General features: G+C 61.3%; 55 protein-coding genes and 1 pseudogene (2 of these 56 running past the window's edge). 28 read left to right on the top strand and 28 right to left on the bottom strand.

Annotation, left to right across the window (positions count from 1 at the left end):
* Together ACK9YZ_RS10255 and ACK9YZ_RS10260 are read left to right on the top strand one after the other, a co-directional pair.
* Positions 1-1,167, top strand: partial view of a glycoside hydrolase family 15 protein gene (locus tag ACK9YZ_RS10255; RefSeq protein ID WP_416066717.1) — the 3' portion only. It extends 624 nt beyond the left edge of the window; only the last 1,167 of its 1,791 coding nucleotides appear in the window; its start codon lies beyond the left edge, outside the window; the stop codon is at positions 1,165-1,167.
* Between the two features lie 100 nt (positions 1,168-1,267).
* The gene (locus ACK9YZ_RS10260; RefSeq protein WP_416066495.1) at positions 1,268-3,379 is read left to right on the top strand and encodes a catalase; all 2,112 of its coding nucleotides are present in this window, start codon (positions 1,268-1,270) and stop codon (positions 3,377-3,379) included.
* Between the two features lie 103 nt (positions 3,380-3,482).
* On the opposite strand, the gene ACK9YZ_RS10265 is transcribed toward ACK9YZ_RS10260, so the two are convergent.
* From ACK9YZ_RS10265 to ACK9YZ_RS10275, 3 genes are all read right to left on the bottom strand, one after another.
* Positions 3,483-3,809, bottom strand: coding sequence for a helix-turn-helix domain-containing protein (locus ACK9YZ_RS10265; RefSeq protein WP_416066496.1), 327 nt, complete (start codon positions 3,807-3,809; stop codon positions 3,483-3,485).
* A complete protein-coding gene (locus ACK9YZ_RS10270; protein ID WP_416066497.1) occupies positions 3,802-4,146 on the bottom strand; it encodes a type II toxin-antitoxin system RelE/ParE family toxin in 345 nt (114 codons plus the stop codon). Before ACK9YZ_RS10270 ends, ACK9YZ_RS10265 begins: the two co-directional genes overlap by 8 nt.
* 74 nt (positions 4,147-4,220) lie before the next feature.
* Positions 4,221-4,529 carry a hypothetical protein gene (locus tag ACK9YZ_RS10275; RefSeq protein ID WP_416066498.1) on the bottom strand — a complete coding sequence of 103 codons (309 nt, stop codon included), beginning with the start codon at positions 4,527-4,529 and terminating at the stop codon, positions 4,221-4,223.
* Positions 4,530-5,013: 484 nt separating this feature from the next.
* Here ACK9YZ_RS10275 and uvrB point away from each other — a divergent pair, with 484 nt between their 5' ends.
* Positions 5,014-7,953, top strand: coding sequence for an excinuclease ABC subunit UvrB (uvrB, locus tag ACK9YZ_RS10280; protein ID WP_416066499.1), 2,940 nt, complete (start codon positions 5,014-5,016; stop codon positions 7,951-7,953).
* Positions 7,954-8,278: 325 nt separating this feature from the next.
* Here uvrB and ACK9YZ_RS10285 read toward each other — a convergent pair whose 3' ends face one another.
* Complete coding sequence (locus tag ACK9YZ_RS10285) at positions 8,279-9,706, bottom strand: reverse transcriptase domain-containing protein (protein ID WP_416066500.1); 1,428 nt, start codon at positions 9,704-9,706, stop codon at positions 8,279-8,281.
* 607 nt (positions 9,707-10,313) lie between these two features.
* Here ACK9YZ_RS10285 and ACK9YZ_RS10290 point away from each other — a divergent pair.
* From ACK9YZ_RS10290 to ACK9YZ_RS10310, 5 genes are all read left to right on the top strand, one after another.
* Positions 10,314-10,580, top strand: a complete 267-nt coding sequence (locus ACK9YZ_RS10290) for a DUF1488 domain-containing protein (RefSeq protein WP_416066501.1) — start codon at positions 10,314-10,316, stop codon at positions 10,578-10,580.
* 139 nt (positions 10,581-10,719) lie between these two features.
* Positions 10,720-10,986 (top strand): BON domain-containing protein, encoded by a 267-nt coding sequence (locus ACK9YZ_RS10295; RefSeq protein WP_416066502.1) that lies wholly within the window; start codon positions 10,720-10,722, stop codon positions 10,984-10,986.
* Positions 10,987-11,165: 179 nt separating this feature from the next.
* Positions 11,166-11,480 (top strand): hypothetical protein, encoded by a 315-nt coding sequence (locus ACK9YZ_RS10300; RefSeq protein ID WP_416066503.1) that lies wholly within the window; start codon positions 11,166-11,168, stop codon positions 11,478-11,480.
* A gap of 197 nt (positions 11,481-11,677) precedes the next feature.
* Positions 11,678-12,037 (top strand): hypothetical protein, encoded by a 360-nt coding sequence (locus ACK9YZ_RS10305; protein WP_216758489.1) that lies wholly within the window; start codon positions 11,678-11,680, stop codon positions 12,035-12,037.
* 267 nt (positions 12,038-12,304) lie between these two features.
* Positions 12,305-12,691, top strand: coding sequence for a GNAT family N-acetyltransferase (locus ACK9YZ_RS10310; RefSeq protein WP_416066504.1), 387 nt, complete (start codon positions 12,305-12,307; stop codon positions 12,689-12,691).
* Positions 12,692-12,790: 99 nt separating this feature from the next.
* On the opposite strand, the gene ACK9YZ_RS10315 is transcribed toward ACK9YZ_RS10310, so the two are convergent.
* The 3 genes from ACK9YZ_RS10315 to ACK9YZ_RS10325 all read right to left on the bottom strand — a co-directional run bounded on the left by ACK9YZ_RS10315 (position 12,791) and on the right by ACK9YZ_RS10325 (position 14,725).
* On the bottom strand, positions 12,791-13,399 hold the full coding sequence (locus ACK9YZ_RS10315; protein ID WP_416066505.1) for a DNA polymerase III subunit epsilon: 609 nt from the start codon (positions 13,397-13,399) through the stop codon (positions 12,791-12,793).
* A gap of 222 nt (positions 13,400-13,621) precedes the next feature.
* Complete coding sequence (locus ACK9YZ_RS10320; RefSeq protein WP_416066718.1) at positions 13,622-13,912, bottom strand: GIY-YIG nuclease family protein; 291 nt, start codon at positions 13,910-13,912, stop codon at positions 13,622-13,624.
* A gap of 486 nt (positions 13,913-14,398) precedes the next feature.
* Complete coding sequence (locus ACK9YZ_RS10325) at positions 14,399-14,725, bottom strand: hypothetical protein (protein WP_416066506.1); 327 nt, start codon at positions 14,723-14,725, stop codon at positions 14,399-14,401.
* A gap of 386 nt (positions 14,726-15,111) precedes the next feature.
* Between ACK9YZ_RS10325 and ACK9YZ_RS10330 the strand changes: the two genes are divergently transcribed.
* On the top strand, positions 15,112-15,759 hold the full coding sequence (locus ACK9YZ_RS10330) for a pyridoxamine 5'-phosphate oxidase family protein (RefSeq protein ID WP_416066507.1): 648 nt from the start codon (positions 15,112-15,114) through the stop codon (positions 15,757-15,759).
* A gap of 83 nt (positions 15,760-15,842) precedes the next feature.
* Here ACK9YZ_RS10330 and ACK9YZ_RS10335 read toward each other — a convergent pair whose 3' ends face one another.
* A complete protein-coding gene (locus ACK9YZ_RS10335; RefSeq protein ID WP_416066719.1) occupies positions 15,843-16,451 on the bottom strand; it encodes a J domain-containing protein in 609 nt (202 codons plus the stop codon).
* A 674-nt stretch (positions 16,452-17,125) separates the two neighbouring features.
* Between ACK9YZ_RS10335 and ACK9YZ_RS10340 the strand changes: the two genes are divergently transcribed.
* Entirely contained in the window at positions 17,126-17,338 is a 213-nt protein-coding gene (locus ACK9YZ_RS10340) for a cold-shock protein (RefSeq protein ID WP_007818490.1), read from the top strand.
* A 104-nt stretch (positions 17,339-17,442) separates the two neighbouring features.
* Here the strand turns inward: ACK9YZ_RS10340 and ACK9YZ_RS10345 are convergent, their stop codons facing one another.
* From ACK9YZ_RS10345 to ACK9YZ_RS10375, 7 genes are all read right to left on the bottom strand, one after another.
* The gene (locus ACK9YZ_RS10345; RefSeq protein WP_416066508.1) at positions 17,443-17,730 is read right to left on the bottom strand and encodes a hypothetical protein; all 288 of its coding nucleotides are present in this window, start codon (positions 17,728-17,730) and stop codon (positions 17,443-17,445) included.
* A gap of 141 nt (positions 17,731-17,871) precedes the next feature.
* Positions 17,872-18,189: a hypothetical protein gene (locus ACK9YZ_RS10350; protein ID WP_416066509.1), complete on the bottom strand. Its 318-nt coding sequence runs from the start codon at positions 18,187-18,189 to the stop codon at positions 17,872-17,874.
* A gap of 97 nt (positions 18,190-18,286) precedes the next feature.
* Positions 18,287-18,841 (bottom strand): alpha/beta fold hydrolase, encoded by a 555-nt coding sequence (locus tag ACK9YZ_RS10355; RefSeq protein WP_416066510.1) that lies wholly within the window; start codon positions 18,839-18,841, stop codon positions 18,287-18,289.
* Between the two features lie 180 nt (positions 18,842-19,021).
* Complete coding sequence (locus ACK9YZ_RS10360; RefSeq protein ID WP_416066511.1) at positions 19,022-20,209, bottom strand: arabinose transporter; 1,188 nt, start codon at positions 20,207-20,209, stop codon at positions 19,022-19,024.
* Positions 20,210-20,419: 210 nt separating this feature from the next.
* Positions 20,420-20,899: a GNAT family N-acetyltransferase gene (locus tag ACK9YZ_RS10365; protein ID WP_416066512.1), complete on the bottom strand. Its 480-nt coding sequence runs from the start codon at positions 20,897-20,899 to the stop codon at positions 20,420-20,422.
* A gap of 366 nt (positions 20,900-21,265) precedes the next feature.
* Entirely contained in the window at positions 21,266-22,063 is a 798-nt protein-coding gene (locus ACK9YZ_RS10370; RefSeq protein ID WP_416066513.1) for a glycosyltransferase family 25 protein, read from the bottom strand.
* 137 nt (positions 22,064-22,200) lie between these two features.
* Complete coding sequence (locus ACK9YZ_RS10375) at positions 22,201-22,986, bottom strand: YdcF family protein (RefSeq protein ID WP_416066514.1); 786 nt, start codon at positions 22,984-22,986, stop codon at positions 22,201-22,203.
* 292 nt (positions 22,987-23,278) lie between these two features.
* Here ACK9YZ_RS10375 and ACK9YZ_RS10380 point away from each other — a divergent pair, with 292 nt between their 5' ends.
* The 3 genes from ACK9YZ_RS10380 to ACK9YZ_RS10390 are packed head-to-tail and all read left to right on the top strand — an operon-like array spanning position 23,279 to position 25,199.
* The gene (locus ACK9YZ_RS10380; protein ID WP_416066720.1) at positions 23,279-24,214 is read left to right on the top strand and encodes a glycine betaine ABC transporter substrate-binding protein; all 936 of its coding nucleotides are present in this window, start codon (positions 23,279-23,281) and stop codon (positions 24,212-24,214) included.
* The gene (locus ACK9YZ_RS10385) at positions 24,211-24,870 is read left to right on the top strand and encodes a L,D-transpeptidase (protein WP_216758501.1); all 660 of its coding nucleotides are present in this window, start codon (positions 24,211-24,213) and stop codon (positions 24,868-24,870) included. The genes ACK9YZ_RS10380 and ACK9YZ_RS10385 overlap by 4 nt, the downstream gene beginning before the upstream one ends.
* Before the next feature lie 14 nt (positions 24,871-24,884).
* Positions 24,885-25,199, top strand: coding sequence for a hypothetical protein (locus ACK9YZ_RS10390; RefSeq protein ID WP_416066515.1), 315 nt, complete (start codon positions 24,885-24,887; stop codon positions 25,197-25,199).
* A 109-nt stretch (positions 25,200-25,308) separates the two neighbouring features.
* On the opposite strand, the gene ACK9YZ_RS10395 is transcribed toward ACK9YZ_RS10390, so the two are convergent.
* Together ACK9YZ_RS10395 and ACK9YZ_RS10400 are read right to left on the bottom strand one after the other, a co-directional pair.
* Complete coding sequence (locus ACK9YZ_RS10395) at positions 25,309-26,472, bottom strand: M20 aminoacylase family protein (RefSeq protein ID WP_416066516.1); 1,164 nt, start codon at positions 26,470-26,472, stop codon at positions 25,309-25,311.
* A gap of 226 nt (positions 26,473-26,698) precedes the next feature.
* Complete coding sequence (locus tag ACK9YZ_RS10400; protein WP_416066517.1) at positions 26,699-27,274, bottom strand: DUF308 domain-containing protein; 576 nt, start codon at positions 27,272-27,274, stop codon at positions 26,699-26,701.
* Between the two features lie 157 nt (positions 27,275-27,431).
* Here ACK9YZ_RS10400 and ACK9YZ_RS10405 point away from each other — a divergent pair, with 157 nt between their 5' ends.
* Positions 27,432-28,004 carry a TetR/AcrR family transcriptional regulator gene (locus tag ACK9YZ_RS10405; protein WP_416066518.1) on the top strand — a complete coding sequence of 191 codons (573 nt, stop codon included), beginning with the start codon at positions 27,432-27,434 and terminating at the stop codon, positions 28,002-28,004.
* Between the two features lie 50 nt (positions 28,005-28,054).
* Here the strand turns inward: ACK9YZ_RS10405 and ACK9YZ_RS10410 are convergent, their stop codons facing one another.
* Both ACK9YZ_RS10410 and ACK9YZ_RS10415 read right to left on the bottom strand, forming a co-directional pair.
* Positions 28,055-30,439 (bottom strand): arylsulfatase, encoded by a 2,385-nt coding sequence (locus tag ACK9YZ_RS10410; RefSeq protein ID WP_416066519.1) that lies wholly within the window; start codon positions 30,437-30,439, stop codon positions 28,055-28,057.
* A 419-nt stretch (positions 30,440-30,858) separates the two neighbouring features.
* Positions 30,859-32,619: an adenylate/guanylate cyclase domain-containing protein gene (locus ACK9YZ_RS10415; RefSeq protein ID WP_416066520.1), complete on the bottom strand. Its 1,761-nt coding sequence runs from the start codon at positions 32,617-32,619 to the stop codon at positions 30,859-30,861.
* 224 nt (positions 32,620-32,843) lie between these two features.
* On the opposite strand from ACK9YZ_RS10415, the gene ACK9YZ_RS10420 reads away from it, so the two are divergent.
* On the top strand, positions 32,844-33,254 hold the full coding sequence (locus ACK9YZ_RS10420) for a hypothetical protein (RefSeq protein ID WP_416066521.1): 411 nt from the start codon (positions 32,844-32,846) through the stop codon (positions 33,252-33,254).
* 287 nt (positions 33,255-33,541) lie between these two features.
* Positions 33,542-35,362 (top strand): heavy metal translocating P-type ATPase, encoded by a 1,821-nt coding sequence (locus tag ACK9YZ_RS10425; RefSeq protein WP_416066721.1) that lies wholly within the window; start codon positions 33,542-33,544, stop codon positions 35,360-35,362.
* Positions 35,363-35,372: 10 nt separating this feature from the next.
* Here ACK9YZ_RS10425 and ACK9YZ_RS10430 read toward each other — a convergent pair whose 3' ends face one another.
* Entirely contained in the window at positions 35,373-35,846 is a 474-nt protein-coding gene (locus tag ACK9YZ_RS10430; RefSeq protein WP_416066522.1) for a nucleoside deaminase, read from the bottom strand.
* A 187-nt stretch (positions 35,847-36,033) separates the two neighbouring features.
* Positions 36,034-36,867 carry a universal stress protein gene (locus ACK9YZ_RS10435; RefSeq protein ID WP_416066523.1) on the bottom strand — a complete coding sequence of 278 codons (834 nt, stop codon included), beginning with the start codon at positions 36,865-36,867 and terminating at the stop codon, positions 36,034-36,036.
* 398 nt (positions 36,868-37,265) lie between these two features.
* On the opposite strand from ACK9YZ_RS10435, the gene ACK9YZ_RS10440 reads away from it, so the two are divergent.
* The 4 genes from ACK9YZ_RS10440 to fabI are packed head-to-tail and all read left to right on the top strand — an operon-like array spanning position 37,266 to position 42,481.
* A complete protein-coding gene (locus ACK9YZ_RS10440; protein ID WP_416066722.1) occupies positions 37,266-39,464 on the top strand; it encodes a DUF3141 domain-containing protein in 2,199 nt (732 codons plus the stop codon).
* Positions 39,465-39,521: 57 nt separating this feature from the next.
* On the top strand, positions 39,522-40,487 hold the full coding sequence (locus tag ACK9YZ_RS10445) for a phosphate acetyltransferase (protein ID WP_416066524.1): 966 nt from the start codon (positions 39,522-39,524) through the stop codon (positions 40,485-40,487).
* Positions 40,488-40,491: 4 nt separating this feature from the next.
* A complete protein-coding gene (locus ACK9YZ_RS10450) occupies positions 40,492-41,664 on the top strand; it encodes an acetate/propionate family kinase (RefSeq protein WP_416066525.1) in 1,173 nt (390 codons plus the stop codon).
* 31 nt (positions 41,665-41,695) lie between these two features.
* Positions 41,696-42,481 (top strand): enoyl-ACP reductase FabI, encoded by a 786-nt coding sequence (gene fabI, locus ACK9YZ_RS10455; protein ID WP_416066526.1) that lies wholly within the window; start codon positions 41,696-41,698, stop codon positions 42,479-42,481.
* A 36-nt stretch (positions 42,482-42,517) separates the two neighbouring features.
* On the opposite strand, the gene ACK9YZ_RS10460 is transcribed toward fabI, so the two are convergent.
* The gene (locus ACK9YZ_RS10460) at positions 42,518-42,925 is read right to left on the bottom strand and encodes a hypothetical protein (protein ID WP_416066527.1); all 408 of its coding nucleotides are present in this window, start codon (positions 42,923-42,925) and stop codon (positions 42,518-42,520) included.
* A 77-nt stretch (positions 42,926-43,002) separates the two neighbouring features.
* The gene (locus tag ACK9YZ_RS10465; RefSeq protein WP_416066528.1) at positions 43,003-43,839 is read right to left on the bottom strand and encodes an AraC family transcriptional regulator; all 837 of its coding nucleotides are present in this window, start codon (positions 43,837-43,839) and stop codon (positions 43,003-43,005) included.
* 347 nt (positions 43,840-44,186) lie between these two features.
* On the opposite strand from ACK9YZ_RS10465, the gene ACK9YZ_RS10470 reads away from it, so the two are divergent.
* Positions 44,187-46,634: an autotransporter domain-containing protein gene (locus ACK9YZ_RS10470; RefSeq protein WP_416066529.1), complete on the top strand. Its 2,448-nt coding sequence runs from the start codon at positions 44,187-44,189 to the stop codon at positions 46,632-46,634.
* Between the two features lie 40 nt (positions 46,635-46,674).
* Here ACK9YZ_RS10470 and ACK9YZ_RS10475 read toward each other — a convergent pair whose 3' ends face one another.
* Entirely contained in the window at positions 46,675-46,863 is a 189-nt protein-coding gene (locus tag ACK9YZ_RS10475) for a hypothetical protein (protein ID WP_416066530.1), read from the bottom strand.
* A 153-nt stretch (positions 46,864-47,016) separates the two neighbouring features.
* A complete protein-coding gene (locus ACK9YZ_RS10480) occupies positions 47,017-49,020 on the bottom strand; it encodes an ABC transporter ATP-binding protein/permease (RefSeq protein ID WP_416066531.1) in 2,004 nt (667 codons plus the stop codon).
* A 36-nt stretch (positions 49,021-49,056) separates the two neighbouring features.
* On the opposite strand from ACK9YZ_RS10480, the pseudogene ACK9YZ_RS10485 reads away from it, so the two are divergent.
* Positions 49,057-49,158, top strand: a pseudogene (locus ACK9YZ_RS10485) (DUF2200 family protein); the annotation flags it as partial.
* Between the two features lie 111 nt (positions 49,159-49,269).
* Here ACK9YZ_RS10485 and ACK9YZ_RS10490 read toward each other — a convergent pair.
* The gene (locus tag ACK9YZ_RS10490; RefSeq protein WP_416066532.1) at positions 49,270-49,875 is read right to left on the bottom strand and encodes a TetR/AcrR family transcriptional regulator; all 606 of its coding nucleotides are present in this window, start codon (positions 49,873-49,875) and stop codon (positions 49,270-49,272) included.
* 61 nt (positions 49,876-49,936) lie between these two features.
* Here ACK9YZ_RS10490 and ACK9YZ_RS10495 point away from each other — a divergent pair, with 61 nt between their 5' ends.
* Complete coding sequence (locus tag ACK9YZ_RS10495; RefSeq protein ID WP_216758521.1) at positions 49,937-50,806, top strand: DMT family transporter; 870 nt, start codon at positions 49,937-49,939, stop codon at positions 50,804-50,806.
* A 98-nt stretch (positions 50,807-50,904) separates the two neighbouring features.
* Here the strand turns inward: ACK9YZ_RS10495 and ACK9YZ_RS10500 are convergent, their stop codons facing one another.
* A complete protein-coding gene (locus ACK9YZ_RS10500; protein WP_416066533.1) occupies positions 50,905-51,066 on the bottom strand; it encodes a transposase in 162 nt (53 codons plus the stop codon).
* A 393-nt stretch (positions 51,067-51,459) separates the two neighbouring features.
* Between ACK9YZ_RS10500 and ACK9YZ_RS10505 the strand changes: the two genes are divergently transcribed.
* The 4 genes from ACK9YZ_RS10505 (at position 51,460) to ACK9YZ_RS10520 (ending at position 54,502) form a co-directional block, all read left to right on the top strand.
* Positions 51,460-52,215 (top strand): SDR family oxidoreductase, encoded by a 756-nt coding sequence (locus ACK9YZ_RS10505; RefSeq protein ID WP_416066534.1) that lies wholly within the window; start codon positions 51,460-51,462, stop codon positions 52,213-52,215.
* 69 nt (positions 52,216-52,284) lie between these two features.
* Positions 52,285-52,686 carry a cupin domain-containing protein gene (locus ACK9YZ_RS10510; protein ID WP_416066535.1) on the top strand — a complete coding sequence of 134 codons (402 nt, stop codon included), beginning with the start codon at positions 52,285-52,287 and terminating at the stop codon, positions 52,684-52,686.
* A 170-nt stretch (positions 52,687-52,856) separates the two neighbouring features.
* Complete coding sequence (locus ACK9YZ_RS10515; RefSeq protein WP_416066536.1) at positions 52,857-53,441, top strand: TetR/AcrR family transcriptional regulator; 585 nt, start codon at positions 52,857-52,859, stop codon at positions 53,439-53,441.
* A gap of 26 nt (positions 53,442-53,467) precedes the next feature.
* Positions 53,468-54,502: an NAD-dependent epimerase/dehydratase family protein gene (locus ACK9YZ_RS10520; RefSeq protein ID WP_416066537.1), complete on the top strand. Its 1,035-nt coding sequence runs from the start codon at positions 53,468-53,470 to the stop codon at positions 54,500-54,502.
* A gap of 52 nt (positions 54,503-54,554) precedes the next feature.
* Here ACK9YZ_RS10520 and ACK9YZ_RS10525 read toward each other — a convergent pair whose 3' ends face one another.
* Positions 54,555-55,172: a TetR/AcrR family transcriptional regulator gene (locus tag ACK9YZ_RS10525; protein ID WP_216758526.1), complete on the bottom strand. Its 618-nt coding sequence runs from the start codon at positions 55,170-55,172 to the stop codon at positions 54,555-54,557.
* Between the two features lie 103 nt (positions 55,173-55,275).
* Here ACK9YZ_RS10525 and ACK9YZ_RS10530 point away from each other — a divergent pair, with 103 nt between their 5' ends.
* Positions 55,276-55,600 carry the beginning of an efflux RND transporter periplasmic adaptor subunit gene (locus tag ACK9YZ_RS10530; protein WP_416066538.1) on the top strand. The gene runs 752 nt beyond the window's last position, so 325 of the gene's 1,077 nt are visible here — the first part of the coding sequence; its start codon is at positions 55,276-55,278; the stop codon falls past the right edge of the window.

A 55,600-nucleotide genomic window follows, 5' to 3' on the forward strand; every position in this document is an offset into this window, starting at 1 on the left:
GCGAAATGCCCCAAGGTTGGCAAGTGGACGGATCAGGTGAAGCGCTCCCTCATCACTCTGAAGGCGCTGACCTACATGCCGACAGGCGGCATCGTCGCGGCCGCCACGACCTCCCTGCCCGAAAAGATCGGCGGTCCGCGCAACTGGGACTATCGCTATTGCTGGCTGCGCGACGCGACGCTGACCCTGCTCGCCCTGATGAAGCTCGGCTATTACGAGGAGGCCACCGCCTGGCGCAGATGGCTGCTGCGCGCGGTCGCCGGGGCACCGGCACAGATGCAGATCATGTATGGCGTGGCCGGCGAGCGCAATCTGCTGGAATGGCAGGTGCCCTGGCTGCAGGGCTACGAAGGCTCCGCACCCGTGCGCATCGGCAACGCCGCCGCCGAGCAGGTGCAGCTCGATGTCTATGGCGAGGTGGCGGACGCCATACTGCAGGCCCGCAAGGGCGGCCTGCCGGCGCATCAGCGCGAGCGCGAACTGGCGAGGGCCATTCTGCCCTTTCTGAAAAAGATCTGGGTCGAGCCCGACGAGGGCATATGGGAGGTGCGCGGCCAGCGCCAGCATTTCACCTATTCCAAGGTCATGGCCTGGGTGGCCTTCGACCGCGCCGTTCAGATCGCCGAGGCCGACGGCGAGTCCGAAGCCGCCGCCCGCTGGCGCGAACTCGCCGATCGCATCCATGCCGAGGTCTGTGAAAAGGCCTTCAATGCCGAGCTCGGCTGCTTCACCCAGGCCTACGGCTCGAGCGCGATGGATGCCAGCCTCCTGCATCTCGGCATGGTCGGCTTCATTGCGCCTGACGATCCGCGCTATGTCGCGACCGTGGAGATGGTGGAGCGCAAGCTGCTGCGCGACGGCCTGCTCCTGCGCTACGAGACGCAGGAAGTGGATGACGGCCTGCCGCCGGGCGAAGGCGCCTTCCTCGCCTGCAGCTTCTGGCTGGTCGACGCCTACTATATGATCGGCCGGCGCGACGATGCGCTCACGCTCTTCGAGCGGCTGCTTTCGATCTGCAACGATGTCGGGCTGCTGGCGGAGGAATATGACCCGGGCGCGAAGCGGATGCTGGGGAATTTCCCGCAGGCCTTCAGCCATATCGGACTGATCAACAGCGCGTTGAACCTGGCGCGCGCAGAAGGGCCGGCGGATCAGCGCTCGGCATGATCGTCGAGACCATGCTTGCACAACCTTGAGATTCAAGCCTGCGGACGGGAACCATCAGCAGCCGGGGGCATTGAGTCCCGTCCAGCAACGGGAGGAACTCATGGCACGCAAGACCGGCAAAACAGCCGCGCCTGATGGCGTAACCATTCACGACCAGCAACTTCACAGGGGCAATGGCGGCGAACTTCACCAGACCGCGGCCGATGGCGCCGACATCCTGACCACGGCTCAGGGCGCGCCCGTCTCCGACGATCAAAACACGCTGAGGGTCGGAGCCCGCGGGCCGGCCCTGGTGGAGGATTTTCATTTCCGTGAAAAGATCTTCCACTTCGACCATGAGCGCATTCCCGAACGCGTGGTCCATGCCCGCGGTTACGGCGCGCATGGCTTTTTCGAGACCTACGAATCCCTGTCGAAATACACGAGGGCCGATCTCTTCCAGCGGCCCGGCGAGAAGACGCCTGCCTTCGTGCGCTTCTCCACCGTGGCGGGCAGCAAGGGCTCCTTCGACCTCGCGCGCGACGTGCGCGGCTTCGCCGTGAAGATCTATACGAAGGAAGGCAATTGGGATCTCGTCGGCAACAACATTCCCGTCTTCTTCATCCAGGATGCCATCAAGTTTCCCGACATCATCCACTCCGTCAAACCGGAGCCCGACCGCGCCTTTCCGCAGGCCCAGTCGGCCCATGACAATTTCTGGGATTTCATCTCGCTGACGCCGGAAAGCATGCACATGATCATGTGGGTCATGTCCGACCGCGCCATCCCGCGCTCCTTCCGTTTCATGGAAGGCTTCGGGGTCCATACTTTCCGCTTCGTCAATGCCGACGGCCAGTCCACCTTCGTCAAGTTCCACTGGAAGCCCAAGCTCGGGCTGCAGTCCGTCGTCTGGAATGAAGCCGTCAAGATCAACGGCGCCGATCCGGATTTCCACCGCCGCGATCTCTGGCAATCCATCCAGTCCGGCAACTTCCCGGAATGGGAGCTTTGCGTTCAGCTCTTCGATCAGACATTCGCAGACGAGTTCGATTTCGACGTGCTCGACCCGACAAAGATCATTCCCGAGGAAATCCTGCCCGTGCAGCCCATCGGCCGCCTGGTGCTGGACCGTATGCCGGAGAACTTCTTCGCCGAGACCGAGCAGGTTGCCTTCATGACGCAGAACGTGCCGCCCGGGATCGATTTTTCCAACGATCCGCTGCTTCAGGGACGCAACTTCTCCTACCTCGACACGCAGCTCAAGCGCCTCGGCAGCCCTAACTTCACGCATCTGCCGATCAACGCGCCGAAATGTCCCTTCCATCATTTTCAGCAGGACGGGCATATGGCGATGCGCAATCCGGCCGGCCGGGCCAATTACGAACCGAACTCCTGGGGGCTCGGGCCGCGGGAAGCCCCTGACAAGGGCTTTCGCACCTTCGCCTCCGAAGAGGACGGTCAGAAGGTGCGCCTGCGCCCCGAAAGCTTCGCCGATCACTACAGCCAGGCCCGTCAGTTCTTCATCAGCCAGACGCCGCCGGAGCAGCGCCACATCGCCATGGCCCTGACCTTCGAACTCAGCAAGGTGGAAACGCCCGTGATCCGCGAGCGGATGATCTCCCATCTCATCAACATCGATGAGACGCTGGCGAAAAAGGTGGCTGCTGCGCTCGGCATCGCGGAGATGCCCAGGCCGGCCGATGCCGCCATGCCGACCCGGCAGGATCTGCCGCCCTCACCGGCTCTCAGCATTATCGAGCGCGGGCCGAAGCGCTTCGAGGGCCGCAAGCTTGGTCTGCTGGTCACCGATGGTTCGGATGCGGCGCTGGTGAAGGCTGTCAGCACCGCCATCACCGGGGAAATGGGCCTTGTCGAAGTCATCGCTCCGAAAGTGGGCGGCGTTACGCTGTCCGACGGCTCCTTCCTCGAAGCGCAGCAGATGATCGATGGCGGCCCCTCCGTGCTCTACGATGCCGTCGCCGTTCTTCCCGGTGAGGAGGCGCTGGCCGACCTCATCAAGGAAGCCGCCGCCCGCGATTTCGTCGCCGATGCCTTCGCCCATTGCAAGTTCATCGGATACACGGCTGCGGCCCTCGCCCTGATGAAGAAGGCCGGCGTGGAAGACCTCGATGAAGGCACGATCGAACTCGCCTCGGCCAAGGATGCAAAGGCCTTCGCGGCCGAACTCGGCAAGCTGCGTGTCTGGGCGCGGGAACCATCGGTGAAGCTGTAGGCGCAACGGCTTCGGTCGGTTGTGCGGGAGTGCAAACGCCTCCGACGCCCCGTATCACGGCACGGCAACCCATCCCCGGCCCGGACAGGTTGGGGATGGCAGACTATGCCGTCTGCTTCACATAGATCTCTGGATCGAAATCAACGCGCCTGGCCTTGCCATCTCGCGTTTTCAGGACAAGCTCGACGCCGCCACCGATAGAATGCATGTAGCGCACGATCGACGACAGGAGGACATCGTCAGCACTCTCGATCTTGGAAACGGTGTTTTGCGTCATACCAGCGCGAGCGGCGACCTCCTGCTGCGTGGCCTGCATCGCCTTGCGCACTTCCGCCAGCGCCTTGCCCAGACGCCTTTCCCCACGTTTCCCATCGAGCCGCGCGCGGACATCCTCGGGAAGCTCCTCGCGTAACGTTTTCCAGTCAGTCATTTTTCTTTCCCTTCAGCCATGCCGCAAAACGCGCATCGGCCTTGTTGATCAGCTGTTTGTAAAACAGGGCTTCATTCATGCCCTGCTTGTCGCCACCACAAAGGATGATGGCGCTCTGCGTGGGGTCAAAGGCGAAAGCAAATCGCCAGACCTGTCCTGCAAACCTGACCCTGATCTCTTTCATATTCGCATAAGCGGAACCCGAGAGCGTATCGACCTCCGGACGCCCCAGAAACGGACCGTCATCTTCCAGATGGTCCAGCACTTCACCGACCAGTTCCTTCAATCCCATTTCGAGTTCTTTCCATTCGGGAACGAAATCGGGATGGAATTGCACCCTGTATGTCATCTATTGCCTCAGAAATATATATTTAAAGATATAAAATCAAGATCGATTGCTTCAGCCCGTTCTCACTTTGTAAAGGCGAGCACCGTAGGGCGACCATCCTCGATATCGACCGCCACGAGATAGCAACTATATGTATGGGTGATGAGTTTTCCGCCTTCGAGCCTGACGGCGACGAAGCAGTCCGGGAAGGCCGAGACGGGCGGCAGGGAGGCCTTCCAGACGACATCCCCGCTAGCATTGACCCTCATAAGGTTCCGGCCGTCCTTCACCTCCTCAAGCATGTAGTCGTAGAGCAGGATGCTGCCCCCCCGTCGGGAAGATCGATGCGGTCCATGATCCTGCTGGTCATCCTGCCTCCGTTGCCTCGGCACTTGTTTCGTCCGTGTTAACATGCACTTGGCCGGACCGCGAGCGATGAATTTCCGAGTGAGGAGATCAGACATGACAGGCTGTTTCCCATAGGTGGTTTCGCAAGCCGAAACGCCGATTACTTGCGCCCGATGCGCCTCCTCCTCTCCCGTCATCTCTGTGCTTGTCATAGAGATCCAGCCGGCTTGCGTCCGCAAGCCGAGAGGACTCCTTAAAACACGTCCCAGCATAGGGCATTTTGGGAAGCCGATAGGCGGCAAGATTCTTCCGCCGCGTGGACACACGGCTGCTGGATTCCTGTGACAAGCACAGGAATGACGGAAGTTGGAGTTGGTGTCGGTGCCCAAAGCGAAGTCAACGCTTTAAAGCGAGAGTGACACCCTTGGAAGACCACCCCACTATTCCAAAAATCCGAACGATTCATTCGTTTCCCTTTTGTACTCTCCACCCCTTCCAATTCGCGGTGACAACAGCCATATTCCGCCCATGGCAAAATCTCCGAAGAAATCCCCCGCCTCGACCGGTTTCGAGGAAGCCCCCCAATCGTCTTTCGAAGGCGCTCCCCTCTCAGGCTCCGTTGCCGACTGGGTGAAGCAGCTCGAGGCCGATGCGGAGTCCGCCGGCGTCGAGAGCCAGCGCGAAATCGCCTCCAAGGCGGGCAAGCACCGCAAGAAGGTCGAGAACGAGGCGCGCAAGCACACCGAGGCCGTGAGCGTCAACAAGAAGGCCACCGTCAGCAAGACCGCGCGCGGCGTCTCCATCGGCGGGTCCAGCGATCCGAAGACGCGCGCGGCCGCGGGCCTGAACCCGGTCGCCGGTCTCGATATCTCGCTCGAGGATGCCGGTAATCTGGCGCATGGCGGCGTCACCGCCACGGTGGAGGCGCTGTCCAAGCTGATCGAGAGCGGCAACCCGCTGCACAAGAACGGCAAGATCTGGACGCCGCACCGCCCTGCCCGGCCGGATAAATCCGAAGGCGGCATCACCATCCGCATGGCCTCGGAATACAAGCCCGCCGGCGACCAGCCGACGGCGATCCGCGATCTCGTGGGCGGGCTGGAGACCGGCGAGCGCAGCCAGGTCCTGCTCGGCGTCACCGGCTCGGGCAAGACCTTCACCATGGCCAAGGTGATCGAGGAAACGCAGCGCCCGGCCCTCATCCTGGCGCCGAACAAGACGCTGGCCGCCCAGCTCTATTCCGAATTCAAGAATTTCTTCCCCGACAATGCGGTGGAATATTTCGTTTCCTACTACGATTATTACCAGCCGGAAGCCTATGTGCCGCGCTCCGACACCTATATCGAGAAGGAAAGCTCCATCAACGAGCAGATCGACCGCATGCGCCACTCGGCGACGCGCTCTCTGCTCGAACGCGACGACTGCATCATCGTCGCCTCCGTCTCCTGCATCTACGGTATCGGCTCGGTCGAAACCTATACGGCCATGACATTCCAGATGAATGTCGGCGACCGGCTGGATCAGCGCCAGCTGCTGGCCGATCTCGTGGCCCAGCAATACAAGCGCCGCGACATGGATTTCCAGCGCGGCTCTTTTCGCGTGCGCGGCGACACAATCGAAATCTTCCCGGCCCACTTGGAAGACGCGGCCTGGCGCATCAGCATGTTCGGCGACGAGATCGACGCCATCACCGAATTCGACCCGCTGACGGGACAGAAGACCGGCGACCTGAAATCGGTGAAGATCTACGCCAATTCGCACTATGTCACCCCGCGCCCGACGCTGAATGCCGCCGTCAAATCCATCAAGGAAGAGCTGAAGGGCCGCCTGGTGGAGCTGGAAAAGGCCGGCCGCCTTCTGGAAGCCCAGCGCCTGGAGCAGCGCACCCGCTACGATATCGAAATGCTGGAAGCCACCGGCTCCTGCCAGGGCATCGAAAACTATTCGCGCTACCTCACCGGCCGCGACCCCGGCGACCCGCCGCCGACGCTGTTCGAATATGTGCCCGACAATGCCATTGTCTTCATCGACGAAAGCCATGTCACCATTCCGCAGATCGGCGGCATGTACCGGGGCGACTTCCGGCGCAAGGCGACGCTGGCCGAATATGGCTTCCGCCTACCCTCCTGCATGGATAACCGCCCGCTGCGCTTCGAGGAATGGGACGCCATGCGCCCGGACACGATCGCCGTGTCGGCGACGCCCGGAAGCTGGGAAATGGAACAGGCCGGCGGCGTCTTCGCCGAACAGGTCATCCGCCCGACCGGCCTCATCGATCCGCCGGTCGAGGTGCGCTCCGCCCGCAGCCAGGTGGACGACGTGCTCGGCGAAATCCGCGAGACCGCCGCCAAGGGCTATCGCACCCTCTGCACAGTGCTGACCAAGCGCATGGCCGAGGACCTGACCGAATATCTGCATGAACAGGGCGTGCGCGTGCGCTACATGCACTCCGATATCGACACGCTGGAGCGCATCGAGATCATCCGCGACCTGCGCCTCGGCGCATTCGACGTGCTCGTCGGCATCAACCTGCTGCGCGAGGGCCTGGATATTCCCGAATGCGGCTTCGTCGCCATTCTCGATGCCGACAAGGAAGGCTTCCTGCGCTCCGAAACCTCGCTGATCCAGACCATCGGCCGCGCGGCGCGTAACGTCGACGGCAAGGTCATCCTCTACGCCGACAACATCACCGGCTCCATGCAGCGCGCCATGGACGAAACGGCCCGCCGCCGCGAAAAGCAGATGGCCTATAACGAGGAGCACGGCATCACGCCCGAAAGCGTCAAGGCCAAGATCTCCGATATCCTCGACTCGGTCTACGAGCGCGACCACGTGCGCGCCGACATCTCCGGCGCCTCCGGCAAGGGTTTTGCCGATGGCGGCAACCTCGTGGGCAACAACCTGCAGGCCCATCTCAACGCGCTGGAAAAATCCATGCGTGACGCCGCCGCCGACCTCGACTTCGAAAAGGCCGCCCGCCTGCGCGACGAAATCAAACGCCTCAAGGCCGTCGAACTCGCCGCCATGGACGACCCGCTGGCCCGCGAGGAAGCCAAGGCAATGGAAGGCATCCGCCGCAACGCCAAGGCTACCCGCGAATCCCTTCTCCCCGCCGGGGAGAAGGTGCCCGGCAGGGCGGATGAGGGGGCCACAGCCTCCTACTTCGCCAAGCCTGAACTGGACGACATGGGCGGCCGCAACGCCAACGGCAAGAGCCTCTTCCGCCGCAACACGCTGGATGAGATGACCGTGGGCCGGACGGAAAAGCCGGTGACGGGACACGTGCCGGAAAAGCCGGATGCGGCCAAGGGCACACAGCGGTTTTCGCCGCTGCTTGAGGGCCAGCCGGAGCGCGATGATGTGCGGCCGCTGGTGCGCGGGAAGACCGGTGTCGGGAGCTATGAGGACCCGGGCGAGCAGAAGCGCAAGAGCCGGACGAAGGGGAAGACTGGGCGGCCGGGGCGGTAATAATTGCTTCTCCTTTCATGCTTACAAACGCCGGAGATATCAGGCGCTTTAAGCCCAAAAAGAAACAGCAATGTCCGAAACCATTCTGCGCTACGTCTCTGCCGCCCCCTACTGACAACCGACCCCAAAAGCCGTCAGCAAGATTGCAAGACATCAGGCGACGAACAGCTCAAATGCATCAACGGACGGAAACAGCTTTAGCCGCCAACAATATTTGCTAGCCATCATTATAGCTTAAAGCTACGGGCAATCAGATGTATAAATAGGCCACAATTGCAAGGAGCCAATGTATCAAAACAGCTTGAGAATTAGCCGCGGAAAAACCCTATATTTTTGCCTCCGCGGCGGGCGCACAAATTTCTTCAATAATTTCACTTCCACCGTTTTTTAAACTTATCAATGTTATCATCTTACCAATATCTACCTTGCTTACACCTTCCGCCATTAGAAATTTTGAATACTTTGACAAGAATGACAGCATAGTTGCCCTCGGCGCGGCGTAGGGATACATGAGCAGCAGATCAATATCCTTTCTCAAATTCTTCTTCACATCACCAAATATCTTATATTTTTTTAACATTTGACCTTCGTTTAGAAGACAAAAGAACTCATACTTTGCTAGATGCTTTTCAATGAAATACAAAGAAAATGTTGTTTTTGATTTCGGCTCATTAGAAAGCATGTTCAACGAAGCTTTTAGTACGGTGTCAATTCTTCCGCCATCCTCGCCATATCTATCATCAAACGATTTCAGCTCTCTAAGGTATCGTTTGTAATCCTTATTATTAACGGCAGAAATCAAATCCAGCGCTCGATACTTTTTAAATGAACTTCTTGTATAGTGCCTGGTTTTCGCGGCGCTGAGATTCAAGCCGATATTTAAGAGCAATCGCGAAGCACGATGCATCAAGCGCTCTAGCTTAGCAGGAGACGACCCAAAAATAACGATGTCGTCTGCCCATCGAATATAAACAACACCTTCAGCGTTGCACGCGTTTATGAAGCTTTCATCAAACGGGCGAAGATAAAAATTCGCCAGCATCCTTGATGCATCGGAAATAATTTCCTGAGGAATTCCCTTAGATGAAGCTGAATACCCTTTAATTCTCCTATCCCAGAATCGTAGAAAGTAAGACAAAAGAGATATTATCTCACTTGAATCCTGAACCGTACTTCTTACACGATCAATCAATGTATTAATATCGATAGTATCATAAAAATTAGCGATATCGGAGGTTAAAACATAACTGCCGACAGATTTATCATCGCATGTCTCTCGGAGTAAGTCGGTAAAACTAGTCCAATCTTTAAACCATGCCTTCTTCGCGAAGCTATCACTAAAATACGGATCTACCAGCTCATGCTCTTCTTCATTATTTTGATTATCTAAAGCCTCCTCCAACGAGTTTTCTTTTACCGCATTCTTGGGAACTATGCGCCACGCCCCGTATACCCCAGGTAAATCTCTAACAATGTAATCTTGTAGAGAAAGCACGAGAAGATAGTATACCGCCATATCTTCTTTCGTTAGGATCGGCACGAATCTTGTACATCCAGCATTCTTTAGATAACCAAGATATCCATGACCAATATTCGGGATATAACTATTATTTCCCAATGATTTAACCAACGATTCCACTGTGGCAATAATATTTGCGAGATCATCTTTCCCCACTATGGGAACAATGCTTGTCTGCAATTTTTTCCAAATGGCTCGGGTATTTTTGACAGTAACAATATCCTCAAGCTGCATCCCAACCTCGAAGGCACGAATCACAAGTACGAACAGAAGGAATACAGGATAAATTTGCAACTTAAAGCATATCTAATTGGTGAATTGCGGGAATCCCCACGAACGTGGGTGCCCGCCCCCGCACTATCCAACGCTTAAAAAAGCTACCTTAAACTCCTGCCCATCGCCAGCCTTACCCTCTCGGCGCTGAAGGCTCGGCTTAGATGGGCGCACGGCGCAAGCAGCAACGGTAAGCCCTCCCGAAACGGGCCGGGTTTATCAGCGTCCAGTTATTGCAATGCCCGCCCCGCGCCCCATATCCCAGTATGGCGGCATCCGGAATAAAACCGCCTTTTGCATCGGTCTACCCGACGCCCTCAAGGGAAGACGCGCTGTCTTCCGACACTCTGCAGAACAGCTTTTTCGCAGCGATCCTGAGCAGATGGCCGCGCCCTAAAGGGCCGGCAAGGAGCAATGTCTCTCATACGCCCAGGCACTTAAGAGACCGCGCTGAAAAAGACCTCTGACGCATTCGATGACGAGCAGTGCTTATCCCGCCGAATATCCGGCGTGGCCGCCCATACGTCCCCCGGCAGGAGCCGGAGGCACCAATTTCTGGAGAAACTGTATGCCCCTGATCTTCCCCAATAGAAGCCGCAGTTTCGACGAGGGCCGCGAGGGGGTTCGTTTCTCCGGCTATGACGGCATGTTCGAGGTGCGGTTTCTGATCGAGGCGAGCGCGTTGAGCTCCATCGCCCGGACGGGCCAAACGGAAGCCGAATGCCTCAGCGCCTTCGATGCGGCGCGCCCCGCCATTCTGGAGGCGGCATCCGCTCTCTACGGCCGCGGCGGCAAGGACCGGTATACGCTGACGGAGAAGGATATCCGCCGCTAAAGCATATCGTGCAAGTGCGTGCAGCGGTTTGCGACAACGACATGCGGAAAACAACGACTTGAAGCGTGGCAGGCAAATCCTGGAGATCGCGACACGCTTCAGTTTCACACCCGGGATGAACCGGGCACGGAGATGAGACATGTCAGTCGACAGAAAACATCTGAGCGTGGTGGACAGAGCCCCGCGCACTCACCCCGAAGACGCCGATCTCGAAACGGCGGTCTACGATGCGCTTGCCCATACGGGCGATCTCGACCCGAGCTATATTTTCGTGACGGCGCGCGGCAGCGACGTTACGCTCGCCGGCTGGGTTCACGTCAGCGAGGAAATCTCGCTCGCCGAAGAGGTCGCCTTGCGGACACGCGGCGTGCGCAGCGTTCACAACGAGCTGTCACGGGATCTTTAGCGCCCCCATTCGTCTCGGCGCGGCTGCGCGCCGATTTCCGGCAAGGCTCGAACGCAAGCCGGAGGCGAGGAGCCCGGCCCCGCGCCGGGTTCCACGTTGCTGGCCGCCCGCAAGCCGGAGCGGGTTCTCTCCCACAAGCGACCGATCGCGATCGGCCCCACACGACCGATGGACAAGCTATGCGCAAGAAAATCGACGAAATCACCACACCGGACTCTGCCATGGCAAGCCGGCAGGCCACCGCCAATGAGAACCGCCCTGCCCCAAGCCCCTCCGCCAGGGAGATGATCGCCGAAGCCGAAGCCGCCCGCGCTGTGGTGGATGCGGCCGGCGATGAGCAGGCCGAGGCGGCAAAGCCCGGTGAAGGCCAGGCGGATGGCAAGGTCCCAGCGGGCGGGCCGCTTCCGACAATGGAAGAGCTCGAGCAGGCCCGCGACGACCACAGCAGAAAAATTGTTGGAAGGCGCGCATCACCCGGACGCAGCGGGCAATGACGCCCGCTGCCTGCCTGAATCGACAGGCACCAGGATAGAATTTCCCATTCAGCGCCGGCAATCACGGGTGCTGAAGATTGTCGTGAGCAGTTGTGACAAGAAGTGAGCAAAATCCCCGAATTGTGGCAGGCATTCACCAGATTCGATGAACATATCCTGATGGCGGCTACACAGAGCCGTTTTATAGGAAAGATACCATGTCTATGCTTCGTAAGATCGCAGCAACGGGTCTCGTCTCCCTGACCCTCGCAATTGGCTCCATCGCAACAGTAACGCCCGCGCTGGCGCATGGAGGAGGAGGTCATGGGGGCGAGAGCCATGGCGGAGGCGAGCACATGGGAGGAATGGGAATGGGCCACTTCGCCGAAAATCGCGGCGGAGGGTTTTTCGGTCACGACCAGTTCGGGCACGACCACTTCGGCCGCGACCACTTCGATGGACGGTTCAGAGATCGCGAATCCCTTCTGTTCGGCAGCAATGACGACTACGACCGCTGCCAGTGGCAGTGGATGGCAGCGCCTGACGGGCGTACGATCAGGGGCGAAGTATGCTACTGACCGAAGGGAAGCGGAAGGTCATGCCAGCGAGCCGGTGACCGGCCCAAACCGGAAACCGGCCCTCGGGCGAGCCTGACCTGATCTCTCCACTGTTGCCGCAGCATTTCGTCTCGAAACGCTGCGGCAAGACATCATCAGCAATTTGGAGCAAGAATACGTCCTCCAGCGCAAGCAACTGATCGTATCGTGTTTGCAGAGCGTGCCTGCGGCTGCATTTTCTGTCACTTTGCATGGACAGAAACGCCCGACCAGACCGGACACCGCTCCATGCCAGAACTCCGCATCGACCCCTTCCCCCCGCCCGACGAACTCGCCGCGCTCTGGGCCGTCGCCTGGGGCACATCAGAGCCGCCGGATTTCGCCCGCATCCTGCCGCGCAGCCTTGCCCATCTCGGCGCCTATCATGAGAACAGGTTGATCGGCTTCGTCAATGTCGCCTGGGATGGCGGCATCCATGCCTTCATCCTCGATACCTCAGTGCATCCGGATCTGCGCCGGCAGGGCATTGCGACTGAACTGGTGAAGGAAGCGGTGCGGATCGCCGGTGAGCGCGGGGCGAAATGCCTGCATGTGGATTTCGAGCCGCATCTTGAGGGCTTTTACCGCGCCTGTGGCTTCAGGCCGACCGAGGCGGGGCTGATACGGCTTGGCTGAGCAATTCCGCAAAAGCGGATTTGTGCCGGGAATGGCGTGAAAACAGGGGGATAGAGCATTCTTCTGTCAGCGGAAAACCGAAATGCCCTCGCCCTTACCTTACGACAGAAGCGGCCGGTAGCCGCCGCCGGGCTCGCGCCTCGTCAGCAGGAAATGCAGGAGATTGGCATAGCCGCGCGCATCGTCGATGGCGCGGTGCGTGTGCTCGATATTGCCGAGCCATTCGCGCGGATAATGAGCGATATCGCATTCCCACGGGCTGCGGCCCGTCACACCCGCCACCATCGACAGGATGCAGAGCGGCGGATGCCGGAACAGCCGATCGGCGATCCACGGCCCCTGGAACAGCGGCCGGCCGGTGAAGCGCTTCAGGTAATGATCAAGCCAGGGACCGTCGAGCGCGACGGGATGGGCGGCGAAGATCGGCTCGGCACGGAAGGATTTCACCCAGGCGGTGAAGCGCGCCATGACCTCGGCAGCGGGTACGGGATCGGCGGTCGCCGCCGCGAAGGCCTGCGGATGGGCCTGCCAGAAGGCCATGGTCACGGGGTCCTGCCCGGCCCCCTCCAGCGGCTGCAGCACGGCCTCGAACTCGCCGAGCATCTGGCCGGTCTCGGTGACGGCGACGGAGCCGAAGGAGAGCATCGAGTGGGTGCCCGGTATGGGGCCGTCGAATTCGCAATCGGTGACGATGTAGATATGCGGCACGCGCGGTGTGCTCCCCGGGGCTGTTCTGGTGTCGGGGATGAGCATAGCTGGATATTCGTGGGTTGCCATGGGGGCTGAGTGGTTTGTGAAGGGGTACGGGATCAACACGGCGTCGAGAGATGGTGGGGCAACACCACCCTAACCTCCGTCATTCCTGTGCCTGTCACAGGAATCCAGCCGGCTTGCGTCTGCAAGCCGAAAAGACTCTCACGCTTGCAACAATCAGAGTCCCATCAGGTGCCAGGAAATGTCCTCCCATTCCGGGTTGTTCTCCTCGATTAGATTAAGCTTCCATTGCCGCGGCCATTTCTTGATCGTCTTCTCCCGCGTGATCGCCGCAGTCATGAGATCGTATTCCTCGAACCAGACGAGCGTCTTGACGCCATATCGCGAGGTGAAGCCCGGCGTCAGCTCGTTCTGATGCTCGTACAGACGACCTGGAAGATCGCTCGTCACGCCAGTATAGAGCGTGCCGTTTCTCTTTGACGCGAGGATGTAGACGTAACCCTTCATGGTTGAAGAGTGGCGTATTTCGGCATTGTTTTTCAAGAGTCTTTTCGGCTTGCAGACGCAAGCCGGCTGGATTCCTGTGACAAGCACAGGAATGACGGAGGAGAGGGTGTGCCCGCCTCCCTCTCCATCAGCGCTCCAGGCACTACATGGAGCTGTGCCGCGTGCGTTCCACCAAGACCTGCCCTCCTGCACAAAGCTCTCTTGTGGCACCGACGCTCCCTCCTCTCTCCCGTCATTCCTGTGCTTGTCACAGGAATCCAGTCGGCTTGCGTCTGCAAGCCGAGAAGACTCTTAGAAAACAGCCGCCGCGTGGACACGCGGCTGCTGGATTCCTGTGACATCCCTCGTGCCGGCACGAGGAGGGAATGAGGGACGATAGGGAAGCGCCCGCGCTTACTCATCCGCCGAGCCCGCTGCAGACCTGCCCGCACGCAAAATGCCCGGCCACCTCACGATGACCGGGCATCCTCTCACCCCACACCGCGATCAGTTATTGTGCGCCGCGCAGGCTTCGTCCATCGGGGTGGCGTTGCTGGTGCCGCCCTGGGTCTGCAACTTGCCGGGGCCGGTGCCGCTGCTGCTGGCGTGGTCGGGGCAGTCGGGCTTATCCATCTTCATGTTGCCCATCCTCGTGCTGCCGGTCGTGGTCTTGTCCGTCGCCGTCGGCTTCTTGGCCTTGACGCCCGCGCCGCCGCCGGAATCGACGGTGCTCTTGTCCATCGTGGTGCCGGTCGGGGCCGGGTTGGATTGGGCGAAGGCGGATGTGGCCATGCCGAGGGCGAGCAGCGAGGCTGCGATAATTTTCATACGCATTGGTATTCTCCTGGATAGATCAATGATCGACACTTGGGGAACCGCTGATGATGTTGATTGTTCCCAGCCAATTTCCATAGGTTTTCCCCCGCTCAATTCTTGCGCGAGCTGTGCGGCAGACTTCAATCAAGTTATATTGCCGGGATTGCACGCGTCGGAGGAGAGACCGCGTAAGGAGGTGGGGCGGAAACGAGCCGCCACGCCCTCACCTGATCTCAAGCCCGGAAACCCCACCGGGCTTTTTTCTTGGGAAGACCCGTTCATGCTCCGGCCACCCGGCGCGAACGGCCCCTTCGCACGGTCGATCCAACTTGATTGCAACGACAATTTGCGATATCAAATCTGATGTACGTACATCATTTCAATCTCGAGGGGGGAATATAACGATGGCGTTCACGTTCAATCCGGAATTTGCCATAGCGGATGAGCAATCTCTGCGAAGCCTGTTCGAGGCGACGCATACCCTGGCGATACAGAAGTGTCGGGGTACCCTCGGCATGCACGCGCAGGAGTTTATCCGGCGCTCACCATTTCTGTGCATCGGCACGCAGAACCCCGATGGCAAGGCCGATGTCAGCCCGCGTGGCGACCCTCTCGGCTTCGTCAAGATTCTCGATGAGCGCACGCTGGCGATACCGGACCGGCCCGGCAACAACCGTCTCGATACATTGGTGAATATTCTCGCCAATCCGAGCGTCGGGCTGCTGTTCATGATCCCGGGTTTCGACGACACGTTGCGCGTGAATGGTCGCGCCGTTCTGACGAGGGATCCCGATCTTCTGGAGAGCATGAGCGTCAACGATCGCCGTCCCAAACTCGCAATCGTGGTCACGGTGGACGAGGTCTTCATGCATTGCGCCAAGGCATTCCGGCGCTCTCACCTGTGGAACCCTGAGCATCACCAGGATCGCACGGAAATGCCCTCGCTCGTGAAGATCATTCTGGACGAAACATCGGGCGCGCCTGACAATAAGGATGAGCAGCGCAGAATGGATGCCGATCTCGAGGATGCATACAAGAGGACGCTTTACTGAGGGATTGTCGGGTCAAGAAAATGCGGCGGTGAGGCGCACGACCCGGTGTTCTCTGGCCTCGATCAGGAGAAGTCGGCGCCCCCCTATTCCGCAGCCTCCCCCCGCTGCGGCTCCACCAGATCCACCGTGTCAAGCTCTTCCAGTGGCACCGGAGCTTCGACCTCATACGAATACCCTTCGAGCATCGTATAGGTGTGCTCGATCGTCGCGATCTGCTTTTCCGTCTTGCGGATGGCGTCGGCGATGGCTTCGCTGCGGGCACGCATCATGGAGCCGAGCACGTCGGTTTCCGGCCGCCGGCCGAGACGGTCTATGTGTTTGCGAACGCGGGCGCGGTGGCGTTCGAGCTCGAGGATATGGAAGCGGCTCTTGACGATATCGTCGGAGAGTTTGCGGCGCATGGCAGCGACGGGGTCGAAGCTGCCGGGTTCGCGCTCGTCGAGGATTACCTCGTTGACGAGCGATTCCAGCATCAGCACGCCTTCGAGGTCCTTGGGGTCGGCAAGCTGCGGATCGTAGCCGGTATCGTCGTAGACGCGCCGGCGCACCGGATCCTGCAGCAGTTCATAGGCGATCTGCAGCCGGTTGAAATGATCGGTATCGCCGCCGGCATCCGGATGCGCACCCTTGGCGGCCTTGCGCCAGGCAAGCCTGATCGCCTCGCCGGTGGCGTCTCGCTCCAGTCCGAGCATGGCATAGGGGTCGATCACGCCGGCACTTCCTTCATTCACTGCTTCGTCCCTCCGAGACCTAACCGCAGGCGGCCACCGCATCAAGCCCCGAAACACCCTGCCATAATTGCGGCCGCTCGGGACGAAATTGTGGAACGCGGCGGATTTTCCCACAGGGGAAGGGTTAACCTGTTCGATTTCCGCTGCTCATCCTCGGTCTTGTGCATTGCGGCTCACCGTAAAATGCACTGGCTTGGAAAGCCTGTCATCCGGAAGTTGGCAGCCGGCCACCCTCAGGTTGCAAATCCGGTCGCGTCCCACAACGATACACGCGCATCAGCATATACTAACACTCTGCCAACCACTTGAATCGTCACCGTTTCCCGCAACTCAAAAAACCATGCCACAATATTGCCGCTTGCTTTTTGCCCGAAATGCTGGCACGAACTGCGACACTCGGGCATTTCGCATGCCGGTGACTGGACTGAAGTGGTAATGCCTTGCCGGAGCGCCAATTCCGGTCTGGCGGCATGGGTGACACCCATGCGCGTAGATGTTCTTTCCCCGTACGTGACGTCTCGACTGACCCTTCGCGTCCGGCTTCCAGGGCCGATACGCGAAAGCTAAAGCCGTCCGCCTCCCCACCGCCGGGGGTGCGGATAAACTAACCAGACATGGGAAAAAGGACTATCCCTATGGCCACCAAGGGCACCGTAAAATTCTTCAACCAGGACAAGGGTTTTGGTTTCATCACGCCGGAAGGCGGCGCCAAGGACGTTTTCGTCCATATCTCCGCTCTCCAGGCTTCCGGCATCCAGTCGCTCCGCGAAGGCCAGCAGGTTTCTTTCGACACCGAGCCGGATCGCATGGGCAAAGGCCCGAAGGCCGTCAACATCCAGGCCTTCTGATCTGACTTGTACTGCTTTAAGCAGGCGACGGCGCTCCGCAAGGGGCGCCGTTTTTGTTTTGGGGATTGCCGCCGTCAGCAAAGGCAGTGCGGGGATGGCCTCATTCATCCTTCACCCAGATAGGTTCCGATATATTCGCCCCGCTTCCAGAGCGTCGCACGCAGTCGGGCCTCGACCCCACCCGATGTCGCGGCCTGCAGACACAGCATCTGGTCGGCAATCACCTCACCCGGCTGCAGGATCGCCTCGATGGCAGCCGCTTCCTCCACGGTATCGGCATAGTCGGGCATCGCTTTCAGCCGCAGTTCCGCAAACATTGCCGCTTCGTGCAGCTCGCTGCAGAGCAGGACGAGCTCCGTATCGTCGCTCCGTTGGAGCGGGCAGGCCTGCATACAAAACTCCCTTTCTGGTATCGCTGCCGTCATAAGGTTGTACCCGCCTATGCCGACAACAATCAAGGAAATTATTCCTATCTTCGATCACGATCCATATCGCCGAGACTTTTTCAGGAGCCTTGGCACTGGCGCACGACGTCAGGCCGCCTCGCCGTGGCGCTCCACGAGATCGGCCCATTCCATCGCCGCATGGCAGCCGAGAACCGTCTTGTCGTTCCCGATGACATCGGCGATGCGGCGGAAGAGTTCGTCGGCAAAGGGCGCCGGCCGCCCGGATTCGGCATTGCCGGCCGGGCGCAGCATGGTGCCCTGGGCAAGATAGATGGCCTCGACGCTGAACCCCTCATGATCGCCCGAGAGCTCGGCCGAGCCATAGAGCAGCAGGCCATTGTCGTTCCGGCCGAGGATGGGGATGACGAGTTCGTCGAAATCGAACCGCAGGCTGAATATGTTCATCGGCCAATGACCTCCTGATGGATGCGCTCCTCGCGGATGAGGATGCAGGAGGATGCGATGCCGACGGTTGGGTGATGGAATGGGCGGGTCTGCCGGCCTATACGGCCAGCGCGCGTATATCCTTGGCGATGTCGGCGAGATCGTTGTCGAGCTGGTGATCGCGCCCCGGCAGCGAGCAGAGGACGGCATCCGGGATGGCCCTGGCATAAGCCTCGATATGGGCAAAGGGCACGGTGTCATCATCGCTGCCGTGATAGATGAGCACGGGCAACCCTTCCGGCAGGCTTTCGGAAAAGTCGTCGTGCCCGGCGATCTCATCGCTCTCCCATCCGCCTTCGCCCATGAAGGGCGGCGCGATGAGGATGACGGCGCCGGGCTCGAATGCCGGCCACGCTTCGGCAAGCGTGTGGAGAAGCACCGTGCCGCCGAACGAATGGCCGATCAGGATCGCGCCGTCTTCGAGGGTTTCGAACTCCTTCAGCAAAGCGGCTTTCCACGCCTGATAATGCGGGTCCGCTTCATCGGGCATGCGGGGGTAGCGGATGGTCCAGGCCTCGCCGAGTTCGCGGGCGAGACTGTCGACAAGCTTGTTGTCCCACTGGTCGTGGGTCGTTTCGCCGGCGCCCTGGATGAAGAGGATCTGTCTTGGCATGGAAGTGTTCCCGGTTGTGACCGTCAGGAGATGGGTCGTTACGGCAGCTGGGCAAGATCGGCTCTCACCGTCTGGCCAGCAACGCGCCTCGATATTATCAGAGGATGCCGACAACGGTGACAAGCAGGGAGATGATGGAGGTGGGGATGCGTCCTCACCTCCATGGGCAGGAAGGCTCTGTCACCCCGCAGCAACCACCTTCCCTCGCCGCAGCATCATGGCAACGATGAACCCGCAAACCGCGGTCGCCCCGCCGACCAGAAACACGCTCCCATATCCTGCCCGGTCCGCCAGCACGCCCGCCAGCGGCCCGGTCAGCCCGTAAGCCAGATCCTGGAAAGCCGAGAATCCCCCAAGCGCCGTGCCGCGCAGATGCGGTGCCACGAGATGCACGACTTCACGCCCCATGGCGGGAAAGATCATCGAGCAGCCGAGGCCGGTCATGAAGGCGCCGATGAGCGCGACGGTGGGATCGGCGGCACTCCAGATCAGCAACTGGCCGATAGCCTCCACCGCGAGCGACACGACGGCGACCGAAAGCCCGCCATAGCGATCCGGCAGGTGGCCGAAGAGGATGCGCACCAGCACGAAGCCGCTGCCGAAGGCGGTGAGCCCCAGACCGGCATGATCCCAACCGAGATCGCGGAAATAGAGGGTGAAGAAGGAGCCGATCGCGGCAAAGCCCATGCCCTGCAGGCAGACGATCAGCCCGTGCACCCAGATGCGGCCGATGACGGCGGCAAGCGGCGGGCGCTCCTTGCCCGGATGGGCAGCAACGGCGGGCACGCTGCGGATTGCGGCGAGCCCCAGCAGAGGCAGCACGGCGCTGACAGCCATCGTGCCGACAAAGCCGATGTTATCGAGCAACAGCAGTCCAAGAGGCCCGCCAAGTCCAAGCGCGCCGTAGATCGCCGCGCCGATGAGCGCCAGCACCCGGCCGGAGCGCCCCGGCCCGACGAGCCCGATGCCCCAGGCGATGACGCCGACGGCGACGAGGCTTTCGCCGAGCCCGATTGAAAGCCGCCCGGCAACGAGAATGGCGAAAGCCGCAGCCGGCGCCTGCAGCGAGAGCCCGGAAGCGAGCGAGATCAGCGCGCCTGCCGCATAGAAAAGCAGGCCGCGCTGCACCGCGAGCCTGGCGCCCCGGCCATCGGCAAGCCCGCCGGCATAACCGCGGGTGAGAATGGTGGCGAGAAAGGCAATGCCGACGCCAAGGCCCGCCCAGCCATTGCCGAGGCCGAGCGTACCGGTCACGAACACGGGCACGACAGGAAGGGCGATCGCAACGCAGAGATAGGAGATGAAGAGGATCGCGGTCAGCAGGTAAAGCCGCACCTGCTCGCGATCACCGGTAAGACGGAAAGCCATGAAAACCTCCTGGCTGTTCCTCGTCGACGGGCACAAAAAAACGCACTCCGACCGGCGAGGATCGATAAGTGCGTTGCTTGACGTCAAACGCTTACGGCCAGAGGACTGGCATGACTGGGGAGATACGGGATATAGGGCCGGGTGTCAATGATAGCTGTACCGCCACACTACCCGTTTCGTCCCTCTCCCATGTTAGACGGCGATACTCCACTATCGTCCTGATACGGCCTCTACCAGCTCCCGCCTCATGAAAAGGCTTATGGGTGTCGCCGTATAAGGTGCAAAAGGCTCGCATGGCTTATACCCGCCGCGGCGATACAGTTGTTGTGCTTCGATATTGTGTATTCCAACTTCGAGCAGCATGGTCTGTGCTCCGAGCGTCAGGGCCTGAGCTTCCGCTCGCCGAAGCAGTGCCACACCGATACCAGCACCCCGCACACCGGCATCCACGATCATGCGCTTAAGCTCCGTGGTGCCGTCACCTCGCTCAAACAGCACGCAAAGTCCGACCGCCCTGTCAGCGAGACGCGCGATGAGGACATGCGATCCCGGTTTTGCCAGCGACTCCGCGGTGATCGGCCGACGATACTCACCCGGATAGAGCGCTGCGGCTACAGAATCCGACTGCGACAGAAGCACCGAGACTTCGTGCTGCAGCGCAGGTTCGATATTGACGGAAACTTCAGACATCACGCTAGGACACCTCATCAACATCAGACAACTGCAGGTGAATATGGCTGCCGCAGCTTGTCAACAAGCTCAATATCCAGACCTGAAAGGCCGCCCGTATCAGGCAATGAGCGGCGTCAGCGCACAACCTTTCTCCCTCATTCCTGTGCTTGTCACAGGAATCCAGCAGCCGCGTGTCCACGCGGCGCGAGACTCTTTAGACTTCAGAGAACCTCTTTGTTGGATTGCCGTCACCAACTCTTAACGAAGAGAGTCCTTTCGGCTTGCAGACGCAAGCCGGCTGGATTCCTGTGACAAGCACAGGAATGAGGGAAGAGAAGGACGCACCCTTACCGCCACATATGACCTGCACCAGCAGCAGCCCAGCTACGCCGACTTCACCGCCCCCGCCTTGAACCTGGAGCGATCGACGCGAACATTCCTTTTCTGCCCCAGGAACAGGCCGACAACGAGGTTTCTCGCCTTGATGCTCTCGAGCTCCAGCCGGCGCGCGACCTTGCGCACCTTGCTGAGCGGCAGGAAGACCAGATCCTTTTCCGGGCGCACGAAGTCGGCGCTCTCGGCCTCATCCTCCAGAAACCGCTGCTGGATGACCGGTGCCGGCTCGATCTGGTAGGCGGCAAGCCATGAGCGGTGCCAGAAATGCGCATCGATCAAGGAATAGCTTGTGGTTTCCGCAAGCATCCGCCGCGCCGCCTCGGGGCCGATGATATAGCCTGCGAGCCCCACACGGTTCTGATAGACGCGGCTCGCGCCGAAACGACCGGCCGTGTCCTGCCAGGCGGGCCTGCGATTGAGGATATGACGGCGCGGGGCGAATTCGAGGTCGTAGACGCTGTTCCAGGCATCGTTGCGGGCTTCGATAGTGGCGAGGACGGCGGCGATATCGTCAGACAGCACCGCATCGTCTTCAAGGATGAGCATCTTCGCGCCATGCGCGATCACCGCCTGCCAGGCCTTGCGGTGCGACAGGAAGCAGGCAATATCCTGCCGCCGCGTCGGGCTCGGCCAGTTGCTGGCTGCCGTCTGGCATTCCTCGGCCGTGAGATCGGTGGCTTCGAACGCGTCGAGAAACTCAAAGGACAGGCCGAGTGCCGCCATCTGGCGGATCTGGAAGCTCCGCCGCACCTCTTCCGCCTTGCGGCTGATGATCAATATTCTCAATCGAACTCCCCGGCGCCGAACGCCTGCACCGAACGCCTGCTATGTCAGCGCAGACATATAGCTATGTTCCGATCCGAGCAAAAGCGGACCGCCGGCGGGCGGCACGAGTTTTTCAGCGATTCTCTGAGCCCGCAGACTCACTGCGGATAAAGCGTCGCAACACGGCCGGCGAAATAATAGGCGACGATGCCGATCCATTCCCGCACGCCGGTGCTCAGAAGACCGGCATTGATGAGCGGATAGGCGACCGTCACCTTCAGGCCCTCCTTCCCGGTCGTGCGATAATCGGCGACCCAGGGAGTGACGTCCATGCCGAGATTGCGAAAGATCGCCACGGCCCGCGGCATATGGAAACCCGAGGTCACGAGCAGGCAATGGGTGAGGTTCAGCCGCTGCAGGATCGCCCTGGTATTGATGGCGTTTTCATAGGTATCGCGCGATTCCGCGTCATATTCGACCCTGTTTGGATCGATATGGAAATCATTGAACATCCGGCGGATGACATCCGACTCCGTCATGGCTACACCTTCGAGGCTGCCATCGCCGCCGGACATGATGATCTTCGCATTCGGATAGAGGCCGGCAAGCCGCACCGTCTCGATATACCGATCGCCGCCGTCATCGAGATCGTATCCGCCGCGCGCGCCGTCGACCTGCGTCGGGATGCCGCCGCCGAGCACGATGACGCAGGCGGCATCGGCGGGTGCAGCCGGCCGCGGAAAGCGGTCTTCGAGCTCCTGCACGATCAGCGCGCCCGATGTGGTGTAGAAGCTCACGAAAAAGAGCGCGAGCGACACGAGCCCGGCGGCGATGGCGAGCCGGCGGAAGGAGAAGAGCATCAGGAGCACGCTGAGCGCCATCAGAAGGAAGCAGATCGTCACCGGCTGGGAAACGATCCAGAAAATCTTGGCGAAGAAAAACATGGGCGTACCGGGATCCTGCTGCAAGGAGGCCACGAAACCTTATTCGCGGATTCGGGGCAAGTCGCAACTTGGGGCGAGACGCGAGTAGCGGAGGGTGTGCCACGGCGAAGCGCCAGCCAGCACACTCCCATTCCACCTCGCCCTACGAATTTACGCCGGAGTTTACGGTAACGTACTTCCCCGCCATGCGCGTGATGTGCTTAGGACTTCAACCAGCTGGGGAGCGGGAGGAGTTTCTGTGAGACATCGTCAGGAAGAGAATCCGCAGCGACATCGGCTTCATGCCGCGGCCATGCTTGCCGCGATGACCTTTATCCTGTCGGGCGCCGCACATGGCGTCCAGGCCGCCGATCTTGTCATCGCCGTGCCGAACTGGCCGTCCGGCCAGGCAACCGCCAATATCCTGAAGGTCGCGATCGGCAAGACATTCGGCCTTGAGGTCGATCTGCGCGAAATGGGAGAACTCAATGCCTTCGCCGCGCTCGAAACCGGCGAACTCGATATCCATCCGGAGGTCTGGCGGCCGAACCTCGATGCGGCGATCGAAAAATATGTCGATGAGAAGAAGGCGGTGGTGCTGGCAAAACGCGCCGTTCCCGCCTGGCAGGGCCTCTGCGCCACCGAAGACGCGGAAAAGGCCGGCATCAAAAGCATCAAGGACCTGTCCGACCCGCAAAAAGGCGCACTGCTCGACACCGATGGCGATGGCCGCGGCGAGCTCTGGATCGGCGCTGCCACCTGGACCTCGGCGAGCATCGAGCGCATCCGCGCCTTGAGCTACGGCTACGCCAAAAATCTGGCCCTCGTGGAGACGGAAGAGGATGTCGGCATGGCCGCCGTCGATGCGGCCGTCGCCACCAGCCGGCCGATGGTCTTTGCCTGTTACGCGCCGCACAATGTCTTCGAACTGCACAAGGTGACGCGGCTGAAGGAGCCGGCCTACGATCCCGCACAATGGAAGATCGCGCCCGGCAGCGATCCCCTCTGGATCGAGCATTCGAAGGCGGATTCCGCCTGGCCGCCCTCCGAATTCCACATCGGCTGGTCGGCCTCCTTCGGTCAGAAACATGCTGACGTCGCCGCCTTTCTGGAGAAGGTCGACCTGACGCCCGAGGAAGTGACCATGATGACCTACGCGCTGCAGGTGGAGCGCCAGCCGCCGGCAGACTATGCGGAAAAATGGGTGGCCGAGAATGCCGCCCGCGTTAAGGGGTGGGCAAAGCCATGAGCCGGACCTTGCAGAAAGCTGCGCTGGCCACGCTGGCGCTTACCCTCGCCGCCTATGTCGCACTTGCGGCCGGCACGCAGATCTACGATCCGAAGACCAGGAAGTGGGTCGATTACGACAAGAACACGGCGCGTAAATATTTCGCCCGCAACAAGCAGGTTCCGGATGCCTTCCGCCGGCAGGTCGTGACCTTCCGCACGGCGGAAGAGCCGGGCACGATCATCATCGACGGCAACCAGCATTTCCTCTATCTGGTGCAGCCTGGCGGCCAGGCGATCCGCTACGGTATCGGGGTCGGGCGCGAAGGTTTCGGCTGGGCCGGCATCGTGCGCGTGGGGCGCACGGCCGAATGGCCGACCTGGACACCGCCCGCCGAGATGGTGGCCCGCGACCCGAATGCCGCCAAATGGGCGGCCGGACAGCCCGGCGGCCCCGACAACCCGCTCGGCGCCCGCGCGCTCTATCTCTATGCCGGCGATGCGGACACCATCTACCGCATCCATGGCACGCCGGAATCCTGGTCGATCGGCCTCGACGTGTCCTCGGGCTGCATTCGCATGAACAACGACGACATCATCGACCTGCACTCGCGCATAAAGGTCGGCGCGAAGGTCATCGTCCTGATGCAGGGCGCGGCCCTCTATAAGGGCGTCTGAAACGGGGGAAAGATATGCACATGTCCTTGAAGAGCCGGCCGCTTCCGGCCTTGCTCCTTTGCTCGATGGCGGCACTCGCGGCCTGCCAGTCGGCCCCGCCGCCCGACCAGATGTCGCGCACGGCGGTCGAGACCGCCCCCGCCGACCTGCAGCTGCTCTGCGCCGATGCCGCCGCCAAACAGGCCGGCCTCGACAGGGCGAAAATCCTGCCGATAGGTTCGCGCCCGGTCGAAGCCGGCGGCTTCAGCGTCGATCTCGATGCCTCCGGCCGCAAGTTTGCCTGCGTCATCGACAGGACCGGCGTGGTGAAGAGCGTTCAGGCTGCGTGAATGCTGCAGTCTGCTCGCCCGTGTGGCACTCCCTCTTTCCCCAACCCTCCTCGCATGGGGAGGGGTTTGGGGCGGCGTCTTTCATCAGGACCGAACCAGCCGCAATCCCCTACCGTCCTCCAAGCTCCTGCCCGACCAGCGACAGCCAGTATCGCACCCCATGCGCAATCGCCTTGTCGTTGAAATCATAGGCCGGATGGTGCAGACCCGCGCTGTCCCCATTGCCGATCAGGATCATCGCGCCGGGCCGCTTTTCCAGCATGTAGGAGAAATCCTCCGCACCCATCGACGGCTCGTAAGCCGCGTCCACCCGCCCCTCGCCGGCAACCTTTGCAGCCGCCGCAACGATCGCCGACGTCCTGCCGGCATCGTTGACCGTGACCGGATAACCCGGCCGCCAATCGATCTCGGCTTCCGTCTCGAAAAGCTTCGCAGTGCCATGCACGATCTCGCGGAACCGCTGCTCGACGGCCTTCCGCGTTTCCGTCTGCATGGTGCGGATCGTGCCGCCGATGCGCACGGAGGCGGGAATGACGTTCAGCGCCTTGTCGTTGCCGGCTTCCGAGAAAGTGACGGAGACGACGACCGGGTCGAAGGGATCGGTGAAGCGCGAGGCGATCGATTGCAGCGCCGTGACCATATGGGCGCTGACGAGAAGCGGATCGCGCGTCAGGTTCGGCGAGGCCGCATGCCCGCCCTTGCCGTTGATCGTGATGACGAAACGGTCGGCACCCGCCATGAAGGGGCCCGCGCGCGTGGCAAAGGAGCCGATCTCAAGGCCCGGCTCGTTATGCATGCCATAGACCTCGTCGATGCCGAAACGCTCGAGCAGCCCCTCCTCGATCATCACCCGCGCGCCGCCGCCGCCCTCCTCCGCCGGCTGGAAGATCAGCACGACCTTGCCGGAAAAATCCCTGTCTTCGACAAGGCACCTGGCGGTGGCAAGCAGCATGGCGGTGTGTCCGTCATGGCCGCAGGCATGCATGCGGTTGGCATTTCTGGAGGCATAGGGAAGATTGGTCTGCTCCGACATCGGCAGCGCATCCATGTCGCAGCGAAGCGCTATCGTCTTGCCGGGGCCTTTCTTGCCCTCGATGACGGCAACGACACCGGTCTTTGCAAGCCCTGTCGTGATGTCATCGCAGCCGAACTCGGCAAGCTTGCCCGCCACGAAAGCCGCCGTTTCCGGCAGGTCGAAGAGCAGCTCCGGATTCTGGTGGATATGACGGCGCCAGCCCTTGGCCTCCTCGGCGACGGCTTCGATGGTGCTCATAATGGTATCCTCGTGATGTGGCTGGCCGGACGAAGGCGCCCGACGGCCGAAGGTGGGTGGCGCGAGACTAGCCGCTGCGGCGCCGATTTGCCAACGGGGGAATAGGCTGTGAGATCCGAAATCTCCGCTCTGGCCGGCATCTCCTCAAATTCCGAGTTTGCCTTGGGCACCTGTGCCATCCCCTTCGTTGGGGAATGTTCCTGCATGGCGCCGGACTGCGCCCCTTTCACCCCTGCACAGCCGCTTTCCGATAGGCCGCAACCGTCATCCACACGGCCGACAGCAGGAAATAGAACGCGCCGAATCCCGCATAGGGCGCAATGTCGAGAATGCTGGGCGGCGTGGTTGCGAATGACTTGCCGATCATGAAGCCGCCGGCGAGCGTCGATTGCGCGCCGCTGAGGATCATCACCCATTGCGCGCCGTAGACGCGCCAGCGCCGCACCGCCGCCGAAAGCTGCAGCAGGCCGGAGAAGATCGCCCAGATGCCAAAGACCGCGAGAACGGCATAGGTGCTGTTGAGGACGGCAATGATGACGGCGAACGTGGTGATGGTGCTAACGGCGACGTTGAACGTCTGGGCCGGGTTCGCCTTCAGGCCACCATTCGAGCGGGCATCCACGAGGTTCGCCACCGCATCCCAGGCCGGATAGATGACGAGCAGCACCGAGGCGAGCGCCGATTGGCTGCCGGACACCGTGGCCGACAGAACGGCAGCAATGATCCAGCCGATCGAGAACAGCGCACGGACGAAATAATAGGACCGCAACCAGCTCGATTGCGGGGAAGATTGGTTCTGCATGACAAGCTCCTTGTTGTGTCTTCCTACTAGTAGGTAGACAAACTTGGAGAGTCAACTGTTCAAACGCGCCTTCCCCCGCAGGGCGGAACACATGCTCGTGAGCGAGCCCTCGGCACCCGGACTTGACAGCCTCCCTACCAACAGGTAGGCCAGCAGCATGGAACAGACGACCTCGGAAAGAATACTGGACGTGGCGCAGTCTCTCGTCGTGGCGGGAGGCTATAACGGCTTCAGCTATGCCGATATTTCCGATGCAATCGGCATCCGCAAGGCGAGCATCCACCACCATTTCCCCACCAAGGCCGAACTGGTGCAGGTGCTGGTCGATCGCTATACGCAGCGCGCCGAATCCGGGCTTAACTCGCTGCGCGAACACGTCCCCGGTCCTGCCGAGCAGCTGCAGGCCTATCTGAACTACTGGCAGAAATGCATTCTCGATGCGTCAGAGCCTTTCTGCGTCTGCGCCATGCTCGCCTGCGAAATGCAGATGCTGCCAGACACTGTGGCGTCGCATGTGCGACGGCATTTCGAGAACCTGGCCGCCTGGCTGGCATCGGTGCTGAAAGCCGGCGCGGAGCAGAAGCTCTTCCGCCTGAATGGATCCCCCGAAGAGGAAGCCCAGATCCTGATGGCGTCAGTTCACGGCGCCATGCTGTCCGCCCGCGCGCTCGGCCAGCCCAGCCTGTTTGCCGCGATCGTCGGCCCGCAGATCGCCAGACTCAAGGCGTAGAAGCACTCAAGGCATAGAAGCGGCGGCTGTCCTGGCAGCTCGTATCCGCATCAGTTCAATTGTACCGTCAGCTTATCGATCGTCCCGGTAAAGGCGAACGGCGCCTGATAGTCCTTGTCTTCAACCGGGGTGCGCGTATCGCTGCCGACGTCGAAGGTCTCGTCCCACGGCATCAGGAAGGGAATGGTGTGCGGCACCTGCCGCGTGGCGACCTGGTTCCCGTCCACGGTCAGCACGCCGGTTCCGCCCTTGCCCATGCCGGGTCCGTCAGACTTGAAATCAAAGACGATCGTGTGCTTGCCGGGCTTGAGCGCATCGGGGCCCTCCCAGCGGAAACGGTCCAGTCCAAGCAGGTTGTAGACGAATACCGGCTTGTCCTTCAGTACATACAGTCCGTACCCGCCGAACCGTCCCCCTTCGGTGACCAGCATCCCATCCGCGCCCGATTTCGGGATCTCGATATCGGCAGTGATCGTGTACGATTTGTTGACGATGCTTGGCGCATTGCCGGTCGGCAGGCCAGCGATAGCGCCGGTATAGGTGAATGTCGTCCGGCCCGCAGTAGTGCTCGGCCGCGGTGTCATGGTACGAACCAGCAGGTCGTTGTCCAACGGGAAGACGTTGTACTTGGCTGCCTCCATGAGGAACATGTCCTGCATTTCGCGCAGCTTGCCCGGGTTGCTCGCCGCCAGGTCGTTGGCCTGCGAGTAATCGTCGCCGAGATTGTACAGCTCCCATTTGTAACCGTTCACGACGTCAGGCATCTTGCCGAGGCCCAATAGCCACGGTGCGGCCGGCGGCGTCGTCGAGGCGATCCAGCCGTCATGGTAGATGGCGCGGTTGCCGAACATCTCGAAATACTGAGTGTGGCGCGTCGAGGGAGCGTTGGCATTCGCCTTATCCCAGCTATAGGCCATGCTGACGCCTTCGATCGGCTTCTGCGCCACACCATTGACCATCGCGGGTGCCGGGATCCGCGTCGCCTCGAGTATGGTCGGGACGATGTCGATCACGTGATGGAACTGGGTGCGGATGCCGCCCGCATCCTTGATGCGGGCCGGCCATGCCATGGCCATGCCCTGACGCGTGCCGCCGAAATGCGAGGCGACCTGCTTGGTCCATTTGAAGGGCGTATCGAACGCCCAGGACCAGGCGACGGACATGTGGGGATAGGTCCTGTCCGATCCCCATGCATCATAGAACTTGAGCTGGTCCGCGACCGGAACGTTGATGCCCTGGATGGATAGGAGCTCGCTGGGCGTGCCGAGAGTGGACCCCTCGGCACTCGTTCCGTTGTCGCCTTCGATATAGATGACGAGCGTGTTGTCGAGTTTGCCGAGGTCGTCGACCGCTTGAATGACACGGCCGATCTCGTTGTCTGAATAGGCGACGTAAGCGGCGAAGACTTCGGCCTGGCGCGCAAACAGCCTCTTGCTGTCGGCATCCAGCGAATCCCATTTCGGCAGGTCGTCCGGCCATGCCGTCAGCTGCGCGTTCTGCGGAATGACCCCGAGGCGCTTCTGGTTGGCAAAGATCTGGTCGCGCATGGCGTTCCAGCCCATGTCGAACTTGCCCTTGAACTTGTCGATCCATTCCGGGGTCGGGTGATGCGGCGCGTGCGTTGCGCCCGGCGCGTAATAGACGAAGAACGGCTTGTCCGGCGCAGCCGCATCGAGCTGCCGGATGTGATCGATCGCCTTGTCGGCCTCGTCGGTAATCAGATTGTATTTGGGGTTGCCGACCCAGGGAAAGATCTGGGTGTGATCCTCGAACAGATAGGGCTGCCACTGGTTGGTGTCGCCGCCCATGAAACCATAGAAATAATCGAATCCCATGCCGGAGGGCCACTGATCGAACGGGCCGGCCGAGCTGTACTGGAAGGTCGGCGTATTGTGTTCCTTGCCGAACCAGGACGTGGCGTAGCCGTTCTGCTTCAGGATTTCGGCAACCGTGGCGTTGTCGATGCCGATGATGGAATCGTATCCCGGATAGCCGGTCGCCTGCTCGGAAACCACGCCGTAGCCAACCGAGTGATGATTGCGCCCGGTGATCAGCGCCGCCCGCGTCGGCGAACAGAGTGCGGTCGAGTGAAACTGCGTGTAACGCAGACCCGCCTGCGCCACGCGGTCGAGAGCGGGCGTGGGAATGACGCCTCCAAACGTGCCCGCCACACCGTAGCCTGCGTCATCGGTGATGATCAGCAGGATATTCGGTGCGCCCTTCGGGGGCACCACCTGCGGCGGCCAATACGGTTTGGAATCTCTTGCGCTCAGGCCGATCTCGCCGCCAAACGGCGCCGGCGGATTGGGAAGATATCGCCCGTCGAGGGTCGTCGTGGCATCCGGCGCACCCGGTGTGCCGGTGATCTGTTGCGCGTTCGCGTAGGAGACCGCAAGGGTCAGAAGGCTCGATGTTACCGCAAGCAATAGCTTCATTTTGGTTCCCCCTGGTTTTGCCGCGCTGGTGGAATCGCAGACGATCGCGATGTCACCCGCGATGCCGAAGCCGACCGAATGATGATTGCATTCCGCGATCCGCGCAGCGCGCGTCGGCGAGCTGAGCGATGTCGAGGTGAAATAGGAAATCAGGCCGAGGAAGCTGCCTTCCGCGGCAGATCGGCCGAGCCGATGCCGGCGCTGAGCCGATGGCGATAAGACCCGTACATGCAGGCAGACTGCGAACGATCGTCATCTCGGCAGCTCCCCCCTCACGCAACCGAATAGCCGTCGTATTAGACATGCCTAAATTAACACTGGAGAGAGCGTCAGTCGAGCATCGAATATTCGCGGCCAGTGCCCGCAACAAATCTCTTGAAGACACCCCTGGCAGTCGAGCCGATGCCCTGGCCGGATCATCATCTCAGCGAGAGTGATTTCTTCCGGGCTGCGGCCTTGCGCGGCGTCAACGGCAGGCCGGCATCGCAATTGCGCACAACAAGGGTTTCCGTGACGGACTCGTCCGCATAGGTTTCCTGCATCCGGATGTAGACCGCCGACAGGCTCGGATCGAGGGAAAGGGCTTGGCGAACCAGGAGTTCAGCCCTTCCAGCATCGCCGCGGGCCATGCTTGCAGCAATCTGGTAGAGCGACTTGCGCCTGGTCTGGAAGGGCAGCGTCAGGGCGACGCGCATCATGTCTTCGAAACGGCCGAGCGCGTAGAGGGCCGCCACCCGCTCTTCGGTGATCCAGACCGGCAGGAAGGGATCGAGCGTTTCCGCACGATCGAGCATGTCGAGGGCATGCTCAGCCTCCCCCGCATAAACATAGAAGGCCGCGCTGCGACCGAGAATATAGGCGTCGTTCGGTGCGAGTTCGTGGGCACGAATGTGATGGTAACGCGCCGAAACGAAGTCGCCCGATTTCATCTTGATCGCGCCCATGATGCGATGGGCTTCCGGGTCGGACGGGTCGAGGGCGAGCGCATGTGCCACCTGCTGTTCGGCCCTACTCATGTCAAAGCTTGGCAGATTGCTCCATGAGCAGACATGCATGGCGAAGGGGCGACCGAAACCGGGATCGGCCGCCATCGCCCGTTCGAACCAGGCCATGGCTTCGTGTATGTGAATATCCGACACGCCGATCAGGCGGTGATGGTCGAGACCGCGCAGATAATACTCATAGGCCGTCATATTCTCCGGGCGCTTCAGCCGGACGGCAGCAAGTTCCGACTGCTCGATCCGTCCGGACACCGTTGCTGCAACACGCGCGATGATCTCGTCCAGCACATCGAGCAATTCGCCAAACGGACGCTTGATGCGATCCGACCAGATGACGAGCCCCTCGCAGGTCTCGGTCAGCGCGATATTGACCCTCAGGTCGTCGCCCACCTGCCGGATCGAGCCGCTGATGACGTAGCCGACACCGAGAAGGCGGCCGATCTCGACCGGGTCCTTCGTCGTCAGCGCGGTCGCCGCCGAGCGCGAACTGACGAACAGCCCCCTCAGGCGGCTGAGTTCGAGCGTCAGGTCGTCGGTAATGCCTTCCGCCAGGAAACATTGATCTGCGACGGCACCCGGCGCCACGTCGAACCGCGCCACTGCGATCGAATTGGTTCGGGGAGATTGCGCGGCACCGGGGGCGGATCGCGTCGGGGCGAACTGAAAGACGTGACGGTCCACCAGTTCGGTGACCCGGTAAATCCGGATCGGCTCGAGAATTCCCTTCAGCCGCCGTTCGCCGATATCTTCGAATCCACAAGGCGAGACCCGCCGGACCTGGTCGTAAAGCAGGCCTGAAACCTCGATTGCGCCAGGCGGCGCCGACGCCTCGATGCGCGCGGCGATATTCACCCCGTCGCCGCGCAGGTCCGAGCCCACGACGACGACATCGGCGAGATGCAGGCCGAACCGCATGTCGCCGCCGCTCGATCCGGGAAGGGCCGCGATCTCGGCGCGCGCCTCGATCGCGGACCTCAGCGCATTGACAGGGCTGGCGAATTCGGCAAGCAGGGCATCGCCGGCCGCGCCGAAGACACGGCCGTCATGACGTTGGACGACCGTCCGAACGGTCTCGAGAACAGAGTCGATCCGGCTGATCGCCCCTTCCTCGTCCGTTTCCATCGCGGAAGTGGAGCCAACGAAATCCCCGACCATGATCGTGGCCAGCTTGCGCTGCATTCTCGATCCCTCCTCGCAACAGAAGCACGTGATGAGCAATGTAGCACATTCGCGGGGCTGGATGTTTTGCGATTGGCGATGCTGGCGAGGCGGAGGCAGGCGGGCGATGCGCCGGTCGTCGTCGGCCCGCATGTCAGGGGAATTCGGCATGTCAGGGGAATTTGACCTGGAGCAATGACGACGGCAGAGATGGTGCGACGATATCTCCATTTGGAGGTACAGACATGACGATCGCTTCATCGCTACAGCAATGCTCCGCCAGCATCATCAGCGGATTTCACACCCTGACGGAAAGGCACCGCCGTCGGAGCGAATTATGGGCATTACCGCCGGAAGAACGCCAGCGTGTCGCCGACGAACTCCGTCTGACGACAAGCCAGTTGGAAAGGCTGGTTGCAGCCGGCCCGAAGGCATCCGTTGAAATGGAGAGGCTGATGGCCGCCCTCGGCATCGAAACTTTGAAGGTCGAGGCTGACTTCCCCTACCTGATGAACGACTTTCAAGCGACCTGCGCGCAATGCAATGCGAAAAGGGCTTGCCGCCAGGCGCTCGCCGACGGCAATGCGCCGGAGCGAATACAAGCCTTCTGTCCGAATGCCGACGAATTGTTCGCTCTCGCCGAGCGTCTGGCGTAGATCTCGAAACAATGCGGATCTGCCGAGAGTTCACCGCCGCGCGTCAGTGAACCGAAGCACCAGAACACCCTACCCCGCTCCTGAAGAGCCGGCCCGGCTTCGAAGAGCTCTAGGAGAAATCCAGTGACTGTGCCAAATTCCCGCACGCATAACGGGCGCCGGGCGACGAGTTCGAACGTCGGCGCTTGCGCACCCGAATGGAAAATGGGAGGCGTGCGGCCATGAGTGTTCTGGAAGAGCCGAAGGTTGAGCCTCCAATTCGCGGTTTCGGCGAATTGCGCGCATGGATGCCAGGCATCGGCCTGCGGTCGACGATCATGGCGGCGGCAGCGGTGCTGGGTCTGGTGGGCGCCTTCGTCCTCTTCCTGCTGGACTTCGGTGAAGCAAGCCGGCTGGCCCTTGCGGCAAGCACCGCTGCCGCCCTTGCCTTCCTGCTGATCGACATCGTTGCCAAGCTCAGAAACGGTGATTTCGGTCTCGACCTGATCGCCGCCCTCGCCATGGGCTCGACTCTCTGGTTCGGCGAATATCTGGCCGGAGCGATCGTTGCCCTCATGTATGCCGGCGGCCAGTTTCTGGAAGCCTATGCGCATCGGCGTGCCGACGAAGGCATGTCGGCCCTCCTGGCACAGGTGCCGCGAACCGCACTTCGCCTGCGCGAAGACGGCCTGGAGGAAGTCCCCATTCCCGACATTGCGGTCGGCGATATCCTGATGATCCGCAGGGGCGATGTCATCCCGGCGGACGGCACGCTGATATCGGACAATGCATCGATCGATCAATCCGTCCTGACGGGCGAAGCCTTCCCGGCTCGCCTCTCGAGCGGCGAGCGGATCGAAAGCGGCGCCACCAATGCCGGGGACGCGATCGAGATCAGGGTGGAACGCCGTGCCGAGGACAGCACCTATTCCGCCATCGTCAAACTGGTCGAGGCATCCCGGCGTTCCAAGGCGCGGATAGCGCGGCTCGCCGATCGGTATTCGATCGGCTTTCTTCTTCTGACGCTGGCAATCGCGCTCGGCGCCACCATCCTGTCCGGTGATATGGCGCGGATCGTCGCCGTTCTCGTCGTCGCAACCCCCTGCCCGCTGATCCTCGCCGTTCCCGTGGCGCTAGCGGCCGGAACCTCGAAGGCTGCAAAAGCGGGCGTGCTGGTGAAGGGTGCAGGTCCGCTGGAGATCCTGGCGGACGCCTCTGTCGCGGTCTTCGACAAGACCGGCACGCTGACCGCTGGCGATCCCGAGGTCGTCTCGATCGACGGCGCTGAAAGCCCTGACAGAGTCTTGCACCTCGCCGCCTCGCTCGACCAGGCATCGTCGCATGTCGTCGGCCGGGCGATCGTCAAGGAGGCCCAGAGACGTCGGCTGGTGCTGTCACGCCCGACTGACGTATCGGAGCGTCCCGGCGCCGGCATTTCCGGGCTTGTCGACGGTATCAGGGTAAGCGTCGGCGGCGACAATTACTTCACGCCGGATGGCAGGCCCTCGCGCCCCGGAGAGGGGAAAGGCAGGATGCAGGCAAAGGTCTTCATCGATGGCCGGATTGCAGGTGAAATCGGCTTCGAGGATCGCCTGCGCGGCGATGCCGTCGACCTCGTCAACAAGCTTCGCAAACTGAGTTTCGGCCGGATCGTGCTTGCGACCGGCGACGAGCGCAGCGTCGCGACCGCCATTGCCGGCTCCCTGTCGCTGGATGCCGTCGAGGCCCGGCTCTCTCCCGCCGAGAAGGTCGAGGTCATCACCAGGGAACGCATGGCCGGTAAACGCATGGGGGGAAAGGTTCTGATGGTCGGCGACGGCGTCAACGATGCTCCCGCACTCGCAGCCGCCGATGTCGGCATTGCCGTCGGCGCCACCAATCTTGCGGCAGCAGCCGAAGCCGCCGACATCGTCCTGATCCGCAACGATCTGAACAGGATCGCTTCGGCCATCGAAATAGCAAGACGCTCCCGCGCCATCGCCGTCCAGAGCATTTTCGCCGGCATCGGTCTCTCGCTCGTCGCCATGATCTTCGCCGGCGCCGGCTTCCTGCCGCCGGTCACGGGCGCCATGCTGCAGGAAGTGATCGATGTGGCCGTGATCCTGAATGCGCTGCGGGCGCTGCGCTAGGCAACGAGCCTCAGGCTTTGCCCAGATGCTTCGGCCAGAATTCCTGATGGACTGCGGCAGCTTCCTCTTCGAGGTTCGTCGGTCCCTCAACGGTGACAATGCGCGCGCCGGTCTGCAGCACCGCCCGGCTCGGCACATTCAACCCGATCCCGGCAATCTCGCCAAGCCGCACCTCCGAGCACGCAAACACCATCCGCCCGATGCCCGACCAGTAGATCGCCCCGGAGCACATCGCGCACGGCTCCGTGCTGGTGTAGAGCGTGCAGTCGGCAAGATAGGCAGTGTTGTAGTGCTTTGCCGCCAGTTTGATCAGGTTCAGCTCGGCATGGTTCGTCATGTCGTGCCCGGTGAAGACGCTGTTTTCGGCGCGCAGGACGATCTCGCCGTCCTTCACCAGCACCGACCCAAACGGCTCGTCGCCGTTTTCCATCGCAGATTTCGAGAGCGCGATCGCCTCGCGTAAAAACGGCTCGTGGTTTTCCATCAGAGTCTCCCCAAGCTCACAGCTGGAGCGAACTGATTTTGTCTTGAATCGGAGCGATTTCCAAGGGCTGCAGATCAGATTCAAGATCGGCGATCCGTATCGCCGCAGGTAGAAGCGAACGACGTCGCCGTCACCTGTGTCCCTTCGGGATCGCAGATGGCGGCGACGATATCTACCGGTCTCTCGTTCAGTGGACGAGGAACAGCGGCAGCTTGCAATCCTCGATCATCCTGCGGGTCACGCCGCCGAACAGGCTCTGCTGCCATCTCGGGTGGTTGTAGGCCCCCATGACGATCAAGTTCGCGCCCATGTCCACCGCATGCCGGGTAATGATCTCGTCGGCGTTCTTGCCCTCGCTCGAAAGGCGATCGATCTGGACTTTGACGCCATGGCGGGCAAGGAAGGCTGCGATATCGGCGCCCGGCTCTTCGCCGTTCACGCCCATGCGGGCCAAAGGGTCGACCATCGTCACATGAACGATTTCGGCTCTCTCCAGGAAATCGAGCGACTGGCGGGCGGCCCGCGCTGCCTCGTTGCTGGAATCCCATGCCAGCACCACGGCTCTGGGCGACGTAGTGATTGCGTGTCGTCCGCGGTTGATCAGGATCGGCGTCGGCGCCTGGAAAAGCGCGCCATCGAAGATCCGCTTTCTGAGGTCGGCATCCTCAGCCGCATCAGATCCCAGGAGCACGATGTCGGCATAAAGCGCACGCTGGGCGACATCCTGGTCGGCCCATGCAAATTCCGTATAGAGATCCTGGACCTCGAACGAGAGGCCGCTGGTTGAAAGCGTCTCCTTGATTTTCGCAGCCGTCGAGGCGAGCTCGTCGATTTCCCGCTGCCTCTCATCCAGCCAGGCGGTCGAGATCGCATTATATTCCCCGAACGACGGGGTCGCCCCGATGGAGACGGCAAGCGCGGTCAGATGTGCCCCATAGGTGGCGCAAAAGCTCGTCGCACTTTTCAGATCCTGCTCGTATTTGTTGCCCTTGAGGATGCTCAGAACTGTCGTAATGGCCATGATGGCTGCCTCCGTGGTTGCATGTCACGAAGCTAACAATCCGGCCCGGTGCGGTCTTTGACATTAGTCAACACGGTCCCGCAGCAGGCTCGGCGAATGGCGCCTGCTGCCGATATGGATGACGGTCGAAAGGCGAGCCGAAAACGGCCCGTAAACTACCGTAAAATACGTTGCACCGGGAAGCACTCCAACTATGCTGCAGGTGCTAACAAGACTCCCGTGGCCGGCAGCGTCGCCTGAGCACGGAATGCGCACGAGGATCGAGATTATTATCTTCCAGCATTAGGTCTTTGAACTCCCGCCGAGAGCGGTCAGCCAGGAGGTTTGACATGTTTGGCATGTGGTATCCTTCCAATCTCTCGAAGTTTGACCTTGCGACCCAGTTCGGCCCGGCCGGCATGGCCTTCGATTATGTCCGAGACGCCACCCAGCGCAGTATTCTCTACTGGGACGTGATGCGAGAGCGCGGCAATCAATATCGGCTCAATTCCGAAGCCACGGCACCCCATGTGCTGAGCTTCACGCCCGAAGTGCTGATTGACGGACGTATGCTGGAGCGGCCCGTCAACTACGCGCTGGTGCGTATCGTCCCGCCCGAGGGCGTCGAGATCGACGAGACCCGCCGGCCCTTCGTGGTGGTCGATCCGCGCGCCGGCCACGGGCCTGGCATCGGCGGTTTCAAGGCCGACAGCGAAATCGGCGTGGCGCTGGCCGCCGGCCACCCCTGCTATTTCATCGGCTTCCTTCCGGAGCCGGTCAAAGGCCAGACGATCGAGGACATCGCGCTTGCCGAAGCGATCTTTCTGGAAAAGGTCATTGCCTTGCATCCGGACGCCGATGCAAAGCCCTGCGTGATCGGCAACTGCCAGGCCGGCTGGGCCGTGATGATGCTGGCCGCCCTGCGGCCCGAGCTTTTCGGTTCGATCATCATCGCCGGCTCCCCTCTGTCCTACTGGGCCGGAAAGCGCGGCGAATATCCGATGCGCTATACGGGCGGGCTTCTTGGAGGCACATGGCTGACGGCCCTTGCCGGCGATCTCGGCCATGGGAAGTTCGACGGCGCCTGGCTGGTGCAGAATTTCGAGAACCAGAACCCCGCCAATACGCTCTGGACCAAGCAATACAACCTCTACTCCAAGATCGACACCGAGGCGCCGCGCTATCTCGGCTTCGAACAATGGTGGGGCAACCACGTCAACCTGAACGCAGAGGAAATCCAGTTCATCGTCGACGAACTCTTCGTCGGCAACAATCTCGCCGCCGGCCGTATAGAGACCTCGAAGGGAGAAGCCATCGATCTCAGGAACATCCGCGCGCCTGTTGTCGTCTTCTGCTCCAAGGGCGACAACATCACCCCGCCCGCCCAGGCGCTCGGCTGGATCACCGACCTCTATGACAGCGTCAACGAAATCCGCTCGCACGGACAGACGATCGTCTACACCGTGCATGAGAAGGTCGGCCATCTCGGCATCTTCGTTTCCGCCGGCGTCGCCCGCAAGGAACACGGGGAATTCTCCAGCAATATCGACCTGATCGACGCGCTGCCGCCCGGCCTCTACGAGGCGATCTTCGAAGCCAAGACCGATGCGACCGTTGGCGGCGATCTCGTCGAGGGCGACTGGATCATGCGCTGCGAGGAACGCACGCTGGACGATATCCGCGCCCTCGGCTGCAACAATGCCGCCGATGACAGGCGCTTTGCGACGGCAGCCAAGGTCTCGGAAATCAACCTGTCGCTCTACCGCACCTTCGTGCAGCCCTGGCTGCGCGCGATGGTGCCGGAACAGGCAGCCGAAGAAATGCGCAGGCTCCACCCGCTGCGGCTGCAATACGAGCTGTTTTCCGACCTCAATCCCCTGATGGCGCCGATTGCCGACCTCGCCGTCGAAGTGGCGGAGGAGCGCCATCCCGCGGCCGAAAACAATCCGTTCGCTGCATTGGAGCAGATCGCCTCGCGCCAGATCGTGACCGGCCTCGACGCTTGGCGCGATGCAATCGAGGCCATGAGCGAGGCGACCTTCCTCGCTGTCTACGGATCGCCGTTCCTGCAGGCCGCCGTCGGCATCGATCCGGCGAGCGACAAGCCGCACCGGCGCGCAAGCAAGACCGCATTGCATGCGCAGGCGCTGAAAGCCAGGATCGAGGAGCTGAGGGCCGCGATGAACAAAGGCGGCCTGCACGAAGGCATGGCCCGCAGCCTGCTCTATGTCGCCATGGCCAGTGGCGCAGCCGATGAGCGCGGCTTTGCCGCCATCCGCCGCATGCGCCGCTCCGAAGACGGCATGCCGAAAATGACGCTTGCCGAATTCAAGGCGTTGATCCGCGACCAGTTCCTCATGCTCGTCATCGATGAACAGGCGGCTGTCGATGCGATCCCGCATCTCCTGCCGGCAGATGAGGAAGAGCGCCGTCTTGCGCTGTCGGCGCTGCGAGGGGTGGTGAGCGCCCGCGGCACCCTTTCCGGCAAGACTGAGGAACGCTGGCAGAAGATCGTCGACCTCTTCAACGTCTCCGAAGCGCCGCTCACAGAACCGGTAGCGCCGGGAAGCCCAAGCGCCAGTGCCAGGCCGATCAGGACCATCAGACGCGTGAAATAGCCTGCCATATCGCCTGATGCGGAGCATTGGAGCGCATCGTTCAGAGGGAGAAAGCACATGCCGGATTCGGAAAACCCTGGCGAGGCCGGGCGGCACGAGAAATATGACCGGCTGATTGCCAAGGCGAGGCAAGCGCCGCAGATGACAACTGTCGTCGCCCATCCCTGCGACGAATCCTCGCTGCGCGGAGCGGTCGAAGCCGCCGAAGACGGGCTCATGCGTCCGGTCCTCGTAGGCCCGGCGGAGAAGGTCAGAACGGTGGCAAAAACGCATGCCATCGATATCTCGCCCTTCGAGCTGATCGATGCGCCGCATAGCGATGCGGCGGCTGCCAAGGCCGTCGAACTCGTCCGCGAAGGCCGTGCAGAACTGCTGATGAAGGGCAGCCTGCACACGGATGAACTGATGCGGGCCGTAACGTCATCCACGACGGGACTGCGGACAGCGCGTCGCATCAGCCATGTCTTCGTCATGGACGTGCCGCACCATGCCGAAACGCTCTTCATCACCGACGCGGCCATCAACATCGCCCCTGATCTCGATGCCAAGCACGATATCGTCCAGAACGCCATCGATCTCTACACGGCGATCGGCCTCGGCACGCCGCGCGTGGCGATCCTTTCGGCGGTCGAGACCGTCACGTTGAAGATCCCCTCGACCATCGATGCGGCCGCGCTCTGCAAGATGGCTGAGCGCGGACAGATAACAGGCGGCATCCTCGATGGGCCGCTCGCCTTCGATAATGCGATCGATCCCGAAGCGGCACGAATCAAGGGCATCAAGTCCGAGGTCGCCGGCCGGGCGCAGATCCTCGTCGTTCCCAATCTGGAGGCCGGCAACATGCTGGCGAAGAACCTGACCTTCCTGGCGCGAGCGGATGCGGCGGGCCTCGTGCTGGGCGCGCGGGTGCCGATTATCCTGACGTCGCGCGCCGACAGCGTGCGGGCGCGCCTCGCCTCCTGCGCCGTCGGCGTGCTCTTTGCCGAAGCGCGCCTGCGTGCGGCGCCGATACAGGGCGCTTGATGCCATGGACACGCTTCTCGTCGTCAATGCCGGTTCTTCCAGCCTCAAATTCGAGGTCTTCGCCGCCTCGGGCTCGCTTGCCCGGCAGGTAAAGGGAAAGATGGAGGGCATCGGCACCGCACCCCGCCTGACCATCAGGAACGCCGGCGGCGAAAAGCTTGCCGACGCGGACTATCCCGGCGATGCCGTCCCGGATCTGCCGGCGGCCATGCGCCTGGTCGGGCAATGGCTGCGGGAACGGCACGAGGGGCGGCTGGTCGCCATCGGTCACCGGATCGTCCACGGAGGTCCCGACCATAGGCACCCGGTGCGTATCGACGAGAATCTGCTGCGCGATCTGGAGCGCTACACGCCGCTTGCACCGCTGCATCAGCCGAACAACCTGGCACCCATTCGGGTATTGCTGGACAGCCAGCCGCAGCTCGCCCAGGTCGCCTGTTTCGACACGGCCTTTCACCGCGGCCGTGATCCGATGACCGAGCACTACGCCATTCCCGCCCATTACTTCGCCGAGGGCGTGCGGCGCTATGGCTTTCACGGCCTGTCCTACGAATATGTTGCCGGCAGGCTCGCCGAGATCGCACCTGTTATCGGCCGCGGCCGGCTCATCGTCGCCCATCTTGGAAGCGGCGCCTCGCTCTGCGCGATCCACGAGGGCAAAAGCGTCGAGAGCACATTGGGTTTCACCGCCCTCGACGGCCTGCCCATGGGCACGCGATGCGGGCAGATCGATCCCGGCGTGCTTCTCTATCTGCTCCAGGAAGGCGGCATGAGCCCGGCGCAATTGCAGGATCTGCTCTACAAGCAGTCCGGTCTCAAGGGCCTGTCAGGCATCAGCAACGATGTGCGCGATCTGCTGTCGAGCGACGAGCCCGGAGCCGGTCTCGCACTCGATCATTTCGTCCATCGCATCGGCCTCAATGCCGGCATGCTTGCTGCGGCCCTCGGCGGTGTCGACGCCTTCGTCTTCACTGCAGGCGTCGGTGAAAACTCGCCGGTCATGCGTGAGCGCATAGTCCGCCAGCTTGGCTGGCTGGGTGCGACGCTTCATGCGGGGGCCAACGATGCCGGCGAGCTGCTCATATCCGCCGACGACAGCAGGATCGCCCTCTACGTCGTGCCGACGGACGAGGAACTGATGATCGCACGTCATACTTTTGCACTTGTTGCCGCCTGACCGGCAGACTTTCAACCAACGAGAGGGGCAGATGATGATCCCGGACGTGAAGGCCAAACTTCTCGAGGGCAAGCGTGGCCTCGTAGTGGGCATCGCCAACGACCAGTCGATCGCCTGGGGCTGCGCAAAGGCATTCCGCGCGTTTGGCGCCGAACTCGCGGTAACCTACCTCAACGACAAGGCGAAGCCCCATGTCGAGCCGCTGGCGGACGCATTGGAAGCGCCGATTTTCCTGCCGCTCGATGTGTCGGTGCCTGGGCAGCTGGAGGCGGTGTTCGACAATATCAGCGCATATTGGGGCGAGCTGGACTTCGTTGTCCATTCCATCGCCTTCTCGCCGAAAGATGCGCTGCACGGCCGCGTCGTCGATGTGCCGCGCGAGGGTTTCCTGAAGACGATGGACATATCCTGCTGGTCTTTCATTCGGATGGCCCATCTTGCCGAACCGCTGATGAAACGCGGCGGCACGCTTTTCACCATGACCTATTACGGCAGCCAGATGGTGGTGAAGAACTATAATGTGATGGGCCTCGCAAAGGCCGCACTCGAAAGCGCCGTGCGCTACATCGCCGCCGAACTCGGGCCGAAGGGCATCCGGGTCCACGCCATCTCCCCCGGCCCGCTGGCGACACGCGCGGCATCCGGCATTCCCGAATTCGACGAGCTCCTGAACAAGGCCGAGGAAACGGCCCCCACGCGCAGCCTCGTCTCGATCGACGATGTCGGCATGGCGACCGCCTTCCTGGCGCATGACGCGGCACGGCTGATGACAGGCGATACGATCTATATCGACGGCGGTTATCACATCATCGATTAGGTCACCCCGACGGGCGGCGACCTTGCCGGTAGCAATCTAGCAGCTCGGGCGCACCTGCGCGGACGAATCCGCTCCAGGAAGGCCTGCCGACGCGCCGGTGCCCGTCATGCCGTTGCAGTCAGGTGTTCCCCTGCCCATCCCATTGCCGGTGCCGGACGGGCCGCGCACTGCCGGATTCGTCGTATCGGGATTGGGCACGGTGCTGTTGGTATTGGTGTTGTCAATGCCGTTTGCGTTCGGCAACAACGTATTTCCGGTGCCCGTGCCTGTCCCGACGCTGCCGGAAGAGCCGGAGCCGGTCATACCGCCTCCGGAAGCGCCACCCACGCCACCTGTACTGCCCCCTACCCCGCCTGCGCTACCGCCGACGCCCGAAGACTGCGCCATCGCAGAGGTGGCCAGCCCGATAGAAAGGATGGATACCGTGATGAGCTTCTGAAGCATGAAAACCTCCATGGTGCTTGATGGGTCATCAGGCACAACTTGCGGCATGCCGCGAGGTTCCGCTCATCACGGAAGTTTCAGCCCGCCAGGGGAAGGACGATGTCGAGATTCTGTATCCGACCGGCATGGTCCCATGGCGGCGAATTGTAGAATTCATATCCGCCATTGCCGTCGGGCAGGAACATTTCGCCGGATGCTGCGAGCCAATCGACGCTGACGAATTCGTAAGCCCGGAATATGTCGGCGTAGGCGCCTGTATGGTTCATCGAAACATAGCGGCCCGCCCGGAACTGCAGCGGTGAAAGAGCGGTATCGTCGATGCGAAAGCCCTGATCCACAACGGCACAGTCGTAGCGGACGAGTTCTCCCGGCGTGATCAGCGGTGTGTCGAGGATGATGCCGACCGGCCGCGCTTCTTCAAGCGGAAAACCGATCCGCTCCAGATAGCCGGCAAACTTCCGCCAGTTTTCCTCGAACGAGGCGTAGGATCCGTAGAATCGCATGGCCAGAAGCTTGATTTCCGGGCGCTGGCCAACGTTCACGCGCGCCAGGTCCGCCTTCTCCGGTCTCGGCCGGGCCGGCAGCACCTTCTGGGCCGCGACGCGATAATCCGAAGGCGTCAATCCGAATTGCCTTTGGAACGCGCGGATGAAAGCCTCATGGCTGGCATAGCCGGCATTGAACGCGATATGTGTGATCGGCTGGCCGCTCATCTGCAGGTTCATCGCCGCTCGGTCGAGCCGTGTGCGGCGCATGTAGGCGCTCGGCGATTCCCCCATGACCTCCTGGAACTGCCGCTGGAAATGAAAGGGGCTGAGCCCGAGATGAGCCGCGATGTCCTGCAAGGTCGTCGACGCGGCGGGAGTACGCTCGATCATGCGCACAGCGCGCGCAATCCGCGGGTGGTCGAGCATTCGCGGAGGCGGAGCCTTCCGAAACGAGGACGCATTGTAACCCGCCGGGGGCGGATCGTAAGCCGGCTCCCGATCGACATTTTCGAAATCATCATTCATTGAAAACAGCAAAGACTACGGTTGGATAAGGGACTTCAACTTAGCCTCACCGCAAGTTTTATCAAGTCAGCAGACGCGCCTTCCGTGTAGAGAAGCGCATTCCTGTGCGATATTTTGAAACCGCGGCGAGTTTTTTCATGACATTCTCCCTGTCCGGCCGTCCGGCCCCAAGCTTTCGACGGCTGTCCGAGATGGCGGAAAGCAGCGGGAGCAACCCGCATGATCGGACGTTTCCGGGCAGGCCATTCATGCGGCAGCTCGTCTTCGGCCCGCTTTCCCTGATTCTTCTTACGATGATGGTGCTGCTTGGCGCGGCAACGTCTTCCGCCCAATCCGCCCCCGTCGTTACCTCCGTTTCGGTCCCTGCGAATGGATATTACGGGAACGGAGACAGTCTGACCTTTGTCGTGCAATTCAGCGAGACCGTAATCGTCAGCGGCACGCCATATGTTTCAGTGATCGTCGGAAGCCAGTCGCGGCAGGCAAGCTACCTCTCAGGAAGCGGAACGAGTTCGCTTGTGTTCCGATACGCGCTCCAATCCGGAGACATGGACATGGACGGCGTGGTGCTCGGCGCGATGAGCCTGAATGGCGGCACCATCGAGAACGCCGGAGGGGAAGCGGCCGACACCACCCTCAACAATGTCGGTTCGACTGCCGGCGTCCTGGTCGACACGCTGGGACCGACCGCCGTAACTGCTGTCGTCGGCACGCCGCCGTCGCACGCCACGCAGGTCGCATTCCAGATCGTGTTTTCCGAACCCGTGACCGGCTTCTCGATCGCAGACATGGTCCTGGCCACGACCGGAACTGCCACCGCTACGCTGGCCAACCTTTCGACGTCCGACAACACCACCTACACGGTACAGGCGCAGAACATTTCCGGCACGGGCACGTTGCGTTTGAATATTGCACCGGGCGCTGTCATCGATGTTGCCGGCAATACCAACCCGGCGGCAACAGGAACGCCATGGACCGTCGGCGCCTCGTCCAATGCCGATCTGGCGCAGTTGCAGCCCAGCCAAGGCAGTCTCAGCCCGGCCTTCAATGCCAATACGCTGACCTATTCGATCTCGGTGGCCAACAATGTCGCGGCGATCGCGCTGACACCTGTTGTCGCCGAGCCGAACGCGACGGTCACGGTCAATGGTTCTCCGGTCACCTCCGGAAGCGCCAGCAGTTCCATCAGCCTTGCTGTGGGCGCCACGACGATCGCCGTCGTCGTCACCGCGCAGGACGCAACGGTGAAGACCTACAATGTCACCGTGACGCGTGCCGCCTCCGCGGGGCCGACAGCCGCGTCCCGCACCATCAACGTGATGGCGGGCACGACTGTCGCAGTCGATCTTACGGCGGGCTCGACCGGGGCACCCTTCACCGCAGCGGCGCTTACCTTCCTGCCAAGCCTGGAAGCGGGAAGCGTCTCGCTCGAGGCAGCGCAGATGCGGCTCACCTTCTCGGCGAGCTCTTCATTCGCAGGCTCGGCTGCGGTCGGCTATACGCTGTCGAATGCGTCAGGCACGTCGGCCCCGGCAACGATCACATTTGCCGTTGCCGCCCGTCCCGATCCGACTGACGATCCCGATGTGGTGGGCCTTCTCAATGCGCAGGTGGATGCCGCCAGGCACTTTGCCCAATATCAGACGCGCAACTTCAACAGCCGCCTGGAGCAGCTGCACGATGAGGGCGAGCGCCAGCGCCGCTCACTCGATATTCGCCTTGGGCTTCGCCGCTCCGACAATGGCAATGGTGGGGTCGTCAATACCGAGCGCCAGTACGGCTGGGCAGGCGGCAGCGAGCCTGACCTCACCGGCCCCTCCGTATCCGGCCGGCAAAACAACGGCTCGACCCCGCAGATCCAGGGGCCGGATCTCGGACCGTTTGCGGTCTGGTCCGGAGGTTTCGTCGATTTCGCCGATACCGGCAACGGCGACCTGGACATCGGATCGACCACGGTCGGCGTGAGCGCTGGCGTGGATTACCGCTTCTCCGATCGCTTCGTCGGCGGCTTCGGCCTGGGCTATGGCCACGACAAAAGCGATGTCGGGGATGATGGCACGGAAAGCCGCGGCGCGGCTTACAGCGCTGCGATCTACGGCTCCTTCAAGGCTGCCGAAAACCTGTTCCTCGACGGCCTGATCGGCGCAAGCCGGCTCGATTTCGATTCAAGCCGTTACGTCGCCTCATCAGGGGATCTCGCCTCGGGAAACAGGGATGGGCGGCAGATGTTCGGCTCGCTCACCGCGGCATACGAATTCCGGAACAGGACATGGCTTGTCTCCCCATACGGCCGGTTCGAATTGTCCAGGTCATGGCTCGACGGGTTCACCGAGAACGGCGGGGGCATCTACGGCCTGACCTATGGCGATCAGACGGTCGATACGGCCGCGGGCGTTATCGGCCTTCGCCTGAGCTATACCATGCTGATGGACTGGGGAGCGCTGACACCAGGCATGCGGGCGGAATATACCCATGATTTCGCCAGCTCCAGCCGGCTGCGGCTCGGATATGCCGACATCGGCACGCTTCCGTACCAGTTCGAAGCGGAAGAATCGGGGGATGACTATTCCACACTCGGACTCTCGCTCGATGCTGCGCTGCTGAACAACTGGGCGGTCGGCGTGGAATACCGGGCGGCTGTCGGCAGCGGAAGACAGGACCACGCCGTCGGCATCAGGGTCAGGAGCGAATTCTAGCATGATCCGGCTTCGCGAACACATCGCGAAATCCGTCGGCTCAATGGCAGAGCGCCGCCGGGCGCGCGCACCCGTCGATGTCATGGGGGCGACGATGTTCGACTGAGAGAATATCGATCAGGTCGACGAGTTTGAACTGGTGCTCGACGCCGCCGACATCAATATGAATCTCACCGCCGCTGATGTTTAAAGCGACGGCAACGAAGTTTCTCTCTTCGCCCTCATCCAATACCGATACGATAAACAGAGGCCCCTCCCTCTTTCGTTCATCCCTATTGATAGAGCAAATCGGTGAATGCTTTATTATTAGCATTTAATAATAATTACATTCAATACATTGCTATGGATCAATGTGTGGACGGCGGAAATGCGCCATCCGCGGTCAGCGCCGATCGAGCGTCGGATCGCTGTTCAAATGGCCGGAACGCGTGCTGCCCTTCGTCCGCGTGTCCAAAAGGCGCGACAGCACGGTCCGTTTCCTCCTGCGCGGGATGAGATCGATGTCGCTGACCAGCTTTGCGCCGCCCTCGCGCCGCTCAAGGGTGATCTTGCGGCTGTGGAAGGCTTCGAGCTCGGCGCGGTGCGCGACACTGACGATGGTGACGACGGGCAGTTCCTGGATCACCATTTCCATCATCCTGTCCTGGCTCTTCTCGTCGAGCGCCGAGGTTGCTTCATCGAGCACGATAATATCGGGATTGTGCAGCAGCAGGCGCGCGAAGGCGAGCCGCTGCTTTTCGCCGCCCGACAGGATCTGGTCCCATGGCGCCTCTTCCTCGAGCTTCTCATTGAGATAAGCGAGCCCCACCTTGTCGAGTGCCGCCCTGATCTCATCCAGCGGCCAGCCGTCGGCGGCCTTGGGATAGGCGACGGCGCGGCGCAGCGTGCCCGAGGGGATATAGGGCCGTTGCGGCAGCATGAACAATCGCCTGTCGGCATGGAAATCGACGCTGCCGTGACCCCACGGCCAGAGGCCTGAAATGGCGCGCACCAGCGTGCTCTTGCCCGAACCGGATTCGCCGGCCACCAGCACCCGCTCGCCCGCTTCGATCTCGACCCGGGCTTCCTTGACCACGGCAGTGCCGTCATCGAGCGACACGGCGAGATCGTTGAGGCTCAACATCGCCTCGCCTTTCGTTTCGCCATGCTGGATGCGTCCGAGCGCATCGCTCTGTTCGGCGCGCTCCAGCCCGTCGAGCGACATCATCAGCGAGGCGACGCGCCGGGCGCAGGCGTTCCAGTCGGCAAGGCGCGGGTAGTTATCGACCAGCCAACCGAAGGCGGTCTGGACGATGGCGAAGGCTGACGCAGCCTGCATCACCTCACCCAGCGTCATGCTGCCTTCGAGGAACTTCGGCGCGCAGAGCAGCACCGGCACGACGGGCGCAACCAGCATCGACCCATGCGACACGAAGGTCGTGCGCATATACTGGCGGGACAGCCGCGCCCATTGGCGCAGCACATTGGTAAACGTCTTGTCGAGGTCGCTGCGCTCCTCTTCTTCGCCGCCCAGAAGCGCGATGCTCTCGCCGTTTTCGCGCACATGCGTCAGCGTATAGCGAAACTCGGCTTCCACCTGGTTCTTGACCTCGGAGACCTTGACGAAATGCCGGCCGATCACAGCGATCGTCGTCGAGGTGATCGCAGCGTAGAGCACGGCCGTCACGACCAGAAAGCCGGGAATGGTGATGGTCGTTCCACCGATCGGCAGAGTCAGGGCGCCGCCGATCGCCCAGAGAACCACGATGAAGGTCGAGGCAGACAGAAAGGCCGATATGACGCCGGCGATGAAATCGACGGGTGATTCCGTGGCGATCCGCAGATCCTCGGAAATGCGCGCCTCGGGGTTCTTGTGATCGCCGCCGATGAGGTTCAGCTGATAGTAGCGGCCGTTGGCCAGCCAGCGGGCAATCAGCGCGGTCGTCAGCCACCGGCGCCAGTGCCGCTGGATCATCATGCGGACATAGACCTGCGACGTGACGAGAACGACACTGCCGGCCACGAGCGGCAGGAAGACGGCGCTCAGATAATAGACGGTGGCGGCATCGTGCCGCTCGATCGCGTCGAATATGCCGCGGTTCCACCTGTTGATCCCATACTGGAAGCCGACATTCATGCAGATCATGATCAGCAGCCCGATGGAGCACGGCCAGGCGAAGCCGTCGCCGCTGCGCCCCCAGTAGCCGCGCGCGCTGATCCAGAAACGCTTCAGCAAATATCTCTTGCGCGCCTGCTCCGCCTCCTCGGGCGTCAGATCCGGATCAGGTTCGATGACGTCGGGCGGCGGCGTGACCTCACCGGTCGATGCCTTCCCCTGGTGCGTCTCCTCGGCACCATCGGGCTTGGCGCCGTCGACCGATTTCGGCTTCCGTTTTGCGTCGGTCATGCCAGCGAAAACGGATTACAAATCGAAAGGTTTCATGAGGAGATCGAGGAGCCGACCATGCGGGAGATCCGCTGTCTGGACAAGCTGGTCGACGAGCTTGCCAGGGGAAAGGCGATGGAGAAGATCCTGCGGGCATAGGCGGCGGCCCCGGCCCGCGGCTTCAGTCGACCGCTCCGCATTCTGAAGGATACCAAGCGCGGTGGCCCGTTCCGAAAGCTACCGCTGCACATTGACGGCAACAAAACGCCACTAGCGGACATCGTGTGTTGCGGACGAAATCAAACGTCTGAGCCCGATTTCGCGAAATCGAGTGAATGCCGATACGCCCTCTTTTGCCTTTGCGCGAATAAGCGCCCCCTCATACCCCTCAACGATACTGGCGGTAAGATCGCCGATGTTCTCTTCGGTGCCGATATCACCATCTTGCTGCGCGATGATCAGCAGCCCCTGGATACTTTTCTCCCAGCGCTCAAATGACGTGGCAAGTGCGTCTAGCACAACTGCGCTTCTGCCTGCAGCAGTTTGGGCAATCATACCGTAAAGGCACCCGGCATATGGGGCTTCCGTCCTGTACTCGTTCTCAAGATATGCGAAGTAGGCATCGAGCCGATCCAGCGGGCGGAGCGACGTGTCGGTGAAGAATTTCTCCCTCAGATGCAGATACTTTTCCTCGTACGCTTCGATGACCGCTACAACGAAGTCATCCTTGCTGTGAAAGAAATAATAGAAGGACCCTTTCGGTACATCGACCGCTTTCAGAATCGGCCCGATCCCGACGCCTTCGTAGCCATGCGCCAGTAATTGCCGCATGCCTTCGGAAATAAGGCGATCTCGTGTCGTAAATTGACCATCCATCACTAGACCAATCGTCTACACATCTGCTTACACACATTTATCTCCGTAGAGCGAGCTTTGGATGAGCATAGCACGCAGCAGGATTATCGGCATCTATCTCGTGGTTGCTTCGGCTGTTCTATGGAGCACGGCCGGGCTCTTCGTCCGGATCGCCGACATGGATGTCTGGTCCATGGTCGCTTGGCGCTCAGCCTTCTCGTTCATCACCCTTGGTGCTGTCGTGTTGATCCAACGGATATCGACGAAGAAAAGTGCTGAAAGGACTTTCGGCATACCGGGCGTGGCTGCATGTGCCGTCTCCACGGTGGCGGCGATAACCTACATCGCGTCTCTGCAGTGGACGACTGTTGCGAATGTCATGACGGTTTACGCCACGCTGCCGTTTGTTACGACCGGAATCGCCTTTCTATGGCTGCGGGATCGGGTGACCTATCGATTTCTCCTGGCCGGCTTTTTCGCCTTCTCGGGAGTTGCTATTTCGGTCGGGGCCGCGATGTCGGCAAAAGACCTCCTAGGCATCCTTGCTGCCTTTGTCATGACTGCCGGATGCGCCACACAGATTGTCATCGCCAAGCGGTTTCCAAGCATGGATTCGACGATGATGACGGTCTTTGCCGCGTTGGCATGCTTCTGTATCGCCCTTCCGCTTATGCAATATTCGATACCGACATCGACACAACTGCTCGCATCTGCGTTCTATGGGATTTTCACGACAGGGATTGGTTATGTGCTGCTGTTGCTTGGTTCTCGCCGGATCGCTTCCGGGGAAGCCGGGCTACTATCCATGCTTGATGTCATCCTTGGTCCGGTATGGGTCTGGGTTTTCCTTGGCGAGGATATCGTGCCGCCAGTCCTTGTTGGCGGCGCAGTCGTTTTGATTTCGGTCATTTGGTATCTTCTGCCCAGCCGTAAGGCCGCCGCCTTCACTTGAGCAATGTCCGTTTTGGGCCGACTGCCGCCTTCCGCTTCGCGCCGATTGCGGCCTTGCACGCTTATTCTTCGTATCGGCTCGCGACAGCAAGCATTTTGTCAGCGTTGCTCAAAAAAGCCGTGCCGCTCTGCGACCTCATTCACCAACGCTCCTGGCCGAAGGCTTTCCAAAACGATCTGCGCCTTAACCTCGTCCGGCCAGTGCCGGTGAACCTCACGTCCTGACTTCCTGGTCGTGAGAACCTCCAATGTATTCTCCATGGAGAAGCTCCCGTTGCTCGTCCATCGATACGCGATCACAGATCAGGGCGACGAGGACAACGTGGGAGCGGAACACCGGTTACGGTGAAAAGAGTCATCGTCATCTGCGAATTGCGGACGTCGGCGTCAAAAACTCCGACTCGACCGGAATTCGATGCTGATATTCTATCTTCGCTTCTCTCGCCATTTGGGCCGGGCCGCCTAAGTTCATCAAGGAAGATTGTGCCCGCTATCGCGATTTCAGGCTCGCTCTCGCCTGACCTCACTCATGGCAACGATAGACGACGCGACTTCGACTTGCCCAAGCCTCAAATCCATTCGCGGCTCATTGCGGCTTGCGCAATCCAGACTTGAGACATCCGCCCGGGAGGGGCGTCAACAGGGAGGCTCGTCATGAAAATCGTTCTTATCGGCGGCACAGGGCTCATCGGGTCCAAGACCGCAGCGCGTCTGCGCAGCAAGGGCCATGAGGTGCTGGCCGTCTCGCCGAGCACCGGCGTCAACACAATATCAGGGGAAGGCCTGACGAACGCGCTTGATGGCGCCGACGTCGTCGTCGATCTTGCAAACTCTCCGTCGTGGGAAGACAAGGCGGTCCTCGACTTCTTCGAAACCTCGGGCCGCAATCTGCTCGCCGCCGAAGCCAAGGCCGGCGTAAAGCACCATGTCGCGCTCTCGATCGTTGGAACGGAGCGACTGCCCGAGAACGGCTACTTCAGGGCCAAGCTCGCCCAGGAAAAACTCATCAAGGCATCGCCCATTCCGTACACGATCGTCCATTCCACCCAGTTCTTCGAATTCCTGAAGGGCATCGCCGACGAAGCCACCGTCGGCACCGTCGCGCATCTTTCTCCTGCGGCTTTCCAGCCTATCGCATCGGATGACGTTGCCGATGCGGTGGCGGATGCAGCACTTGCAAAGCCGCAGAACGCCACGATCGAGATTGCCGGTCCCGAGCGCGGTCCGATGTACGAGATCGTCGCCCGCTATCTGAAAGCGGCCAATGATCCGAGGACGGTCGAGCCAGACGTTCATGCGCGCTATTTCGGCTCCGAACTGGACGATCGCTCGCTCGTGCCCGGCGAGGGCGCGAGGATCGGCAGGATCGGCTTCGAGGATTGGTTTCGACAGTCCCAAAGGCCGACGTAAATCCCTGCAGCCGAAATTGATCCAAGCATCAACCCAGATCCGCATTCAACGAGCAGAAGGATTACGACAATGAATTCAGCTTTATTATCGCTATGCCTGTCGGCTTCGATTTGCCTCGGCGCTTTGCCGGCCGCCGCCGCCGAAGCGGCAACCGTCACCCCGATCCTGAAAAAGGACCTTCAGGATTATCCCGGCAAGGAAGGGCTGATGATATCGGTCGAGTATGAGCCGGGAGGGTCCACGCCCATTCACAAGCATGAGGCAGATGCATTCGTCTACGTTATCGAGGGCTCGATCGTGATGCAGCTCAAGGGCAAAGAAGAAGTCACCGTGTCGCCGGGAGAGACATTTTACGAAAGTCCCGCTGACATTCACCTTGTCAGCCGCAATGCGAGCAAGACCAAACCGGCGAAATTCATCGTCGTGCTGCTGAAGAAGAAGGACGCACCGGTTCTCATGCCGGTGGAATGATATCAGGCACGGTGGCGGCGAAGCCGGGTGTCCCTGACACCCGGCGCCCTTGGCGCTCCCTGGTTTGTTGACCAAGCCGGCCAACCCCTCGTTCGTCATCGCCAAGGCTTGACAAGGCCGGTCGCCCATTATTTATATCCATCCGGATGGAAATAAATCAGGATTGGGCAATGGGCAGGAAACGTGTCATCGATCAACAGGCCGTGCTTGACGCCGCCGAGCGTGTTGTCGGGCGCGATGGCGCCGCAAACCTCACGGTCGATGCCGTCGCCAGGGAAGCAGGCGTCAACAAGGCGAGCGTGCTTTACGACCACAAGTCCAAGCAGGCGCTGGTCGAGGCCGTCGTCGATCGTGCCTTCCGGCGCGACAATGCGCATCACGCCCATATCGAGGAACAGATGACGGCCGCTCAGGATCGAGCCGTCAAGGGACGCATCGCCGCTGCCGCCGAGCCGCCGCCCGAGGAATTCCGGGCCGTTGCCCTGAACCTGAGTGCGGCCCTGACACTCGATGCCGGGCTACGCGAAAAGATGCAGGCGAACCAGGCCGCGACGATATCAAGGATCATCGAGACATCCTCCTCCCCGCGCGGCGCGCTGCTCGCCTATCTCGCGCTCGAAGGTCTGAAATTCCTCGAATATCTAGACTTCCATCACTTCGCCCGCGAGGACCGCGACAGGCTCATCCGCGAAATCAACTGGCTGGTGACGACAGAACCCCAGGAGATCGACCTTCCGGCCATCCGGACGAACTGATCTCCCAACCTTTCAGGCAGGACGACATGACCGATACGAGCATTGCCGCAGCCGCCGCGGCCACGGATGAATGCGCGCCCTTCCGGCGCATCTTTCTGACCGGAGGAAGCGGCTTCGTCGGCCGCAACCTGATCCGCCACTTCATTGCCCGCGGCATCGAGGTCACCGCGCTCGCCCGCAGCGACAGGTCCGCAGAGATCGTCCGGGCACTTGGCGCCACTCCCTGCCGGGGCGATATCCTCGACGATGGTCTGGCATCCGGCATATCGGGCCATGACGCCCTCATCCACGCGGCCGCCGATACCGGTCATGGCCCGCCGACCGCCGGGCAGCGGCGCGTGAACGAGAATGGCACTCGTCTCGTCATCGAGGCCGCCCGTGCCGCGGGCATCAGCAAGGTGATCCATCTCAGCACGGAGTCGGTTCTGGCGACCGGCAAGCCACTGGTTGATGTCGATGAGACCGCGCCCTTGCCCCGTCGGCCCGCCGGCGGCTATTCGCGCAGCAAGGCGGCAGCCGAGCGCATCGCGCTGGCAAACAGCACTCCGGGCTTTCCCGTCACCGTGCTGCGCCCGCGCTTCGTCTGGGGCCGCGACGACACGACGGCCCTTCCCGCACTGATGCAAGCCGTCCGATCCGGAAAATTCGCCTGGATCAGCGGCGGCCAATATCTGACATCGACCACCCATATCGCCAATCTCTGCACAGCCGTCGAGCTTGCGCTTGCGCATGGGCGCGGCGGCGAAATCTATTTCATCGCCGATGGCGACCCGGTGCCCTTCCGGGCTTTCGTGTCGGCCCTGCTGGAGACGCAAGGGCTGACCGCGCCGAAAAACTCCATTCCGCGCCCGCTCGTCAGAGCGATCGCCGCCATCGGCGGTATGCTCGCGGCCATCTCCCGCGGCAGGATCGTTCCGCCGCTGACGCTTCAATCCTATGCCACATCAGCAGTCGAGGTATCCCTCGACATCGGCAAGGCGCGGCGCGAGCTGTCATACGTACCGGTAGTTTCCCACGAACAGGGTCTGGAAGAGCTTCGGTCCTGGCAAACAGGTCAGTGATCAACGTTTGATGTAGCCCCAACCATCAAAGCGCATTTCATCGCTTTGCCGATCAGGCCAACAACCCGTGCAGGACGAGATCGATATGCGCTTTCACGTAGGCATCCTTGTCCAGAACTCGCCGCTCGTCGAAGAGCAGCTTGAAGAACAGGAAGGTGATGGCGGGCGCCACGACGGCATCGGCGAACGCGGCCGGCGCCGAGCGGAATTCGCCAAGCCTTACGCCGTCATCGATGAGAGACTGCATTTGCCAGTCAAGAGGATCGATGAATGCCTCGTGATGCCTGTCGACGATCTGGGGAAAGCGCAAGCCTTCGGCGATGATGAACCGCATCAGCTCGCGCAATCTGCGATCCCTGGTCACGAGATCGTAGATCAGCTCGATCGTTTTCTGGAGCCGCTCCGTGGCGGTCCCCTTCAACTCATTTGCGCTCGCCAGAAGACCTTCCAGGGGCACTGAAATGTGCCTGATCATCGCTTCGAATAGCTGCTCCTTGGTCTCGAAGTAAACATAGATCGTTCCCTTCGTGACCCCGACCCTGGCGGCAATATCCTCAACGCGTGTCGCGATATAGCCGCGCTCGACGAACTCTTCGAATGCCGCCTCCAGGATCTCTATGGGCCGACGGGCCTTCTGCTCGGCGCGTGTCAGTTTCTTCGTATCGGGCATTCCTCACCTTGAGCTTTTTTTGTCGCTGGGCGTCAAGAAATTTTCATTGACTGATGGGTTAGTCAATATTATTCCTCCGCCGAACTGATACAAGGGGTAAATCATGAAAACTGTCCTTGTTGCCGTCTGGCTGGGCGTCAGCGCAGTCGCGCTCGCCTCATGCGAAGAGCAAAAAGCGACTGAGGCGAAGCCGAAAAATGTGGAAGCCGTCGTGGCCAGGGTCACGCCGACAGTCGAAACCAACGCCATAACAGGCGAGGTCAGCGCCCGCGTCGAAAGCGACCTGTCCTTCAGGGTCAGCGGGCGCATCGTCGAGCGTTTCGTCGATGTCGGGTCGTCGGTGAAGGCCGGACAGGTGCTCGCGCGCATGGACGCCGAGGAACAGAAGGCCGATCTCGACGTCGCTACGGCAAACCTGCAATCGGCCA

The sequence above is a fragment of the Rhizobium sp. ZK1 genome (assembly GCF_047782645.1).
Taxonomy (GTDB): Bacteria; Pseudomonadota; Alphaproteobacteria; order Rhizobiales; family Rhizobiaceae; genus Rhizobium.

Coding starts and splice junctions, on each gene's coding strand:
- ACK9YZ_RS10420 (WP_416066521.1), top strand. CDS start 32,844: ATGACGATCGCTTCATCGCTACAGCAATGCTCCGCCAGCATCATCAGC.
- ACK9YZ_RS10360 (WP_416066511.1), bottom strand. CDS start 20,209: ATGGCTTTCCGTCTTACCGGTGATCGCGAGCAGGTGCGGCTTTACCTG.
- ACK9YZ_RS10435 (WP_416066523.1), bottom strand. CDS start 36,867: ATGGCCATTACGACAGTTCTGAGCATCCTCAAGGGCAACAAATACGAG.
- ACK9YZ_RS10395 (WP_416066516.1), bottom strand. CDS start 26,472: ATGAGCACCATCGAAGCCGTCGCCGAGGAGGCCAAGGGCTGGCGCCGT.
- ACK9YZ_RS10320 (WP_416066718.1), bottom strand. CDS start 13,912: ATGAAGGGTTACGTCTACATCCTCGCGTCAAAGAGAAACGGCACGCTC.
- ACK9YZ_RS10295 (WP_416066502.1), top strand. CDS start 10,720: ATGTCAGTCGACAGAAAACATCTGAGCGTGGTGGACAGAGCCCCGCGC.
- ACK9YZ_RS10410 (WP_416066519.1), bottom strand. CDS start 30,439: ATGAAGCTATTGCTTGCGGTAACATCGAGCCTTCTGACCCTTGCGGTC.
- ACK9YZ_RS10450 (WP_416066525.1), top strand. CDS start 40,492: ATGGACACGCTTCTCGTCGTCAATGCCGGTTCTTCCAGCCTCAAATTC.
- ACK9YZ_RS10335 (WP_416066719.1), bottom strand. CDS start 16,451: ATGCTCGGACTGGAGCGAGACGCCACCGGCGAGGCGATCAGGCTTGCC.
- ACK9YZ_RS10495 (WP_216758521.1), top strand. CDS start 49,937: ATGAGCATAGCACGCAGCAGGATTATCGGCATCTATCTCGTGGTTGCT.
- ACK9YZ_RS10390 (WP_416066515.1), top strand. CDS start 24,885: ATGCACATGTCCTTGAAGAGCCGGCCGCTTCCGGCCTTGCTCCTTTGC.
- ACK9YZ_RS10285 (WP_416066500.1), bottom strand. CDS start 9,706: ATGCAGCTTGAGGATATTGTTACTGTCAAAAATACCCGAGCCATTTGG.
- ACK9YZ_RS10300 (WP_416066503.1), top strand. CDS start 11,166: ATGCGCAAGAAAATCGACGAAATCACCACACCGGACTCTGCCATGGCA.
- ACK9YZ_RS10340 (WP_007818490.1), top strand. CDS start 17,126: ATGGCCACCAAGGGCACCGTAAAATTCTTCAACCAGGACAAGGGTTTT.
- ACK9YZ_RS10445 (WP_416066524.1), top strand. CDS start 39,522: ATGCCGGATTCGGAAAACCCTGGCGAGGCCGGGCGGCACGAGAAATAT.
- ACK9YZ_RS10405 (WP_416066518.1), top strand. CDS start 27,432: ATGGAACAGACGACCTCGGAAAGAATACTGGACGTGGCGCAGTCTCTC.
- ACK9YZ_RS10385 (WP_216758501.1), top strand. CDS start 24,211: ATGAGCCGGACCTTGCAGAAAGCTGCGCTGGCCACGCTGGCGCTTACC.
- ACK9YZ_RS10365 (WP_416066512.1), bottom strand. CDS start 20,899: ATGTCTGAAGTTTCCGTCAATATCGAACCTGCGCTGCAGCACGAAGTC.
- ACK9YZ_RS10345 (WP_416066508.1), bottom strand. CDS start 17,730: ATGCAGGCCTGCCCGCTCCAACGGAGCGACGATACGGAGCTCGTCCTG.
- uvrB (WP_416066499.1), top strand. CDS start 5,014: ATGGCAAAATCTCCGAAGAAATCCCCCGCCTCGACCGGTTTCGAGGAA.
- ACK9YZ_RS10470 (WP_416066529.1), top strand. CDS start 44,187: ATGCGGCAGCTCGTCTTCGGCCCGCTTTCCCTGATTCTTCTTACGATG.
- ACK9YZ_RS10400 (WP_416066517.1), bottom strand. CDS start 27,274: ATGCAGAACCAATCTTCCCCGCAATCGAGCTGGTTGCGGTCCTATTAT.
- ACK9YZ_RS10480 (WP_416066531.1), bottom strand. CDS start 49,020: ATGACCGACGCAAAACGGAAGCCGAAATCGGTCGACGGCGCCAAGCCC.
- ACK9YZ_RS10520 (WP_416066537.1), top strand. CDS start 53,468: ATGACCGATACGAGCATTGCCGCAGCCGCCGCGGCCACGGATGAATGC.
- ACK9YZ_RS10355 (WP_416066510.1), bottom strand. CDS start 18,841: ATGCCAAGACAGATCCTCTTCATCCAGGGCGCCGGCGAAACGACCCAC.
- ACK9YZ_RS10380 (WP_416066720.1), top strand. CDS start 23,279: ATGCTTGCCGCGATGACCTTTATCCTGTCGGGCGCCGCACATGGCGTC.
- fabI (WP_416066526.1), top strand. CDS start 41,696: ATGATGATCCCGGACGTGAAGGCCAAACTTCTCGAGGGCAAGCGTGGC.
- ACK9YZ_RS10490 (WP_416066532.1), bottom strand. CDS start 49,875: ATGGATGGTCAATTTACGACACGAGATCGCCTTATTTCCGAAGGCATG.
- ACK9YZ_RS10505 (WP_416066534.1), top strand. CDS start 51,460: ATGAAAATCGTTCTTATCGGCGGCACAGGGCTCATCGGGTCCAAGACC.
- ACK9YZ_RS10425 (WP_416066721.1), top strand. CDS start 33,542: ATGCCAGGCATCGGCCTGCGGTCGACGATCATGGCGGCGGCAGCGGTG.
- ACK9YZ_RS10265 (WP_416066496.1), bottom strand. CDS start 3,809: ATGACTGACTGGAAAACGTTACGCGAGGAGCTTCCCGAGGATGTCCGC.
- ACK9YZ_RS10290 (WP_416066501.1), top strand. CDS start 10,314: ATGCCCCTGATCTTCCCCAATAGAAGCCGCAGTTTCGACGAGGGCCGC.
- ACK9YZ_RS10460 (WP_416066527.1), bottom strand. CDS start 42,925: ATGCTTCAGAAGCTCATCACGGTATCCATCCTTTCTATCGGGCTGGCC.
- ACK9YZ_RS10510 (WP_416066535.1), top strand. CDS start 52,285: ATGAATTCAGCTTTATTATCGCTATGCCTGTCGGCTTCGATTTGCCTC.
- ACK9YZ_RS10465 (WP_416066528.1), bottom strand. CDS start 43,839: ATGCTCGACCACCCGCGGATTGCGCGCGCTGTGCGCATGATCGAGCGT.
- ACK9YZ_RS10305 (WP_216758489.1), top strand. CDS start 11,678: ATGTCTATGCTTCGTAAGATCGCAGCAACGGGTCTCGTCTCCCTGACC.
- ACK9YZ_RS10515 (WP_416066536.1), top strand. CDS start 52,857: ATGGGCAGGAAACGTGTCATCGATCAACAGGCCGTGCTTGACGCCGCC.
- ACK9YZ_RS10330 (WP_416066507.1), top strand. CDS start 15,112: ATGGCGTTCACGTTCAATCCGGAATTTGCCATAGCGGATGAGCAATCT.
- ACK9YZ_RS10525 (WP_216758526.1), bottom strand. CDS start 55,172: ATGCCCGATACGAAGAAACTGACACGCGCCGAGCAGAAGGCCCGTCGG.
- ACK9YZ_RS10500 (WP_416066533.1), bottom strand. CDS start 51,066: ATGGAGAATACATTGGAGGTTCTCACGACCAGGAAGTCAGGACGTGAG.
- ACK9YZ_RS10415 (WP_416066520.1), bottom strand. CDS start 32,619: ATGCAGCGCAAGCTGGCCACGATCATGGTCGGGGATTTCGTTGGCTCC.
- ACK9YZ_RS10260 (WP_416066495.1), top strand. CDS start 1,268: ATGGCACGCAAGACCGGCAAAACAGCCGCGCCTGATGGCGTAACCATT.
- ACK9YZ_RS10325 (WP_416066506.1), bottom strand. CDS start 14,725: ATGCGTATGAAAATTATCGCAGCCTCGCTGCTCGCCCTCGGCATGGCC.
- ACK9YZ_RS10430 (WP_416066522.1), bottom strand. CDS start 35,846: ATGGAAAACCACGAGCCGTTTTTACGCGAGGCGATCGCGCTCTCGAAA.
- ACK9YZ_RS10440 (WP_416066722.1), top strand. CDS start 37,266: ATGGCCTTCGATTATGTCCGAGACGCCACCCAGCGCAGTATTCTCTAC.
- ACK9YZ_RS10375 (WP_416066514.1), bottom strand. CDS start 22,986: ATGTTTTTCTTCGCCAAGATTTTCTGGATCGTTTCCCAGCCGGTGACG.
- ACK9YZ_RS10310 (WP_416066504.1), top strand. CDS start 12,305: ATGCCAGAACTCCGCATCGACCCCTTCCCCCCGCCCGACGAACTCGCC.
- ACK9YZ_RS10350 (WP_416066509.1), bottom strand. CDS start 18,189: ATGAACATATTCAGCCTGCGGTTCGATTTCGACGAACTCGTCATCCCC.